We start from the raw sequence: 57,671 nt of genomic DNA on the forward strand, positions 1-57,671 counted from the left end.
CCGGAGACCCACATTTCCAATCCGCAGTGCAGCCATACTTTCTTGGGCAACCTGAAAACCTGCTTGAAAAGTGGTCCAATAAAAGTTCATCAATTATTGCCGGAGACCCACATTTCCAATCCGCAGTGCAGCCATACTTTCTTGGGCAACCTGAAAACCTGCTTGAAAAGTGGTCCAATAAAAGTTCATCAATTATTGGCTCTTTCCTATTGCCACCCACCTCTATATCATGGAAAAAAACAAAATAAGGTGGAGTGGACATGAGAAGATCCGAATTTTCAATTGAGGAGCAGCAGGAAATCGATGAATTTTTGCAGGAGATGTCGTTCGGTTATTTGGGGACCTATGGAGAGGACGGATGGCCGCATATTACGCCTTTAAATTACACTTACCAGAACGGATACATTTACTTCCACGGCTCCAAGAAAGGCGCCAAGATGGATGAGATATTGGCCTCGCACAAGGTCAGTTTTGCGGTTGCGAAAGAGTTTGCAATTATTCCTTCCTATTTCAGCGATCCGCGGCAGGCTTGCCCCGCGACAGCCTATTTCAAGTCCGTTCACATCAGGGGATTCGCCGAACGGGTCGAGGACTTGCACGAAAAAGCGCTGGCATTAAGCGGCCTGATGGAAAAGCTTCAGCCGGAAGGAGGCTATGCCCCTATTACTCCGGACGATCCGAAATACGTCGGCGAGCTGAAAGCCGTCTCGGTGGTCAAAATCTCCATCGATAGCCTTACGGCGAAGTTCAAATTCGGACAAAATCTGAAGGGAGGACGCCGCACCAAGGTTATGGAGGGGCTTATGGAGAGAGGCGGAGCCGAAGACGCGGCAATCGTGGAACTGATGAAAAAGTACTGCCCTATGCACCAGGAGTAGAGAACTTCGCGAAAAATGCCTCCAACCCCAGCGAGGGTTGAAGGCATCCAGCTCTCCCTGGGCGGTAACGGAAATTTGTTCCTTTAACGGTCGATTTCCCGAGTATTTCCCAAAAATAACGGAACGGCAGTACGCTATATCGTCGTTCTAAACGAATTTTTCCTTGTTACAAGCCGAATAACGGAACTGCGTTCCGTTAAGCTTTGCCGTCGTCCCTCCGGTTAAGCAATAACGGAACGGAGTTCCGCTATGATCGCCCGTTACTAGAAGCTAACAAAGGAAGGAGGATTATCCGTTGGCAGACTTATCGAATGAGCCAATCGCGCTCGACATAGCGCCGCTGAGAGCGGAGGACCGCGACCGCTGGAACGTCCTGGCCCGCGGCTATAAAACCTTCTATGAGACCGAACTCCCCGATTCCACGTACGATGAGGTTTGGCAGCGCCTGCTGAACGCCGACGGCGTTTACGGCTTCGGCGCGCATCTGCAAGGAAACCTGGTCGGCATTGCCCACTACCTGTTTCATCGTACGGTTTGGATGGAAGACTCCTGCTATTTGCAAGATCTCTTCGTCGACGAAGCCGCCCGCGGGCGCGGCGTCGCTCGCGCGCTTATTGAGCGGGTAGCTCAGGCGGCACGTGAACATAACGCTTCCAGGTTCTACTGGCAGACACGCCAGAACAATGTCACCGCTCGCGCTCTTTATGACAAGATCGCGCAGCACAGAGGATTCATTCGCTACGATTACCCGCTGAAGTAAACCTCAGGAACAAAAAGAAGCTTCGTTCCCGCCAGCATAGCGGGATCGAAGCTTCTTTTCTGTATATTCCGATCAATACATCGGTCCGAATGGCGAGCGGTTCTCCAGATCGGAGCGCGCCTTCAAGTAACGTGCGAACGCTGTGGCGGCCTGCGCCTTCGTGACGTTTTGCGCCGGCATGAAGTTGCCGTCCGTCGCCGACATGATGCCGAGACCGACAACGATCGCGGCGTCGCCCGGATGCTTCAGCTGCGCCTCGTCGGCGAAAGGCTTGGCGAAAATGCCGTCGCGCTCGGCCAGCTTGCCGTACCCGAGAGCCCGGACGATGAGCTGCGCCATCTCTTCGCGCGTAATGGTACCGTTAGGATTCAAGTCGCCGCCCGTGCGGTCCAGGATGCGCATATCGACGGCCCGCTCCACGTACGGGAAATACTGCGAGTCGTTCTTCACGTCCGCGAACGAGTTCGTTTTGCTCGCAGCGTAATAGATGCCGTAGTTGCCGCCATTGATCGAGATGACGAGCATTTTGATCAGCTCGCCCCTGGTGATGGAGCGTCGGGGTTCACCTTGCCGTCCTTCACGTCGAGCGCCTGATAATCGAGCATGAGCTGCAAATCTTGCTGCGCCCAATGGCCTTCGATATCCGTTACCTTCACCTTCTCGAGCGACACCGGATCGCCGCTTTCCGGCGATATCCACCCGCCGGTTTCGGCATTCAGCACGTATTGGGGACCGTTCGCATATTTCGGCACGAGGGCGTAAATGAGATGGGCGGTCGTGTCCGTTTTGTCGTTGTCCACCTCGCCGGACGCTGCCCGCAAGTTCAGCTTTCTGTAATAGTCGTCGCTGAAAGGACCCATCGGCATGAAAGGCGGCATGTATCCCTTGTTGACGTATTGCAGCTGCACATCGTACGTCGAGAAGAGCAAATCCTCGGCCTTGACGGAGTCGATCGCTTGCGGCTTCTGCGCCGGGTAATCCTGCTGCGAGAAATTCGCCGAATAGTTGCGTACGGCGCCCGTCTCCCCGTCGATCGTCACGTTCACGCTGTCATAGCCGGCCCGCACGCCGTCGATGTACCGCGCAAACGTGAAGTTGTAGCCGCGGTCGCGCTTCACGATTTCCAGCGGTATGACGTTGTCCGCAGCGATGGTTTGCAGCACGAGCTGGTTCGTGTAGCCCGGGAGCATTTTTTTCACGAGCTCGATCGCCTTCGTCTTCGCCTCGTCCTGCTTCACTTTCACGTCGTACGAATTGTTCTGAGTGGGCACGTATTGGCTGAAATTGGTGATCTCGCCGGTTTTGGCGTTGACGCCCGCGTAAATTTCCGTCGTCGGCAAGCCCATTTTGGCGTCCATATCGCTCTTCGCCGTCGACCAGCGCAAGTTCCAGGTGGAGAACGTTTTGCCGGTCGCATCGTCGACGTTCTCGTAGAAGCTGGCGTCTTGAAGCTTGGCTCCGTCCGGCAACGGGAACGCTTGCGTTGCCTTGGCGATAGCTTCATCTTTGCTAAGGCTCAGCGTAGCGGACGGAATAGAACCGAGCGGCTTGTCGGTAAGCGGCGTCAAATTCGGCTTGAGGTCAGGCTCGATGCCGCCGCCGGTGTAAACGGCGCCTGTTTTGGCGTCAATCGGGTAGACGCCCATGCCGTAGACGAGGATCGGCTTCTTGTTTTTGCCGGAATACGGCGTAATGTAAGCGAGCGTCGGCTCTGCCTGTTCATGCAGCTTCCCCAGCGCCGCATCCGCGTCCAGTACCCCTTTCGGGTCGTCGAACGTCAGGCCATCGGTCCAGTTGGCGTTATAGCCGACGACTTCGCCGTCGCCGTTCACTACGACGGAAACGAAGTTTTGCGGGAACGGGATACCGTTTACGACCCGGTCGTAGCGGAGCTCATATTGCACCGAGCCGCGCAGCGGCGGCTTCGCCGCACGTTCGCCCGCGTCATTGTACTTCGTCTGCTCCAGCGCTTCGGGGTTCACTTTGGCGAGCCATTTGGCGGCAACGTCCTTCGCCCCCTGGTAATCGACCTTCGGCGGGAAGCTCGGCTTGTAGCTCGGATCGCTGTTGTACGTGCTGTAGCCGACCATTTTGCCGGTGATGCCGTGAATTTGCACCGACAGGTTGCCGAGGTACTGGTCGCCCTGCTTCTTCACATAGTTCAGGTTCCAGACCGGCCCCTGCTGCATGTACGACCCGCCGTACAGGTTGACGTTCTGCAGCGTGAAGCCTTCCGGGATCGAGACGGCTTTGCCGGCGAGCTCGATCGCTTGCTCCTTCGTGATTTTCGCTTCGGCGAGCGTCTTCTCGTCGGCGGGTTTGACGGGGACCGCGATTGCGGGGGCGGCTGCCGACGTTGCGGCCGGCATCGCCGGCTCGGGAACGGCTTCGTCCGCCATCGCCAGCGGCGAGCCGAACAAAGCGGTGGCGAGCGTGAAAGTTCCAATCGTTTTGAGCAGTTTCACAGGTTCTTGCCTCCTTGATTTCGAGTTGCTCGGGAGTCCTCAGCCTCGCTTCTGCTGCAGCTCCAAGCTTTCTGCACATCCAGACGCTGCCAACCGGCAAAAGGTTGCTGCTTGACCGCCGCATTTTTTTGCGCGGCTTTTGTACGGTTCCAATCTTTGCAGTAAGGGCAACCTGTGCTAAATTAAGGAAAATGGCGATGCGAAGGTAAACGGCTTGCGCCGTCCTTCGGGCCGTGCGCGTTTGCCGCGCGGAAGCAGCCGAGTAAAGGCGCAGATTATACTTTCTGATGAAGGATCGAAAGGAAGCTTGCCATGACGACAGGTTGGTTCGAGCAGTTCGCCGCCGCCGAAGCGGCAGAGGTGCAAACTCGGGTGAGCGAGGGGGTAAAGGAGAAAGGGTATTCGGCGTTTTATCCGATTGTGGAAGGATTCTGGGCGCTGCTTCGTACGTTCGCAGACGACGAGACGGAGCGCGTGGAAGAGCTGTTGCGGCGGGGACGGCGGATGTTTCCCGAACCGGCTGCATTCAGTCCGTCCTGGGAAAAGCTGTGGGATGAGCTGGAGCAGGTAGCCGCCTACAAAAAGCATGCGCTGTTGTCCGTGCCGTCGCCGGAACGGGAAGGGGAATGGCAAATTGTGATGGACAATCCGTACTCGAATCAGGAAGTGGTGTGCTATCCGGCGCTAACCTTCATGGAAGCCGCTTATTTGTACGGCTACTTCCGCCAGAAGCTGGAGAAGAACGAATACATTCGGCTGCAAAAAATCCAAACGCTGATCATGAACTACGGCGAGTAGCGTGAGCACAAGCGTGCGGGGGCGATGCGGCGGGGCGCAAGCGCTCTGCCGTGGCGGCAGAGGCGATAGGATGCGGGATGCGAGGGCGGATGCAGTGTTGCACGACTGCCGGAACGGCCTCTATTATGCGTCGGTTTGGCGGAAGCGCCGCTCGGGCGGACCGTTTGGCATTAATAGCATCGGTAGGGACAGGATACAGTGTTGCTCGACTGGCGTGAGCGGCCGAAACAGCCTCCACTGCGCGTCAGTTCGGCGGAATCGCCGCTTGCTCTAACTGACTGCACGGCCTTTGCTGCACTGATAGTGGTAGGATGCAGTCTTGAGCGACCGGGAGAGCAGCCGAAACAGCCTCCACTGCGCGTCAGTTCGGCGGAATCGCTCGCTTGCTCTAGCTGACCGCTCTTCCTTTGCTGCGCCGACATGCCGCCCCACACCGCTGTCGCCAAGCCGCCTTACGGCGCGAGCAGTCCGAGCGGCTGCAGCAGCGCCTCCCGTTCCGCTGCGGTAAGCTCGCGCCAAGCGCCGGAAGGCAAGTCGCCGAGCTCCAGCCCGAGAATGCGCACCCGGCGCAAGCGCTCGACGCGATAGCCGAACGCCTTGCACATGCGCCGGATTTGGCGGTTGAGCCCCTGCGTCAAAACGATGCGAAACATGCGCTCGCCCACCGCCCGGGTGCGGCACGGCTTCGTCACGGTCCCGAGCATCGGAACCCCGGCGGCCATACCGGCTAGCAGCTCTGGGGTAACCGGTTTATCGACGGTGACCTCGTATTCCTTCTCATGTTCGCGATCCCCATGCAGCAACCGATGCGATAGCTCGCCGTGATTGGTCAGCAAAATAAGCCCTTCCGACTCCTTGTCCAGGCGGCCGACCGGGGACAGGCGCTCCGGGTGCTTCAAGAAACCGGCAATATTGCCCTCGACGTGAGCAGCTGTTGTGCATACGATGCCGACAGGCTTGTTCAGCATCACGTAAACGTATGGGCGGCGCGGGCCGAGCGGGATGCCGTCGACGCGGATGTCCGACGCTTCCGTAAAGGCCGTGCCGATATCCGCCGTCCGCCCGTCTACCGTCACCCGTCCCGCCTTGATCCAGCGCTGCGCCTCCCGGCGCGAGCATGCGCCCGTATCTCCGATATAGGCGTGGAGCTTCATCGCGGTCCCCCTCCTTTTCCACGAATGAATTGCGACTTCATCCTACCACGACCTCCGTACAGCCGTCATCCGCCTCATCCCTGCCTGGCCGCGCAATGCAGCGCAATCGCCGTTTGACAGGCGACAGTATTTCCGTTTTAATACAAAGAATACCTAGCTACCTTTCCCCGGGAAGGACATCACATTTGATGCAAATGCGCTATAGTTTAAGCATTTCGGGCTTTTACTTTATTTATTTTTTCGGATACGGCGCGCTGTTTCCGTTTCTGGCTCTCGTCCTGCAACAAAACGGGCGCTTCGACGGCGCCGGGATCGGGCTGCTGCTGTCGCTCAATCCGATTTTGTCCATCGCCTTCCAACCGCTGTGGGGGCTCTTGTGCGACGCTACGCAAAAACCGAAGGCCGTACTCGGCGCTACCGTCTGGCTCAGCGTCTTGGCCAGTGCGTCCCTGCTGAGGATAACGGACTTTTCGTTCGCCATGGCCGCCGGCGCCCTCGCCGTGCTGGCCATCGTCCAAAGCGCCGCCATGCCGCTCATTGACAGCCTTACGATGCTTACGCCACGCGCACGGGCAAACATTACGGGTCGTTCGGACTATGGGGGGCAGCCGGCTTCGCTGTCTCGGTGTTCGCCATCGGCAAGCTTTCCGACGCGTACGGCCTGCAGGTTTCCCTCTTCTCCTTCATGACAGCGACGGCTTTGTCCGGCATTCTTGCCTTGCTGTTGCCGAACGAGGCCGCCGGCTTCCGCGTCAGCCTGCGCGCCAACTTGAAGGTATTGCTGCGCCTGCCGCGCTACGGCGTATTCCTGCTGGCCTCGTTCCTTATTTTCGGCCCGATGCTGTCGAACAACTACTATTTCGGCATGCTGATGAAGGACGCCGGCGGCAGCTTGACCGGACTCGGCATTGCCTTCCTGATCGCCGCCGGCAGCGAAATTCCGTTCATGCGCTGGTCGGAGCATTTTGTCGTACGGTGGGGGCTGCTTTCGGTGCTGATCGCCTGCTCGGCGGTAGCCGGCGTGCGCTGGCTGCTGTACGGCTTCGAGGTGCCGCTCGCCGTCATTTATGCGACCTCCCTTTTGCAAGGCTTCGGCATCGGACTGTTCATCCCCGCAGCGCTTCGCTACGTGTATCTGATTTCGCCCGAAGGCGTCCGAGCTACCGCCGTCTCGCTTTACTCGATGGCCGGCAACGGCCTCGGCAACTGGATCTGCACGTTGGTCGGAGGCGCGCTGCTGAACCGTTATACGATTCATGCCGCTTACGTCAGCTTCGCGGTTTCCACCGCGCTCGGGATCGTTTTGCTGCTGCTGCTCGTAAGGATGGAGCGACGATAGACTGCAACTCTTGATCCTTCAGCTCCAATTACTCCCCAAGCAATTACAGCTCTCGTTTCACGAAAAATGCTTCTGCAGTTGCGCCTAGAGCACCTGCAGAGGCATTTTCACAGAATCGCGGCACCGGGTGCTGTTCCAATTGCCCTCCAGGCACTTACAGCACTCATTTTGCGAAAATACTTCTGCAGTTGCTACTGGAGCAATAGCGGAGAGCTTATCCGAGATGTACGCAAAGCGACTCGCCCCGCTGCTCGGTACACTCATTGCTTCTTATCGTCGGTGAGCGCGCCGCTTCCCGCAACCGGAATCGGATCGCCCAGATAGGTCGGCTTCGGGCGCCACACGTTAACCCATAAAAAATCTTTGTTCCGCGCCGCAATTTCGCGCAGCTCGAACCGGCCGGCGCCGGCGTACCGCTGCAAATCCGAGGCGACGCCGTACGCGTCCAAACCGAGCCTTCGCGCTTCGTATACGGCCCGCTGCAGATGGTAACGCTGAGTTACGATAATAACCTTCTTCACCTGAAAAATATCCCGGGCCCGGTCAGGCACCCGCCGGCCCGCAGCAAAAATCCCCCGGTCGCCAGGAGCGGCGTCCGGGGGATTTTGCCGATGACTAACGCCTTACCCGATACGGCGCCGGATCGCATTGATACTGAGCAGCGAGACGAACGCCCCGGCAATGCGCGTAACGAAGCCTAGCACCGGAACGAAGCTGAGCAGCGCCAGTACGACGTTGATGATCGTGTACAGCCCCGTGCCGTTGCCGAGCACGAACGCCAGCACGAGACTAATGACGGTGAGCGGCAGCACGAAGCCGCCGGACCACGCGTAGACGAACGGAATGAGGCCGAGCAGGAAGCCCGCGGCCACCACAACCTCGATAACGAGCTGAATGCGGCTTAGCCATTTCACAGTTTCATTGGTCATAACATGTTATCCTCCTAATTGGTAGTAAGCTCTGGCTTGCACCCTGCAGCCGCACCGTCCTCTAATCAAGACGCCTGACGGCACGCGCCAGGGCCGTGATAACCATCGCGACGGCGGCCCCGTACAAGGCGACTTCCATATCGTGCTGACTGTCCCACACGTCCCCTTGCGTGCCGAGAAACAGAACGCCGATCTCGGGCGCTACGATGTTCGCCACCCACATCTCGATCAGCTCGTAAAACGCCCCCGTCGCCAGAATCGTCGTCACCGTCAGCGCATAGGACCAAAACCCGCGCAGCCCCACGACCCGCCTCATGAACTGGAACAGCGGGTACGCCAGCAAAAGCCCGTACGAGGCGTGCACGACGCGGTCGTACATGTCCCGCTGCAGCTCGAAATAGCGATGCATGAGCATATCGATCGGAGTCGTGTTGTACGAAAAGCTCGCACCGTACGTGTGCAGAGCAAGAAAAACGGCAATGAGCGCATAAGCCAAATTGTTGAACCGGAAAAACGGGTACGTGACCGTCAAAACAGCCACGGCAACAAAGATGAGCAAGTTTTCCAGCAGCCAGTCAAACCGGTTGTAAGGAGCGACGGCCATCCACGCCCAGAAAGCGGCATACCCCAAAATCAGCATATGCAGCAGGCGGTTGCGCCCGAACCGGATGTCCGGACTCAGCCAGACGCTCCGGCTTGCACCGTAATGCGAGATATACATGTTGGCCCCCCTAAGAGTCTATATGGTTATATGTAGTTTACTGATTTTTCCCTCTTAGTGGAATATAACAGGAAAAAAATCCACCTCGCCTCCTGTTGGCGGCAAGGTGGATTTCAATCCGAATATACCTCGTTACGTCATGTTCGCCGCAATCCGGTCTGCACTCGGATCTTCGCCCGACTGCAGCAAATACATCTGATAATAGCGCCCGCGCAGCGCCATCAGCTCGTCGTGGTTGCCGCGTTCGACGATGCGGCCGTGATCGAGGACGAGAATGCGGTCCGCGCTGCGGATCGTCGACAGCCTGTGGGCGATGATGAACGTCGTCCGGCCTTTTTTCAGCACATCGAGCGCCGCCTGGATAATCGCTTCGGTCTCCGTGTCGATGCTGGCCGTCGCCTCGTCGAGAATGAGGATCGCCGGATTGAAGGCGAGCGCCCGCGCGAACGAGACCAGCTGCCGCTGGCCGGCGGACAGCGTCGCGCCCTTCTCGATGACCGGCTCGTCGATGCCTTTCGGCAGCGCCGCGAACATGTCGTACGCGCCGACGTCGCGCAGCGCCTTCTCGACCTGCTCGCGCGTAATGCGCGGATCGTTCAGCGACACGTTCGAGGCAATCGTGCCTGTGAACAGGAACGGGTCCTGCAGCACAATGCCCATATGATGCCGCAAGTGCTGCCTCGGAATTTGCTGCAAATCGCGCCCGTCAATCAGAATGCGTCCGTCGCCGACTTCGTAGAAGCGGAACAGCAAGTTCAGAATCGAGCTTTTGCCCGACCCTGTATGGCCGACGAGCGCCACTGTCTCGCCGTGCTTCGCCTCGAACGAAATGTCGCGCAGCACATACTCCTCGCCCTTGTACGCGAACGTCACGCGCTCGAAGCTGACATTGCCGCGGTAGCGCGGCATCGTCCCGTCGATAACGTCGATGCCCGGCTCGCCCATCAACTCGAACACGCGCTCCGCGGAGACGATGGCCGTCTCCATATTGGACAGCTGGTTGACGATGCCGACGATCGGCTGCATCATCCGGTTCATGTAATCGACGAACGCGTACAGCATGCCCACCGTTATCGCTGCGCCGAGCAGGCCTCCACCGAACATCCAGATCGCCGCGAGGAAAATAACGTTCCGCACGACGTTGACGAGATTGTGCGACGTAATGGAGTTCAGCATGAGCAGCTTGTTCTGGAAACGGAAATGCTGGTCGTTCATTTCGCCGAACTCGCGCAGCGTTTCCTTTTGCCGGCGGAACGCCTGAATGATCGGCATGCCCTGGATCGATTCGGCGATCATGCCGTTAATGTCGCTCAGGCGCGAGCGGATTTGTTGGTTGTAATGGACGGCGAAACGGCGGTAAACGATGATCCATACGTACAGCAGCGGCACGAGCGGAATCGCGAAGAGCGCCAGCCGGTAGTCGAGCAGGAACAGCGCGCCGATAATGGCCACCATATAGATGATCCCGGAGAAAAAGTTCGCCAGCACCGCGACGTAAAGCTCGCGCACCGCTTCCGTATCGTTCGTGATGCGGGAGACGACTTTACCCGCCGGCAAGTTGTCGAAGTACTGGATCGGCAGCTTCTGGATGTGCGCGAACACATCGTTGCGCATGTTCTGGATAATGCGGTTCGCCGTCGTCTGCAGCAAATAGCGCTGTCCGAACGTGAACAGGGCGACGAGCAGCAGCAAGCCGAAATAGGCGCCAGCGAGCGTCATCATCCCGCCGAACTCCGGCCGGTAGAAGGCGAACAGCTCGCCGGCGGAAAGCTGCCGGACCGTATAGCTGGCCTCTCTTCCGTCCTTGGAGTGAACGGTTAAGGTTGAACCGCTTAGCGTCCGCTCGCCGTCGAACGCCAGCTGGCCGCCCAAGAATACGTATTTGCGCCCGATCTGCAGCACCCGGACCTGCTTCCCCTGGCCGCTGTCGGCATAGGAAACGTGATCTTCCCGGATATACTGCTTGCCTTGATAGTTCACGCTGTACTTGCCCGCTCCGGTCGTCTCGTACCACGTTTTCTCGATGCCGAGAATGTTGTTGTCGATCATCCTTTTGGCGATGAGCGGTCCGGCCAGCTCGGCGCAAACCGCCGCCGCCAAAAGCAGCAGCGCGAGGAAAATCGGCTTGCGGAACGTCCATGCATATTGAAATAGCCGCCTGCCCGTCTGTCGGTTGGTTGTCACAGGCTTCACCTACTTTGCTTGAATTTCATGCTTTACGTTTCGATTTGCTGCTCCATTTGCTGGCGGTCGTACTGCTCCTTGTACCAGCCGCCGAGGGCGAGCAGCTCCTCGTGCGTACCTTGTTCCACGACGCGCCCTTCGTCGAGCACGAGAATGTGGTCGGCGTGCTGCACAGCGGAGAGCCGGTGCGTCGTGATGAACGTCGTTTTGCCGGCGCGTTCGCGGCGGATCGCTTCGATGATGTGCGCTTCGGTTTTGGCATCCACAGCGGACAACGCGTCATCGAGCAGCAAAATCTCAGGCTCGACGATGAGCGCCCGGGCGATCGATACGCGCTGCTTCTGGCCGCCGGAGAGGGCGACCCCCTTCTCTCCGACGAGCGTCTCGAGCCCGTCGGGCAAATATTGCACGTCGCTTGCGAACGCCGCCTGGTCCAGCGCCTGCTCGAGCTCGTCGTCGCTGCCGGCCGGGCGGCCGAACCAAACGTTCTCGCGGATCGTCCGCGAGAACAGAATCGGGTTTTGCGGCACGTAGCCCATCCAGCCTTGCACTTGCTCGAGGGCGATCGACTTCAGCGGCACTCCGGAGATGGCGATCGTCCCGCTGCCGAGCGGATATTCGCGCAGCAGCTGGCGCAGCAGTGTCGTTTTGCCGCTGCCCGTTCGGCCGACGATGCCGAGCGTCTGCCCGCGCCGCAGCTTGAACGAGACATCAACGAGATTGTCGATCGGCGACGACGGATAGCGGAACGTCACATGCTCGAACGAGATCGTCTCCGGCACCGCAACCGGCATCGGCTGCGGCGCATCCTGCACATCGGCCGGATAGCCAAGCGTTTCGTTCACCCGGTCGAGAGACGCGTTGCCCCGCTGCATAATGTTGATCAGTTCGCCGATGGCGAACATCGGCCAGATCAGCATGCCGAGGAAAACGTTGAACGAGACGAGCTCGCCGAGCGTAATTTCGCTGCGGAACACGAGGTAGCCGCCGTAGCACAGGCCGATCAAGTAGCTGAGCCCGACCAGAATTTTGATCGTCGGCTCAAACAGCGAGTCGATTGTAGCGACCGCTGCGTTTTTGCGGTAAACGTCGTCGGTCAGCTCGCGGAACTTGGCTTCGGCGGATCGCTCCTGCACGAAGGCTCGGATCACCCGGACGCCGGCGATCGTCTCGAGCACGTCGTCGTTCATTTTGCCGAATGCGTCTTGGGCGGCCATGAACCGCTCGTGAATGCGTCCGCCGTAAATTTTCATCGCCACCGCCATGATCGGCAGCGGCAGCAGTGCTGCCAGCGTAAGCTTCCACGAGATGAGCACGACCATCACGATCAGAATCGTCGCCATGAACAGGCTGGAATCGATCAGCGTGAGGATGCCGAAGCCGGCCGTCGTCGATACGGCGCGCAGGTCGTTCGTCGCTCGCGCCATCAGGTCGCCGGTCCGGTTTTTCTCGTAAAACGTTGGCGTCATCCGCACAAAATGCCGCATGAGCCGGTTGCGCAGCAGCCGCTCAAGCACGAACGCGCCGCCGAACAGCTTGTAGTGCCAGACGATCGTGATGGCGTAGCCGACGACGGTGATCGCGGCCCAGAAGCCGAGGACGGCGTAGAACTTCGCTCCTCCGAGCGTTCCTTGCTGCAAGCCGTCGATCGAGTAGCCGATCAGCTTCGGCGGGATAACGTCGATAACTCCGGCCAGCGCCAGCAGCAGCACCGCGATCGTGTACCTTTTCCACTCCAGGCGGAAGTACCAGGCCAATTTTCTAAGCACGATAAACATATTATGAGTTCTCTCCTTCCTGAACGGGCGGGCTCGGGGGACGCAGCGTGTACATACGGGATAAGAAAAGCTTCTTTCGAAGCCTTTTCGATGATGAGCGACCTACAAGTTTTGCGTAGCAAAACTCGCTTCTTAAGCGGGGAAGCTTTGCATGCCGTAAAGAATGTTCTTTTGTTCGCTTTATCGCTTCACAGAACTTAAACTTTCTTTACCGGTAAGAAGAACCGGCCTAGGCCGTCCGTTCCAGGCGGCTCCCCGATTCTCGCACGGAATCAGCCCAAATATCGGCCAGTTTATACTTTCTGATGGAGCAAAAAAGGCATACCGCATAAGGGTGCGATACGCCTATTAGTCCGATGGCCGGACCAATGCCGGCCTGCAGCCGGGCATAATAAAAGGCGCCTGATTACGAGCATCGTAACCGAGCGCCGGATAAGTCGGGTGTTGTGCCGCTGGGCGGGCGAGATCGTCAGCGAAATAGCGCGGATGGGTTACGAAGCCGTATATGCGGTTGTACAATCGGTACATGGAGCACATTCATTCGCATGACGGTACCATCCTTTCGGTTTGCAGCGATGTTAGGAAATGGAAATGACCTTACATGTGAACTTTACCATTACGCGAAGGAAGCTGTCAACGGAAAAAACAGCTATAATTATGGTACGGCATCGAGCGGAGAGGAGTTATCGGGGAATGCGAAAAAAGGGCGCTTGGGCAACCGTCTTGCTCGCATTGCTGTTGCTTGCGGCGGGCTGTAAATCTGGCCAAGCCGGAACGGATGCGGGATCTGCCGGGGCCGGGGCGGCGGAGGCGGGCTCCGGCTCGGGCGGCATGGCGACGGCAGCGAAGGCCGTATTTGCCGGAGCAGGAACGGCGGGCGGGAGCGGCGGAGCAGGCAATGAGGAATTAAACGGTACATCCGGGGGTTACGCCGCTGGGGACGGTAAAGCCAATGTTGAGGATGGCAGTTCTGCAGTGGGCGACGACGGAAACCCCGGTGCTGGCGCCGGAGGTGCTGCTGTTGGCGTCGGCAAACCTGGTGTTGGCGGTGGCGGTGCTGCCGCAAGCGATACGGCGGAGCCGCCGCCCATCGCCGATTGCGGTGTTCTGACGCTGGGCCGGGGCTCAAGCGCCCATACGTTGCCTTTGCGCTGCGTTCAGCCGAATCGCGGAGTGGACGATCCGGACCATCGCCCGTCTCTTGCGCCGCAAGCGCCCCTCAAGCTCGAGGCGTATACCGTCCCCAAGGAGCTGCGCAGCAAGCTGGAGGCGTACTGGATGAACATATTTGACGACGTGCACGGCGTGCTGCTGCTCGCCCCGAAAGGCTGGATCGTTCGGGCGGGCGGAGCTGTCGTCGGCGCGAACGGCTCGGCCGGCCTGCAGCTGGAACCGCCGCACCCGGACGGCTCGTACGTCCGCTACTTCGATAACGGCGGCTGCCAAGGCTGCGCCGTGCCGTCCATCGGCACGTACTTTCCGGAGCTGGCGAGGTGGGCCGAAGAGCAAGGCTTTACTCCGGACCAGGGGCCCGATTTCGCCAATCGTACGCCTTTGTCGTCGCAGCTGATGGCCTATACGCTCAAGCCTGATAAGGACCGGCAAGAAACGCAGCTGGTTACCGACGGAGTTGCCTATCAGCAGCATGACGGCGGAGCGGTGTTTCAGCTCGCCGAAGTCCGGCTGCCGGCGGCATACAAACCGCTCGCTGCCGCCATTTTGAACGCCTATGCCGCACCGCTGCGAGAATAGCGGACGGCGCCGTGCCCGAGAGCGGGTACGGCGCCGTTTTGCATGGAGGAAGGGTTGGAGCAATCGACGCATAATATTCGCAGGCGAGCAAATACTGGAAAAAACATTAAAGGTGGTGCTCGCCGATGTGCGAACGATTTTCTTTGACCACAGATATGCCCGAGCTGGTGCGGGAATTCCGCATCGACAAAACGCTCGTTTTCTACAAGCCGCGTTACAATGTGTCGCCGACGCAGTCGATCCCGGCGATTGTCGCCAGCGGGAAGGAGCGGTGGCTGGATGAGTTCCGCTGGGGGCTCGTGCCGTTCTGGGGCAAGGACGCGGTCAACTCGGACAGTTTGACGGCCGACGAAAAGCGGGCGCTGAAGCGGATTTACACGAAAAATCGCTGCATCATTCCTTGCGACGGCTTTTACGCATGGCGGACAAGCGAGGACGGCCGGAGGCGGCAGCCGATGCGCGTCGTGACGACGAACCGGCGCGTGTTCGGCATGGCCGGCATTTTCGAGGTGTGGCGGGCGCCGCAGGGCGATTACGAGCTGCGCACATGCACGCTGCTCACGACCGCGCCGAACCGGCTCGTCTCCCCGATGAGCGACCGGATGCCGGTCATTCTCGACCAGGACGGTATCGATCAATGGCTGGATCCGTCGCTTACCGACAAAAACCGGCTGCGTTTCCTGCTCCGCCCCGCCCCGGCCGAGACGATGCGCGCTTACCCGGTCACGCCGCTCGTCAACAGCATCGCGCACGAGGAGCCGGACTGCGTCGAAGAGCTCGACGTCATGCTGCCGCTCGTCAAGGCTTAGCGGAAAGCCACTTCCAAATAGATCAAGATAGCGGACCGTATCGGAAAGGACGATGGCGGTTCGCTATTTTTTATGTCCGTCTTTCCTGCATATATGCTCGTTCCAGCTATACAATTTACTATAGCCAAGGATGGGGGCGGTGCCATGCAAATGTCCAAAGTATGCACCCTGGAATCGTCATACGGGATGACAAGAAAAGTAGCCAGCTTCCTGGAGGATTTCAGCAAGCTGCGCTCGTTAACGCTGCTCGTGCCGGAAAAAGTCGAAGACCACTACATCATGCCCGCCAAAAGTATCACGTTAGACCAGGATGAGATGTTTTCGCTGTTCCTGTTTTTCGAGAGTATCGTTCGGGAAGTTCCGGATATGCAGAAAGATTTTGTCGCGTTTAAAGAGCTGCAGTCGAAGAAAAGATAGGCTGTTTACGGTCACTTTCATGCGGTCCCGGCTGGCGTTTACATCGATGCGTCTGCTCGCCGCCGCCACACTCCCTTACATCGATCGATGTGATGCCGGTGGGCAGCAGTCAGGCGGCAGCCATCCGGAGAGAGGCTTACTGCTTTGCGGCTATATCGTCGGTATGGGCGGCGCTGTAGCCGTTACCGAACAGAACGCTGCCTTGCCCATCCGTGTTCGTATACGTCCAGGTACCTTCCTGAGTGCCCACTACGGAGCCTACGCCAAGAGTTGCCCGCTGCTCCCCGTCCGGGGTCGTAATGACGATGTCCAGCGGACCGCGCACGAAGAAGGATCCGTCGGCAAGCCGGAAGCGGCTCAGCGTCGAGGTGGAATCGACGAGAAACGAGTATTTGACGCCGCGTACCGTAAGAGTACCGCTGCCGCTCGGGTTGACGGACGGGCTGTCGGGCCGGCCGCTCGGCTTTAGGCGGATGCTGACCTGGAGCGAAGCGTCCAGCGAATCCGGCGGGATGAAAAGACGCCGGGCAGCACCTGCGAGTCCTTCGGGCGCGCGCGGGGTTCCCTTCAGCGGCGTATACGCCGTCGCTTTCGCGCTCCATTGCAGCCTGTCGTCCGGCGCCTTCGGCTTCGTCTCGTGCGGCTTGGCCACAAGGTAGGCGGCGATGAGCAGGGACGGTATGAGTACGATAGCAATGTGGCGAATCCAGTTCGCCTTCGTCACCATGGGCTTGCACCTCCTGGCATCATTATAGCCTGTCCGAGCAACGCCGGCCAAAACCGGCGAGCACCGCACCGCAAGGCAACAGGTCAGGCTCCACGCCGATGACGCCTCTCCTCCCCTTTGCTTGGGAATCATTTGCGGAATGTTAGGCTAATAGCGCGACTATCAATAAACCATCGCTCCCGCAACAACGGGAAACAGTATCATTGAATGAGGACGTCCATGTTCGCAGCTGAGCTTTCCTTGGTAGCCTTAAAGGAACACAGTTCCGTTATAGCACGGGCAGAAACGCGCCGTATCAGTCTTAACGGAACGCAGTTCCGTTATCGGCTCAGAACCGGATCTTTTCGCATCTAAAATGTGGGGATAGCGTACTCCCGTTCCGCTAAGTCTGGGAAATATCCGGGAAATGAGCCATTAACGGAACACTTTTCCGCTAACTAACCGAAAGAAAAAGGGGAGCACGCCTTACTGATGAGTTTTCGGCCCATATGGTTAAGCGAAATATGTTCAGAACACTACGTTCGAAAACATAGGCTTTCCGCACAATCGGGCGTTTGCCGCTTAAACCCGGAAAGTGAGTCCCCTTGCGCTCGAAATGTTCTGCCAGAAGCCGTGTTCGTTACGGCTCGCCATACGCTAACGGGATTACTTCGACCAGCTCCCCCTGTGCGGCTCCCCTGCTTCCAGCCGGGATGACCGCGAGCGCATCCGCGTCCTGAATGGATACCATCATGCCGGATTTGGCAAAGCCGAGCGGTCGAACGCGGACGATCCCGTCGTCCAGCTCCAGCTTGGCGCGCAAATACCGGTCGTGCGGACTGCCCTTAACGAAATCGTCGGTTAGCGCGGCCCGGAACGTACGCGGCAGCGGCTCCGCCGCCCCCTGCATACGCAGCAGCAGCGGCCGGACGAGCAGCTCAAATCCGACGAAGCATGCGCCGGGGTTGCCAGACAAGCCGACGATCAGCTTTCTGCCTGCGATAGCGGCGCTCGTCGGCGAGCCCGGCCGCAGGGCCAGCTTGTTGAACAGTGTTGCGCAGAGCGGTTCTGCGTCGGATTTGTCCGCTGGCTCGCTGAGCATGCTGCCCATGCCGATGCCGCTTCCTTCTTGCGGCTGGCCCCCAAGCAAGCCCGCCCCCCGGCCAGCGCGCCCCTGAGCGAGTCCCTGCCTGAACAGCGACGCCATCGCATCGTAATCGCCGACCGAAACGCCGCCCGTCGTAACGACGAGGTCCGTGTGCGCGAGGGCAGCCGCAATGCGCGCCTGCGCTTCGGCGGCATCGTCCGGCAAAATGCCGAGCCACACCGGCACGCCGCCGGCGCGCTCGACCTGAGCGGCCAGCATCGGGCCGTTGCTGTTGCGGATGCGCCCCGGCGCAAGCTCCGCCTCGACGGGCAGCAGCTCGCTGCCCGTCGCGAAAATGCCGACGCGCGGGCGCGAGTAGACGCAGACCGCGGCGCAGCCGAACGTAGCCAGAAGCGCCGCCTGGCCCGGGCCGATGCGCGCGCCGGAGGCGATCAGCCGCTGCCCGGCGGCAATCTCGTCGCCCACCGGGGCGATGTGCTGCCCGGCGGCGGGCGGCTGCTTGATCAGCACGCGCGCGCCCCGCTCGAGCTCCTCCGTCTGCTCGAGCATGACGACGGCGGTCGCGCCCTCCGGCACGGCCGCTCCCGTCATGATCCGCACCGCCGTGCCCGGCGCGAGCGGGTGCGGCCAGACGCGCCCGGCGGGCACGTCGCCGACAACCCGCAGCGCCGCAGGCTGCTGCGGAGAGGCCGCTGCGGCATCCTCATGCCGCACGGCGTAGCCGTCCATGCCCGAGCGCGCAAAATGCGGCACGGGCCGATCGGCGGCGACGTCCGCCGCCAGACGCCGCCCATAGCTGGCCGCAAGCGGCACCGTCTCCGCCGCCAGCGGCCGCACCCGCGCAAGCAGCAGGCGCTGCGCTTCTGCGACGCGAATCGCCTTGCGGGCGAATCTGCTTCGCTCTGTCCCGTCCATTGAACTCATGCTGTCGTGATCCTTTCCCGATGCGTGTACACGTTCATCTGCGCGTCCCTCGCGAAGCCGGCAACCGTGAGGCCTAGCTCCGCGGCCAGCTTCAGCCCGAGATCGGTCGGCGCCGCGTTGGAGAGCAGCACGGCGGCGCCGATTTTGGCCGTTTTCAGCACGACCTCCGAAGACAGCCGGCCGCTGAAAGCGACGATGCCGTCGCGGGTCGGAATGCGATGCAGCAAGCAATAGCCGTATATTTTATCGAGCGCATTATGGCGTCCGATGTCCGAGCGGGTCACGACAATCCCCTCCGGGCTGCACAAAGCGGCGTTATGCACTCCGCCCGTATGGCGATACGCCGCCGATTCCGCCTGCAGCCGCCGCATCAGTTCGAGACAGCGTTCGGCGGAGACGCGCAGCCGGCTCGTCGACGTACGCGCTGTCCGCACGTCGTTCTGCAAGTAGAACTGCCGCCCTTTGCCGCAGCAAGAGCCGATAAACCTTTTGCCGTAAAATTCCGCGCTGGCCGTATGCTTGCGCTTCAGCTCAACGTCGGCCATGCCGCGCTCATCGTCGATGGACAGCCCGGTCACGTCGTCCGCCGTCAAAATGACGCCTTCAGAGGCAAGAAAGCCGATCACCATCTCGTCCAAATCAGCCGGCGTGCACACAATTGTAGCGAACTCCTCGCCATCCAGCCGCACGGTGAGCGGGTATTCGGACGCAACCTCCTCTTCGCGCTCCTTCCAGCCCCCATCCTCATAGCGGACGGCATTCCACGTTGTCGATAGCTTGCGGCCTGCCACCCCGGTCCCTCCTCCCTAACGTCATGACGTCCGCTGCATGCCCTTCGCGGAAACCGCTCGCACCGCAGCCCCCGGGACGCGCCCGTTAGCCTGCTTCCGTCTCGAGCTCTTCGATCCTTTTCTCCACGTAGCGGGTATCCTTGTGCGCGTAAAACGTCTCCGCCTTCTCGACGACAACGGCGGTGTTGTATTCCGGAATGCCGGCATGCGGCTCGTACACGCCTTTCGGCATGAGGCAGTTGCCTTCCGGCCAATATACCTGAATGTTGCCGCGAGCGACTTCGGCATGCCGTACCCGCCCGTGGAACGTACCGTGCCGGTTGTACACGACGACCGCCTCGCCTTCGCTCAGCCCGATACCCTGCGCGTCCGCCCTGTCCATCAGCACATCGTAGCGGTCTGCGGCGTTAAACGGGTCGCGCTCGCCGTAAATCATCGAGTTGAACTGTTTGCCGCGCCGCGTCGTGACGTAAAAATGCCCTTCCGGCTTGCGCAGCTCCGGCAGCTCGATCGGCAGCAGCCGGCCGCGGCCGTCCTCCGTCGGGCATACGCCGCCCTCGCACAGCCAGGCCCCGCCCCATTGGAAAACGTCGCCGCGCGACTTCAGCTTCTCGATTCCGGCATAGTTCGGCGCCGCGCGCGCGATCTCCTCGCGAATCGCCTCCGCGCTGTCGAACCAGACTTTGTGCGCGCTCTCCGGCTTGACGCGGGCCACCAAATCGCAGTAAATTTGCCACTCGGCGCGCGCCTCCCCGATGCGCGGCCCTTCGATTTCCGGCGAGAAATAAACCATCCGCTCCGTCGACGTCGACGTCCCGCCGCCCGGCTGCTCGTAACGCGTCATCGCCGGCAGCACGAGCACGGCCTCCTTGGCGTCGACAAGCGTAGACGTGTTCAAAATAATGTCCTGATGCACCCGCAGCTCCACTTCCTCCAGGCAGCGCCGCACAAACTCCGGCTCAGGCATCGTCTCCAGAAAATTGCCGCCCGACGTATAAAACACTTTGAGCTTGCGCTCGTGATCGTCCGGCAGCAGCGCGTTTTCGAGCGAGACGCCGACGATGTCCCCCTGCCAGCGGGGCAGCTCAAAGCCCCAAACGCGCTCTATGCGGCCGATATCGGCTTCTTTGAAGTCCCCGCCCGGCAGCGAGAACGGGTCCGCCCCCATCTCGCCCGCGCCCTGCACGCCGCTGTGGCCGCGTATCGGCATGAGCCCGCAGTGCTCGCGTCCGAGGAAACCGCGCAGCAGCGCAAGGTTGGCCACCTGCGAAATGTTGTCCGTGCCGAACCGGTGCTGCGTCAAACCCATGCTCCATACAAAAACGCCCGACTTCGCGCCGGCAAGCAGCCGCGCAAATTCAGCCATCCGCTCCCGCGAAAGGCCGCTCGACTTCTCCAGCTGCGCCCAGTCTTGCCGCTCCACGAGCGCCCGCAGTTCCTCGTAGCCGGTCGTATGCTCGCGCACAAAATCGTGATCCACCGCCGTACCCGGCCGCTCCGCCTCCATCTCGAACCATGTCTTCATGACGCCATGCATGAAGGCGATGTCGCCGCCAATATTGACCTGGTAAAAATCGTCCGCCAGCTTCGTACCGAACAGCGCCGATTCCGGTATCGACGGAATCCAGTAGCCGTCCATCGCCGGCTCGCGGTACGGATTGATGCAGATGATTTTCGTCCCGGCCCGCTTCGCCGCGTACATATATTTGGTCGACACGGGCTGGTTGTTCGCCGCCACGCTGCCCCAGAATACGAGCACATCCGTCCCGATCCAATCTTTATAATTGCAGCTCGACGCGCCGATGCCCACCGACCGCTTGAGCGCGGTTTTCGACGGAGAATGGCAAATGCGCGAGGCGTTGTCGATGTTGTTCGTGCCGAGAAAGCGCGCCACTTTTCCCGCCGCGTAGTACGCCTCGTTCGTAATGCCGCGCGCCGTCAAGTAAAAGGCGAGCTGCTTCGGATCGATCTCCCGGATTTTCGCCGCCGCCAAATCCAGCGCCTCTTCCCACGTCACGCGCGAGAACTTCCGCTCCCCGCGCCGGCGCAGCAGCGGATACGGCAGACGCCCGAGCTTGCGCAGCTGCGTGCTATCCAGGTTGCGCAAATCGTCGATGTCCGCGTGCAGCACTTCCGGCTTGATCGCCGGCATCGTGTTCAGGCGAAGCACGTTTAGACGCGTCGTGCACAGGTGCGGTCCTTCCAGCGTCCGGTCGTACAGACCGGATACGCCGAGCGCGCAGCCGTCGCATACGCCCTGCGTCAAAATCCGCGCCGCATACGGCAAGTTGTCGCGGTTGTCCCACATCACCTTGAGCGTATCGCGAATATGGTGCGGCTTCACCCGGCCGAGCCCGAACGGCGCCTTGCTTACCCACAGCGACGGGTCGGGCTTTTTCGGCAGTTTGATCGGTCCCGTATGCTTCGTAGAGCCCATAGCCCTCATCCTTTCTATACGTTATAGCTGCAGTCGCACGTTAAACGAATCTTATCCCGAACTGCGGTTGCTTTCGCCGCCTTGTTTGATTTCTTTCAGCAGCGCTTCGATATTTTGCAGGCTGCGTCGGCTTTTGTAGGCGTTCACGGCGAAGAAAGAGACGGCTGCGATGATAAACAACCAGAACAGCAAAGATAGCACTTGGATGACCAAAGTCCAAATTGAAACGTGCATAGCTTCCACAGCTTCCCTTCACCTTTTTCAGCGTTCTTTTGTTTGATCATAGCACATATGCGCATATTGTTGTTACCCTTATGCGCCACTTGGCATTTTTTGAGACATGCCTGATGCCGGCAGTTATTTTTCCGATGCGGCCGAATATATTGCTAGTAGAAAGATTGATTGGATACTAGTGTGATTTTTGCGATGCCGCCGCTCAGACAAGCCTGAGATTCATATCGCATGTTCGCAGGTGAACTCTCCGCGGTAGCCTTAAAGGAACAGTTCCGTTATGGCTCGGATAGCGGGGCATCGAAATTATGTTAACGGAACATGGTTCCGCTATCGGTTCAGAACAAGAGCGATTCTCGTCAAAAATGGAGATATAACGTACTCCCGTTCCGTTAATTTGGGGAAATATTCGGGAAATGGGCCAATAACGGAACAAATTTCCGCTAAGCGTAAGAAAGCCCGGCCAAGGTTGTAAAGCAAACCATGCTTAGAACGTCCTGTGCAAAGACAAAACAACGCAATCTCAACAATCCTAGGTTTCCTGCAAACTCGGAATGTGACGGAGGGCCGGTATGCGAATCAAACTTTCACCCGCCATAACGTTCTTTGCCGCATGGACACTGTGCCTGCTGCTTATGGCTTGTACGGATAATGAAGGTACGGTGCCGGGAGCTTCCGTCATTTCTCCCGTTTCGCCGCCAAGCGTTGCCGACGCGTCCGCGCCGCAGGCCGGGACAGCGCAGGCGGTGTCGGTGCCGCAGACCGAAACTGCGCAGCCGGCGTCCGTGGCGCCCGGCGGGACGGTACAAGCGGCGTCCGCACCGCTGAACGGTATCGCTCAACCAGGGTCCGTACCGCCTGAAGGGACGGCACAGACGAAGCCCGCCCCCACAGCCGCAGAGGAGCCAAAGCGAGAGAAGCCTGTATCCATCCCTGTGCTCAATTACCATAGCATCGATATCGACCCGGACAGCACGCTCACGCTCGCCCCCGACAAATTGGCCGCGCAAATGGAGCATTTGGCGAAGGAAGGCTACACACCTTTGTCGCTGGGCGATTTTACGGCCATTATCGAGAAGCGCAAGCCCGCGCCGCCGAAGCCGGTGCTGCTGACGTTCGACGACGGCTACGCGGACAACTACGAGCAAGCGATGCCGGTGCTGAAGCGGTACGGTTTTCCGGCTACGGTGTTCATCTCTCCCGGCGTCGTCGGACAAGACGATTACTATCTCAATTGGGAGCAAGTGAAGGAAATGCGCGAAGCCGGCTGGGACATTCAGCCGCACGGCATGACCCATCCTCATCTCCCCGAGCTTTCCAAAGAGCAGCAGAAGAAAGAAATCACTGAGGCGCGCCGCCAAATCGAGGAGCAGCTCGGCACGACGGCCGACATTTTTTGTTACCCGTACGGGGAATTCAACAAACAGACACTCGCGATCCTGAAGGAGGGAGGGTTCCGATACGCCTTTACGATCGAGCAGGGCGTAGCCTCGTCGTCGCAGCCCCCGCTCCAGCTCAAGCGCATCTACGTGAACGGGAAAGAGAGCCTCGCCGCATGGAGCAAAAAGCTGGCAGCGCCGTAATCCGCGCCGAACCGCCGCATCCGGGGGCGGAATTTGCTACAATGGGACTGTGCTTATCGACGAACGTCCCAGGAGGATTGCCCATGCGCCCGAATCATCCGCCCATCATTCAAATCGTCGGCTACAAAAACTCCGGCAAAACGACGCTGCTCGCCGCTCTGATCCGCGAGCTGCGGTCGTTCGGCTACCGGATCGGCACGGCAAAGCACGACGCCCACAGCTTCGAGATCGACTACGAAGGACGCGATACGTGGCAGCACTACGAGGCGGGGGCCGATGCGGTGGCTATTACGTCGGCGGACAAGTCGGCGCTCATTCGCCGCGCTCCCGCCGCCCTCGAAGAGCTCGCCGGGGCGATGCCGGAAGTGGACGTCGTGCTTGCCGAAGGCTTCAAGGACGCGCCGTTTCCGAAAATCGTCCTGCTCCGGGGCGCTCCGGATCTTGAGTTGGCGGACCGCTTGGCTGCCGTCATTGCCGTTGCTGTCCGGTTCCCGTACCGGCATCCGGCAATTCCTACGCATCATGCAGACGACGTCGCCGCGCTGGCCGGGATCGTACGAGCCTATTTGCCGGAGGCGCCGCGCCGATGACATCAGCTCAGTCCCGCATTCACGGCATCGTTCTTGCCGGCGGCCGCAGCTCGCGCATGGGCACCGATAAAGCGCTGCTGCCGGTAAACGGCAAGCCTTTGCTCAGGCACATTATCGATACCATTGCTCCCTACTGCGACGGGGTCACCGTCGTTGTTCCTTACGGCGAGCCGGGTCGCTACCGCGACCTGCTGCCCGACGGAATCGGCGTCACAACTGATCGCACGCCAGGTCAAGGCCCGCTCGCGGGCATTCACACCGGGCTGCTCGCACTGCCACCCGGCTGCGAGTACGGCTTTCTTATGGCGTGCGACATGCCGGCTTTTTCCGCGGAGCTGTTTGGCCGAATGACGCTTGCTCTCGCAAGCGGCGGCAATGTTCCCGGCGCCCCGGAAGCGGTGCTGTGTCCCGGGCAGCCTTTTCACGCGCTGTACCGCCGCAGCGCTGCCGCCGTCGCCGAGCGCCTTCTCGTGGAGCAGCGCCGCAAGCTTTCCGCCTTCACGGACGCGCTGCGCGCCGTCTACGTCGACCCGCCCCGGGACGATTGCTTCCTGAACTTGAACACCCCGGACGACTACGCCGTCTTCATGGTAAAAGCGCCGGGCAACCCAAAAGTCGAATTTTGATTTTTGAAGCCCCGTTCTCACTGATTTTGAAGCTGTATGGGACGCTCATGTCCGTTAAATCTCTAACAGAACCTATGCCAAAAAGAACCTCAACTGCACATTCAGTGCGATGGAGGTTCTTTTTTGACGAAATTCGGGACTGGCTCGTTCATGCGACGATTGAGCTAACAAATCAGTAATTGTATTTTAGAAATGACCTCGGCCAACGTCTCCTCCGGTACTTTGCAGATGAATGCCGCTTGTCGAGATTGCCAGTCGAGACTCTTTACTTGGTCGGAGAGAATAACCCCCTCGATAGGCAAGTCCTGCGGGATCATAACCTCAAACGGGTAGCCCTTGATCCTCGAGGTTACCGGACAAAATAAGGTTAAGCCCACCTTCCCATTGTACGTCACTGGCGATACGACTAAAGCTGGGCGTTTGCCCGCTTGCTCGTACCCCAATTGGGGGTTGAATTGCAACCATACCAGGTCGCCCCGATCCGGAATGTACCGATCTACCATGACTCCCGTCCTCGTGGCACACCGGTTTGAATCTCGGCATGGAGGTTGTCAGGGGTGATCTGCTCTAACAATTCGTCCAATGATTTCGGCTTGGGCTTGATGACCAGATGGCCATCTTCTATGTCGAGATCTACTTCGGAACCTTCTTTCAGACCGACCTTAACGGCTATCGCTTTAGGGATGCGAATGCCTAAGCTATTGCCCCATTTTTGTACCTGTAACATATTCCCGCCCCTCACACAAGTTTATACAAAGTATAAACAATTTGTTGATGGAAGTCAAACCGAACTAACCAATTCGTATCGTGGTTCAATTTCACAGATTCAGCTTAGAAAAATACTACTCCTTATCCGCCTCTAGCTTCGGCAAATGCGAATTCAAATATCGTTGGCAACATCTTCAATAAAAAAAGAGCAGGCGACTGCTCTTTTTACATCCGCTTCGGGGTCGGCAGGCCCAATACTTGAAGGGCGTCGCGCAGCGTCTCCCGGAAACGCTCCGTCAGCCAAACGCGCACATGTTTCTTCCGATTTTCCGCCCTCAGAATGGGGCATGTCGCGTAGAAGTGGTTAAACAGCGTCGCCAGCTCATGCATATAAGCGCATATGTGATTCGGCGCCAGCTCCTGTACGGCTGTATGCAAAATTTCCGGCCAATAGGCAAGCTGCCGCAAAAGGGTATGCTCTTGAAGCTCGAGGTCGTCAAATGCGGCTGGCGGCGCCGTTTGCCCGGATTCGCTTTTGACCTTGTCGAGAATGCTGCAAGCCCGGGCGTAGGAATACAGCAAATACACTCCCGTATTGCCCGATATTTCCGTCGCTTGCTCAAAATCGAACACGATTTCGGTCTGCAAATGGAACTTGAGCAAGTAGTAGCGGATTGCCGCCGCTGCGATGACACGGCTGGAAAGACCCGTCCTGCGGGAACGCTTGGCATCGATGATTTGCTCCATCCGGTCAAGCAAATCCGCTACCTTGATGCCGATGCCTTGTCTCCCCGACATCGGGTAAGAATGCTTCCTCTCTGTAATGTCCACCCCTAAATCCGCTGCCGTATCGGGACTCAGCGAAACAACCCCATAACTGACGTGCTGCAAATGTTGGGCTTGTTGTTCATAGCCAAGGGCCAGGAGGGCCTGTTTGACCATAGCTTGAGGATATTCCTGGCGGCGGTCGATGACGTTGATCACCCGATCCGCATGGCCTATTGTTTTCTTCACGCCGTCCTGTTGGGTCGACCAAACGCGATCCGTAAACTTCGCATAATGGAAATCTTTCCCCAAAAGCCCGAACTTCCACAAATGGTAAGCGATGTCCTTAGCCGTGTAGGTCAAAATTCCGTTCGACCGAACGAGCACTTTGTCTGCGTGAAAATCTTCGTTATCGGCCGAGCTGCCACCATCTTCCGCTTGTTTCAGCACCCAGCAGCCCGCGAGCTTCCCCTCGGTCTCTTGCCGGAAAATCGGCGTCGTGCGCAACAGCTCAAACGCCTGCGACCAAAATCCTTCCCGAACGATGCTGCTTTCCCATACGAGAACGTCATACTCGACGCCGAATTGCTTCAGCTCCTCCAAGTGCTCCCGAACAATCCGTTCCGCCACAAGCAGTCCCAGCCAGGCCACGTTGGAGCTGCCTTGTTCCAATTCATGAAGAACGACGGCGCGCTCTTTTTGCAGGTCCGGATTTGCTTTGTACGCTTTGTTGATTTTGGCGTACGTTTCCCAGCAAAAATCGCCAAACCGCGCAAACGGCTCCTCCGTCTTCGTGTGCATGAACCCCACCACCGTGTCCGCCAGCTGGTTGCCCAAATCGTCGATGTAGTTGTGCACCTCGACTTGCTGCCCTATTCTTTTGAGCATCCTTGCCAACGTATCGCCGATGCACGAATTGCGCAGATGGCCGATATGAGCCGACTTATTCGGATTAATGGACGTGTGCTCGATCAATACTTTGGCGCTTTTCCGATCCGGATCCGGTAAAATCGCCCCGCGCGAAGCCTCCGACGCCCACTTGCCCCAATCCAAATAAAGGTTAATGAAACCGGGAGCGGCGACCTCGATCTTGTAAAACAGCGCGTTGATCTTCACGTGGGCGAGCAATCGTTCCTTGATCTCGCCGGCGATGGACATCGGCGGTTTTTTCAAAGTTTTGGCCAATTGCATGGCGACATTCGTGCTGTAATCCCCGTGGGTTAAATTGGCGGGATGCTCCACGATAATCTTCAGTCTTTCAGGCTTCTGCCCGCCGGCGTTCGCCAGCATTTGCTCTACAACATCATCGACTGCCGAAATGATGGTTTCACTGATCATTGTTACGCCCTCCTCCTTAATATGAAAAAGGCTCCCGTCTCTACAATGTAGAGACGAGAGCCTTACAGGTTCCCCGCGGTACCACTCTAAGTGTCAGACCATAGCCGGTCTGACCTCTTTATTTCGTAACGGCGTTTTGCCGGATCGGCCTACTTCGGTTCGGCAGATCGTTTCCTGGGCCCGATTCATCCGCGGCAACCGTACCGGCTTGCACTAACCCGGCTCGCTGCGACTGTTTGCCATGGACTACTTTTCCATTCATTAACGTTCACCATATGGAGTTGTAAAGATGCTTAGATACATTTATACAGGGAACATATGGCAATGTCAAGATGGATACTCGTCGTGCAGGCGCCACCACGTATATGGCGGAGTTTGCGGCCATCCCTCAGGCGAATCTTCCCACTCTTCCTGGCGGCCGTAAGGGGTCAGGTCGAGGAAATTGAAGTCGGCCCTAATCCTGTCGACGCCGCGTGCAGACGTGTAATAAGTGCGAAACACGGAATCGCCGTCACGCAGGAACACGCTCAGGCCGAATCCCCTGCCTGCACCGCAGTCGTTGTTGAAGTCGTCGCCGTTCGACGAGAACCATGGCACCGTCCATCCCATGCGTTCCTTGTAAGGCTCGATTTGCGAAAGCGGTGCCGGAGAGACGAGAACGAAAGTCGTATCGCGGGCGTTCAGATGGGCAAGGTGACTAATGTTGTCTACAAAAGATGAGCAGCCCCGGCAGGGGGCGGAGCCCGGAGCCATCATGAAGTGGTACACAATGAGCTGGCGGCGCCCGTCGAAAAGGTCCTGCAGGCTCGCATCACCATCCGGGCCCTCAAACGCATACTTGGCCGCATCGATCCGAACCATCGGCAGCCTCCGGCGCTCCGCGGCCAGAGCGTCCAGCGCGCGAGTGAGCTCCTTTTCTTTGACGAGCAGCTTTTCGCGGGCAGTCCGCCACTCGTCTTCCGACACGACTTGGGGAAGTGCTTTCGTGTTAGCTTCCATTTCGCTCCTCCTAATGGGATCGACTTTTTTCAGATGCTCCTACCACTGTAACACACCGTTGTACGGCGCATTTCTCATCGATTGCTAAATCCAACTGAAGGCGGAACGGCTTGCTCTGCCGGAGCCGCTGCGCAGCATCTCCTCGGCAGCCTCGCGGATGAGCCGGATGCCGGTATCGATCTCATTTTCGTTGGTGCGGATAATGCTAAGGCGTACACCGTTTACAGCATCGAAGCCGGGAATGTAGCAGTGCGTCGTCGGCATGACCTCTACATTCCGCAGACGCAGGGCAGCAGCCAGCTCCTCCGCAGGCAGCTGCTCGGGCAGCTCCAGCTGGGCGAAAATCCCGCCCTCGGGCCTGCTCAGACGAAAATCATCGTTTAAATAGCGGTCGCATGCCGCCTGGAGTACCTTCATCCGAACACCGTACCGTTCACGCATCAGGGCGGCATGGCGCTGGAAAAGGCCGCTGCCGAAGTGGAGCTCCAACGCCGCTTGGGAAAGAGCGGCCGTGCTCGAGTCGCTTACTGCCTTATGCATGCGGAACATAGGCATTACGGCGGCGGGAACGACAGCGGCGCCGAGCCGGAGGCCGGGCAGCATGATTTTGGAAAAGCTGCGAATATAGATGACGCGGCCGGAACGGTCGTAGCTGCAAATCGGATCGGCCTTGCTGTCCGTTTCCAAATCCGCTAGATAATCGTCTTCCACGACGTAAACATCGTACTTGGCTGCGAGCTGCGCGATCGTTTCCTTCTGAGAGCGGGAAAGGCTCGTCCCGAGCGGATTGTGGAACCTGGGCACCGTGTAGAAAAATTTGATCGGGTTATTTCGAAAATGCCGTTCGAGCTCATCCAGGTCGATACCGGCCTCTGTGCGGGCAATCCCGATGGCAGTTACCCCCAGCAGCCCGATGGATCGATTCATTCCGGCATAGCCGGGCTGCTCGACCAGAACGGCGGATTTCCCGTTCGGGAACGGCATCAAGGCGAGCAAGTGCAGCGCCTGCAGGGAGCCGGAGACGACGCAAATCCGTTCCGGTCCCGCAAAAACCTGCGACTTAGCCAGGTGACGCGAGATCGCTTCACGGAGCGACAGAAACCCCTGCGGATCGCCGTATGTGAAAAGGTGATCGCCGTACAGCTCCACGGCCCGGCTCAGGCCGTGCTGCAACTCCTCGTAGGGGATGACGCCGGGGTCCGGGGCTGCCGCGGAAAAATCGATCAGCCCCTTCGCCCGATCCTCCGCCTTGGAGGAACGAAGAATCGCGTAGTAGCCGCTCTTGGGAACGCCGTAGATCAGGTGCTCTTTCTCCAAATCGCCGTAGGCGCGAATGATCGTGTTTTTGCTGCTCCCGAGCTGGATGGACAGCTGCCTGATGGACGGCATTTTGGCGCCCGGTTTGATGGCTCCGCTATGGAGCTGCTCGCGGAGAAACGTTTTGACGTATTCGTACTTTGTCATCGTTCCGCCCCTCAATCTGTATGGGTATAGTTCGAGGAAAGAATCATTTTCCAATCGGATTGTCCCCATTATACTAAACTCATTCACAAACGCATAGGATTTGGAGGGGTACAGATGGAATGGATTCATGAGAATTTGCCCTATAGGATCAGCGACAGTACGGAAGAGCTGCAACCCGACGTCATACATGCCTTGCTGCGGTCGAGCTACTGGGCGTCCGAACGGCCGAAAGACGTCATCGTCAGAAGCCTTGAAGGATCGCTCTGTTTCGGACTTTATAACGGAGAGACACAAGTGGGGTTCATGCGGGTAGTGACGGACGGAGCAACTTTTTCATGGCTGTGCGACGTTATCGTTGACCCGGGGCACCGGGGGCGAGGGCTCGGCAAATGGATGATGGAAGTCGTAGTCGGACATCCTCGCATCAGCCATACGAGTATCGCGCTCGGTACGCGCGACGCGCACGGCCTGTACGAGAAGTACGGTTTTGTGCGCCAGGAAATGATGCGCCGCCGGCCGGTTGATCGGCAAAATTAGGGAATCGTCCCGTAATTTTGTTCCGTCTCCTCGCGCCAGTTCGGGAAATAGGAGTACGCCCCCCGCCAAACCTTGGGAGTTGCGGCAACGTTAAGCGCACTTTATAATTGGCTGTAAAAGGGGGGGCGGTACAGATGGCAAATCATTTTGCCGGAAGAAGAAGCGGCTCGTGCAAAGCCTGATATTGGGGCGATACTTTGCATGGGCAGGGCAATTACCGTAAACATTGTCGCCCGAAAAAGCTTATATCGTTTCTAATAATGGGCTTTGCACCTTATTGGGCTTTCATTCAAAAATAAGGGGCTGACAAGCGATGCAACAACCATTTATTAGAAACCATCAATATAACCTGATTAAATAGCAAGCCGGCCGGCTGCAGCAAGCATACGGAACCGTTTTCGATCCGAAAGTGGTGGAAGCGGTAAAATACAGCACGCAGCTTGCCATTTTTGAAGCGTTCCCTGATGCGACGGAGCAGCAAAAGCTGCTGCTTGGGGCGATTGCGACGGCGGGTACGGCGCAGGAGATCGGCGCCTATTTGCTTTCGCTCGAGCCTTATTTGGCGGAATTTGCGCCGGTGACGGACAATCAGGTCAAGAAACTGTTCCCCAAGGTCAAAAAGCTGAAGGTTCCCGATCTGGCCGCTATCGATTACCGGTACGTCACGTACTTGGGCTGGACCGACATCGCGACGAACAAACTGTTTCTCGTGTACCGTCTGGACGGGCAGCTTGTCGGGATCGAAGGAAATTACAATCTGGTCAACAAGAAGAGCATCTGCTTTTTGTGCAACCGGCATGGAGAAGTTGCGTTATTTTCGGCGATTACGAAATTCAGGCCGGCTAACGCTTCGCCCGATTATTACAAGGCGATAGGCAACTATATGTGCGCGGACAGCGCCGCGTGCAACAAGAACATCACGGATGTCGCCGCGCTGGAAAAGTTTATACATGACGTTGTGGGGCACCGCCATTGAAGCATAACTCGATTCTCGCAGCCGTAACACCGAAGTCCGCCGCTCTAGGCGGGCTTCTTGTATATTCATTCGTCTTCAAGTTGAACCGCGCCAGCCGCACGAATCGCAGGTTCTCCATGCGAATCCCCGCCTTCGTGATACTATAACGGAACGGTGTTCCGCTATTTTGCGAAAATGAGGGGGAGCCGACACAATAACGGAACGCTGTTCCGCTATCGGGCGGCAATTACGGGTTATCTGCGTATTTTACACGTTATACCGGGTAAATAGCGGACTCCTGTTCCGTTAATTTTGGGAAATAAACGGGAAATGCCGTGATAACGGAACAGCGTTCCGCTATCGCTTTACCGGAACGCATGTCCCCAAACTTATCCCCCATTTACCCAACTGAGCAAACAATTTATTCGCGTTTAGAGAAATGCAAGCAGCATGGAGATACTTACCTGTGTATGTATGGAGTCATTTTCATAAATAATCAAGCTAGGATATCCGAGAATGAGGGATTGCTGCGTGCAAAAATTCAGTTTATCGATACTTTCCATGCTTTTTGTTACTCTTACATACGCGAACCGGTCTTTGGCCTGCGGCGGTTGTCCGGGCGAAAATCCACAGCCTACTTTGGCCGATTGGTCGTTTGTAATAAGTATGGCACTAACCTTACTCTTTCTGGTCGTTTTATCCATTGCAGTACCCATTGTCTTACTTGCGAAGATGTGGAAAACGTTACAGCTTCGCAAAAACACCAAAAAATCCGGACTCCACCGGTATGAATAACCTGTCCGTTGAATAAAAAAGTGGGCAGCTGCCGAGGCTTGCTGCTCCACCGATTGATATAAGCCCGAGGGATGATTGCGCGAACTATTACAAGTTTTCGGTACAGGATACGCTCACCAAAATTTCCACCAAGGGGGGTTTAATTTCTTGACTTCATGCATATCTAATTCAAGCCCGTCAAACTTTGAATTTGTTTCAGCTGCCGATACCATCAATATATCCGTTAGATCTAATAAAGCCTCAACACTCAATCTGCTTATTGGGGTTGTAATTTCAACGATATGCGTCGAGTTATCATATTGTTTGCAAATGCTCGCGTCAAAATCATCTTGGTATAATGCCCTTACCTCCTCAGCTTGCTCATACGAGTTTGCAATCATAATTCCTTTAATTCGGCCTTTATTCCCTGTTTTTACGCCCATTTCGCGCAGCTTCTGCCAAAGGGATTTCGTGAGTTCATGTTGCTTCGCTCTTTCGATCGGGTCTATGAAGTCAATTCCTTTATAGCCACTCAATGAAATCCCCCTTTTCATCTTCTCCATCCTCGAGTAACAAGATCAAGTGACGGTGAAATTGACTCCATAAAAGAGCAAACCTAACTTCCGCGCCACACTTTGGGATGCCAGATTGTCCCACGAAGTGCTGTACAGAGGCAACCTTCCCGCCTCCCGCACTGACGCTGCCCACCCGGCGACAACTGCGGCGGCATATCCTTTTCCGCGAAACCCGTCCAACGTCTCAAGCCCTGCTTCGTGCGCCCTGGATGTGATGCGCACGCTTCGGCAGACCGAGACGGCCCTGTTATCGCGCACCAGCGCTATACAGGGCTGCGTGTAGTCGATTTCTGAAGCGAGCCATTCGAAACCGCCGCGCAAATATTCCGTCATATTTTCCCGGGTGATGCCGACCACTTGCAGGGACGGCGCCACATCGCCAGGAACAAGATAACAAGGTCCCATCGTGAACCGTTCCCCTTGGAGGAGATTCATATAGGCCTCGAAATGTTTCGGTTTCGTCCGGAAATCCGTAACGGCCGGCTCGTCAGCACACAATTCCTTCAATTGCTCGATAAGCTTCTCCGGGACATCATGCCGAAACCGGCAGATGGCCGTCCCCTCTACCGTCCGTCCCAGGAAAAATCGAGGGGCAGGGGCCTCACCGGGCCAAGGTTCGTTTATCGTATGAAGCCTCATATTCCTGTCGTGCGTAAATAGTGCCTCAACATGGAACTCCATCAGATCATAGGCGGTTGGTTTGATTTCATCCATCTCCTTCACTTCCATCCCTCCGGAACAAAACGGTCTAGGAGTATTATATCTCGAAATGGGCGTGAGCGGGCCCGAAATAAACTCTCTCTCCAAAACAAAAAGAGAAGCGCAGCCTGCGCTTCTCATGCTCCTTGCAGCTCTTATCCCGTTGCTTCCTGCTGCTCATATTCCCATACTTGAAGTCCCGCTCCGATCATGCCGCTCAGATTTCCACGGTACGCGAGCTCCAACCGAACGCCTTCGCGCAGCGAGGGCATCGCTCTTTTCTCAACTTCCTGCTTCAGACGGAGCATCAGCGGCTCTCCCGCCTCCGCCACTCCGCCGCCCAGAACGATCATTTCTGGATTGAACATATGGATCAGGCTCGCGATCGCCGCTCCAAGCGCTCCGACCGTCTCGTCGATCACTTCCGAAGCCAGCGGATCGCCCGAAAGCCAACGGGCAATGACTTCTTTTGCATCTATGGATTGATGAACGGACCCAGGCTCTGCGGCCAAGCGGGCGTTCATCTGTTTGGCGATGCCGGTCCCGGAAGCATATTGTTCCAAACAGCCGATGTTCCCGCATATGCAAGGAAGCCCTTTGTAGTTCACGGACATGTGGCCGATTTCACCGGCACCGCCCCAAGCGCCGTGCACGATTTTGCCGTCCGCGACGATCACGCCGCCGACACCGGTTCCAAGCGCGAGGCAAATAAAATGTTTCGCTTCCCGCCCTGCCCCCAGTACCTTCTCGGTTAGCGCCAGCGCGTTCACATCGTTGTCCACGTAAGCAGGAAGCCGAAACCGGTTCTGCAAAATCGCCCGAAGCGGAGTTCCTGTATAGCCCGGCAGCAGATCGGAAGCGAAGCGGATCGTTCCCGTCTGCCAATCCACCTGTCCCGCTGTTCCTACGCCGATGCCTTTCAAAGTCTCTAGCGACGTCACCACTTTCAGCTTAGCCAAAAGCTCCTCTATCGCCTCCGTCACCCTGTCGATGACGTTCGCTTGTCCGGCCAACGTAGGCAGACTGAAGGAACACAGCACTTCCCCCTGCCGGTTGATGACCCCCGTATTGATTTTCGTACCTCCGATATCCACTCCGATGGCATAAGAAGATTGCGGATCGTACAAATCCCTCTTCATACCGATCGCCCCTCCTTACGGAATCAGCTTCCGCAGCGCTTCCACATAACGCCTCGTGATCAGCTGCGGACGGGTGATCGCGCTTCCTACGACGACGTAGGTCGCTCCCGCTTCAAGCGCCTTTACGGCCTCCTCGGGAGTCCAGATCCGCCCCTCAGCTACTACAGGAACGCTCACCGTTTCGCTGAGTCGCCGCACCAGCTCGAAGTCCGGCCCCTCCAGCTGCGGGCTGTACGGCGTATAGCCCGACAGCGTCGTTCCGATATAGTCGGCATCGAGACGTTCAGCGGCTGCCCCTTCCTCGAAGGTCGACACGTCCGCCATCACGGCGGCACCGGCTTGGTGCGCATAAGCGATCAGCTCGCGAACCTGATCCAGTCTCCCTTCCCTGTCCGTTACATCCAGGGCAACGATGTCGGCCCCCGCTTCCACGATGGCTTTCACTTCGTCCAGCGTCGGCGTAATGAATATGTCCGATCCCGGAATATCCCTCTTGATTAAGCCGATAACCGGCACATCGACGGCTTCCTTGATGCTTCGAATATCATGCGCGCCGTTGGTCCGAATGCCTATCGCACCGGACATTTGCGCCGCAACGGCCATTTTCCGTATCGTATCTCCGCCATGCAGCGGTTCATCCTCCAGCGCTTGGCAGGACACGATCAATCCTCTTTGCGAGAACAATGTTTTGTTTAATGTCACCGAACCCATATCCTTTCTGACGGTTGTCATTTTACAGCGCCCATAGTCATCCCTTTGACCAAATGCTTCTGGACGGAAAGCCCGAAGATCAGCATCGGCAGCATAATGAACGTCCCCGTAGCCGTAAGCGGTCCCCATTCCGTTCCTTGAAACGTCATAAACGAGGTAATCAAGACCGGCAGCGTCTGGGTCGTTTTCCCGGCCAGCACGAGCGAGATGAGAAACTCGTTCCAAACGAACACCATCGACAAAATAAAGGTCGCGGCGATTCCGCCCCTGGCGATCGGAAGGATGACGCTAAGGAACGTTTTGAACTCCGAGCAGCCGTCCACAAAAGCCGCTTCCCGAATTTCCCCGGGGATGTCTTCAAAAAAGGTGAGCAGCATCAAAATGGCAAAAGGCAAATTCATTAACATATATACAATGATCAATAAAAGATAAGAGTCCGTCAATCCGACTTTGACCGCGATAAAATAGACGGGCAGCAGCATGAGGATCGGCGGCGCCACTCTCGAGCTGAGAATGAACGTGATCATGTTCATTTTTTTGCGTATAGGAAAATTTGCGAGCGCATAAGCCGTAATCGACGCCAGACATAAACAAAGCAGCGTGGAGACGACGGAAATCATCAAGCTGTTCGCGAAAGCGGCGAAAAAGTCCGACCTTGCAAACACATTTTGATAGTTTTCAAAAGTTGGCGTAAAAATAAGCACAGGAGGCACGGCAAAGGCATCCTTGTAGTTTTTGAAAGAAGTCGAAACGAGCCAGAACAGGGGGCTTAAGAAGAACAACAATATGATCACGGCACCGGCATAAAAAAAGGTTGTTTTTGTTCGCACCATAGTCCCCCTCCTATCCGTTCGCTCTGGTGCTTGTCATTTTTTTATAGATGAATGTAAATATAAACGTAATCGCAATGGTAATCGAAATATTAATTACCGTTGCATAGCTAATGTTAAAGTTGTTGAAACCTTGAATATACGCGTACATATTCGTCGTTTCCGTGGAGAGCGACGGCCCGCCTCGCGTCATGACATAGATGATATCGAACGTTTTGATGCTATCCATCATCCGCAGCAGGAAAGCGATCAATAAGGAGGGCTTCATGAGCGGCAAAACGACATGCCAGAACGTCTGCAACCGGGTAGCTCCGTCCACTTTCGCCGCCTCTAGCGGCTCGCCGGGCAAAGCATCCAAGCTGGAGGCCAGAATCAGAAACACGAACGGAGTCCATTGCCAGACGTCCGACAAGATGACGGCAAACATGGCGAGATCCACGTTGCCAAGCCAATCGTATTTATTTCCTAGTCCGATGACGCTCAGGAAGTAGTTGATGATTCCGGCATTCGGGTCGTAGAAAATGCGCCAGATCAAGCCGGATACGACCGGTGTCATAATCATAGGAATCAGCATTAACGTTCTTACGATCCGCCTGCCGCGGAACTCGCGGTTGAAATAGAGCGCAATCGCAAGCCCAAGAATGAGCTCGACGAAAGTTGCAATGACGGAAAATTTCAGCGTTTTCCCAACGGAGGACCAGGCGCGCCCATCGTGCAGCAAATCGGCGAAATTGGACAATCCGACAAAAGCGTGCGCCTGCTTGACCAAATTGATGTTTTGCAAACTCAAATAGATCGAATAGCCCAGTACTATGACGGAAAATGCACTAAGTATGACGATGGCGGGCGAAAGCCACAATTTTACTCGATTCTGTTGAAGCAACGGTCTCACATCCTTGAAAGGGGCCAAGAATCGCCTACGTGCAGCTTTGCTTGACCCCTTGTATTGATTATCTTTTTACTTCGCTTCCAACACTTTATTGTTCAGATCGTTGGCTTCCTTCAGCGCTTGCTCGGCAGAGGTATGGCCCGTCAATGCTTTTGAAATGGCTACCCCGGTATTGTTGATGATCTCATTCGCTTGCGGAATTTGCGGCAAGTAATTCGGATTTCCTTTTTCAATCGCCGCCAGCATCGTGTCTTTGAACGCCCCGAACTTGGACAAGAACACTTCGTTCTTCATGGCGCTGAGAGACGAAACGCCGGAGTTCGGATCGATCGACATCGATTTGATTTGCTGGTCCTTTGACGTCGCCCAGCTCATAAACAGCCATGCCGCCTCTTTGTTTTTGCTGTCTTTGGCCAAGTACATGCCGTGTACCGCCAGTGAGGAAGCTCCTCCCTTTGGATTGCCGGTTTGCGTTGGCACCGGAGCATATCCGACTTTACCGACAACGGACGATTCTTTCGGATCTTCGTTAAAGGCTCCGTTGACCGTGGCATCGATCGTCATGGCGGCTTTTCCTTGCTGGAACAGCAGGCGGTTTTCCTGCCATCCGAAGTTGGCTACGCCGGTCGGGCCGTATTTCGTGAGAATGTCTTTGTAGAAATTGAGCGCCTTCGCCGCTTCCGGCGTGGCAAGGTCGGACTTCCCGTTGGCGTTGATCCACTGCCCGCCGAAGCCCCACAGGAACGTAGCCCATACGTAAACGTTCTGGATGCCCTGTTCGCCCCTAAGCGTAATGCCGGCAATCTCGCCTTTCGTTTCGTCGTGAATCACTTTCGCGTCATTCATCATTTCATCGAACGTCGTCGGCACTTTCAAATTGTATTTTTCAAACAAATCTTTGCGGTACATGAGGAACGTGCTTTCACCGTAAACCGGCAAGCCGTAAAGCTTGTCCCCAACCTTCATCGCCTTCAAATATTGCGGAACGAAGTCCGCGCCGTCGTAGTTTTTGTTGAGCGAGCTATTCCCCGCATAAGAATCGAGCGGGTCCACATAGCCGGCATTAACATAGCTGATGCCGTGAACCATGTCGTCCATCACGATATCGTAACGGCCGGAGCGGCTGGAGAAATTCATCAGCGCTTTGGACGTCAAATCGCTGTAAGGCACAATTTCCAGATTGACTTTGATGCCCGTGCTTTTCTCGAAATCCGGCAGCATTTTTTGGATCGAATTGCTTGTCGAATGTCCTTCGAGCAGTACGCTGATTTGTTGTCCTTTATACGGCTGGTCCGAACCCGTTTGCGCGCCGGCTTGGCTGGCATTGCCCGATGGCTTGGAGCCGCAGCCCGTTGCCGCCATGGCCATGGACAGCAAGAGTGCGGCGGAAATCGTATACGTTTTTTTCATGACTGACCCTCCCGATTCTATTATCGTTATTCCGCTTTTACGGCTACCGGACGTCCGGAACGAAGCGATTCTTCCATGCAGCTTGCGATATAGACCGACCGGTAGGCGTCTTCCACGGAGATCGGCAGCGGCTCGCCATTCAGAACAGACAAGACGAACGAAGTAATCTCTTCCTTCATAATGCCCGTTAACCGGCCGTACATTTCAACGCCATACATCGTATCCGGATACGTAAAGCGCGAGCCCGTATGCACGGAAATGTTCTGGTTGACGATATTAATGTTGATCGCGCCTTCCGTGCCGATGATATCCAGCTTCGCATCCAGCTCCAAGTGATTGTCCGGCATAACCCAGCTTGTCTCATAGCTGCCAACCGCACCCGAAGCAAAACGGATCGTGGAAACGGCGGCATCCCCGACGCCCAAAGAACTTAAGCGGTTCCGGACTTCAACCGTGTACACTTCGGTAATTTTGTCACCGGTGATCCACTCGATCGCGTCGATGTCATGAACCCCAAGGAACATTAACACCGACGTTCTTCCCTTCAAGCGCATACCGTTTTGGAACGAGTTGTTCCGTCTGGCGTACAGGTGAAGCGGCTGGCCGACTTTCCCTTGCCGGACGGCTTCGCGTGCATGATAATACCGCGGGTCCCAGCGCAGCGTATGGCCGACCATCATTTTAATTCCCGATGCATTCACTTTGTCTACAAGTTCTTTGGCCTCGGCCAAATCCGTTGCAAGCGGTTTCTCAATCAACACATGTTTGCCATGTTTGCAGGCGAGGCAAGCCAGCTCATAATGCTGGTCGTCGGAAGTGCATATACTGACCGCGTCCAGGCCAGGCATCGAGAAGAGCGCATCGAGCTCTCCGCCGCTACAACGCCATATTGGTTCGCAATGTTCCTCGCATGCTCCTGGTAAATATCATATACTGCCACTAACTCTACATTGGGCATTTCGGCATAGATCCTCGTATGGGTTTGCCCCATAACCCCCAAGCCGATGACCGCCACTTTCATTGATTTCAACTCCGTCATCCCTTTCTGTCGACTTGTGAAACGCTTACAACCCGATTATAGCTTTGCCGCCCTTGGCGCAGAATGAACGGAGATGATGAAATCGTTCACAATAAAAAAGGAGACGTTATCGATATTCACTTTTTTCAGAACGTTGTTCATTTTTTTCAACTGATCTGCCCAAAAAAAAATTCTTCCTATTCCAAAGGAACGGAAGAATCGGATGCTTTCGGAAATTGCGCACGATATTGTTTCGGGCTCATGCCCTTTAGTTTTTTGAACACTCTCCCAAAATAGTTGATGTTCTCGTAGCCAACTTGCTCCGCAATCTTATAATGAGGCCAATTTGTTTCATGCAGCAGTTCTGCTGCCTTATCCACCCGAATTTGATTCACGTACTCCGTAAAGCTCTTGTGCAGCTCCTTTTTGAACAAGTGGCTTAAATACCCTTCGCTGACGTTCACCATCTCGGCCGCTTGCTTTAAAGACAAGTCGATCGCATAGTTCGATTTGATATAGAGAATGAGCTTCTGGATCTCTTCCCGATGCGTCTTGCCCCAAATATCCCTGGCCCGGCTGCTGTAAGCGGCAATAAATTGTTCAAACCAAAGCCTCGCTTCCGCCAGCTCCTCGAAGCGGATGACCCGCTTGTACATGGGCATTTCCTTCTCCAATTGCTGAAAAGCGTCTTCGCCAAACATTTTAAATCCCGCCTGGAAACAGTGAAGGAGTTCCAGACAGACCCGAATGTTGGTTTCAATGGGCTGCCTGGCCTCTTCCATCCGGTCCAAAACCCGGCTGACGATGTGCCGCATGCCATCCTCGTCCATGCGTTCGATTTCAAACTTTAACCGGCGCTCGTCCTCTTTGGGAAACAGGATCGCGGCATAGTCCGCCCTTTCTGGCTCCGCAAACGCAAATATACGTTCTTTGCCGGCGAAAAAATATTGCTCCACAGCTGCTTTAGCCTGTTCATAAGCGGTCTTGATTCCATTCAGACCGGCAAACTCAGGACTGATGCCGATGCTGACCGATGCTTCCAAAAACGCTTTGCCGCACTGATTAAATCCCGGCCAAGCGCTTGCAAAGCATCCGGCGCGGTTGTAAGTTCGCCGTCAGAAGGAATTAAAAGAACGATGTCTTGATCTTTGTAATGGAGAGCATGCCCTTCCGTCCACTTTTTCAGCTGTAATTCGATCAAGTTTAACAAGGTTGGCATGGCGGAAGGATCGTCCGCGTGAAAATGCGGGCCGCCATGCACCCGTACGAGCAGCAACCGTTGAGCGGCCGTCAACCCTCCCTTCGGCACGCCCCCTTGCTCAAGCTCAAGCGGCGGACCGCCTTCAAGGCGATTCCGAACGATTTGCGCCAGCGAATGGCCTTGGGTTTTAACCGGTTCCGCTGCCGGGCGGTCCGAAACGATTTTATTCGACGTTTCCTGCAGCAGGTCGAGAAGCTGCTCCGGTTCGATCGACGCTTTCAAAATGTAATCGTCTACTCCCATTTTCATCGCTTTGCGAACATAATCGTATTGATCATGGCTGCTGAGCACGATGATCCGGATCCAAGGATATTTGTTTTTCACGATTTGGATCAGCTCGAGGCCGTCCATGTTGGGCATAATAATATCGGTGAGCAAAATATCGGGCGGCGACTGTTCAATTAATTCCAAGGCTTGTTTCCCGTCAGCCGCATCTCCCGCATAATGGAACCCGTGCGCTTCCCAATCGATTACGGATTTAATCCCCAAACGAACAATGATTTCGTCATCCACGAGCAATATTTTTAATGCCGTAGCCCTCTCCTCCTTCCAGCTGTTTGATGGGCAAGCTGATCTCGACTGTCGTTCCCCGGTTCGGCCCGCTGCGAAGGGTTAATCCGTAATAATCGCCGTACTGCAATCGGATCCGGTCATGGACATTTTTAATGCCTATTCGTTGCGATTGTCCGCTCCCCGAATCGTCGGCGAGCCATGCTTCGACTTCCTGCAGCCTTTCTTTCTCCATCCCGACCCCGTTATCCCGAACAGCGATTTTCAGCACTTCCATGCTCTCCTCTCGGCCCGAACGAAAATTTCGCCCTGGCCCTTTAACGGCTCGATGCCGTGGTAAATGCAGTTCTCAATGACCGGCTGCAGCATGAATTTGATGACTTCCGCATTCAACAGCTGCTCGGGAATATCGTAATGAATCGATAATTTTTCATTATACTTGATCTTCATGAGCGTAATATAGTCCTCGATATACGCTATTTCCTCCTGCAGCGTGACCAAGCTGCCTCCCCTGCCGATACTCGCTTCCATCAGATTGGACATCCGCGACAGCATCTGGCCGACCGACCGGTCGTTCCGAATATAAGCCATCCATTTGATATTGTTAAGCGTATTCAAAATAAAGTGAGGGTTAATGACTGCCTGCATCGCCTTGAATCTCATTTCTTCCTTCAATCGGTACTGTTCTTTCAGCCTCTGCAGCAAGTCCTTGATTTGTCCGAGCATGTTATTATACTTGACCATCAAAACGGAAATTTCTTTCGGGCCGGTCACCGACAACACGCTGTTGAAATGGTTGTTTTCGGCTTCCTGCATTTTTTTGCCGAGCAGTTTAAGCGGCCTTGAAATGCTGTACGAGATCGGAAAGGTGATGATTATGAACAAGATGAAAATAAGGCCGGCAATCACAATATTCGTTCGGCGGATATCGAAAATCTCTTTAAAGACCGTGTCATAGGGAGTTACCTGAATGAGCCTCCAGCCCGTTTGATTGATGGTGTAGTGATTTACGATCCATTTGCCCTTGCCCTTATTAACGATAAAATCCCCGCTTAGGGCGGCATCGGCTTTAGGGATGAACGATTCCTTGGATAAATCGGTGCCTAATTTCGTCTTGTCCGGACTGGAAATAACGGTGCCCTGCTGATCGATCAAATAGACGTCCCCGCCCATTCCGGATAAATATTTGCTGAAATCTTCTTCGGCCGCGCTAAACAGAAGCACGCCGATTTTTTGATGAGTTTGCGGATCGAACACATTTTTTGCGAGCGATATGACGGGACGCTGATCGGCAAACGTATAGTTGCTGCTGTTAAACAACCAGATCGACTTGTTCGGATCTTCCATCAGCTCTTTGTACCAGGCCGTGCGCGTCAATTCCCCGTATTTCTCCTGCTCCGTATAACGCGTGCTGAACAAATGATGATTTAAATCCATCACCGTTACAAGAGCCGTATAATTGGAACTGGACAGTCTGGTGACGATACTCTGTTTTAATTGCAGCTGATCGTACTCGCTGAATTGCTCCGGGTTTTTCAACATTTGCAATAGCGCAGGATCGACCGAAATTTGCGCCGCGGATTTATACATATCCTCCACGATATTTTCAATGTTCATGTTTTCCAAATATAACGCCTGTTGCGCCGATTTCGCTATTTTCGCTTCAATCGCTTTCTCCAGCGGCTTGTCGATATAATAAAACATGAGAATAAAAGGCACGATCAAAAAGATAAGAATGGAACAAATGATCTGATTCCGGATCGACATGTTGTGCAGAAATTTATCCGAGAGGCTGTACATCGAATTCCCCCTTGCCGGTAAAGCGTTTTCTTTTTTCCAATGCCGCTGGCGCTTTGTTGCATAACTTTATTATAGCTGAAAGAAGTGCATGTAACAGCACTGCCGGATTGGGGGTTGGTGGAAGAGGGGGTTGCAATGAAAAAGGCCGCCGACCACATCGTGGCGGCAGCCTTCCATTAACCGTTCATTACCCTTGCAATGCTTGGCGAATCGTCTCGACTTCTTCAGCATTTAGCGGTTTGCCTGCGGCTTGGGCATTGGATTCCACCTGCCGGGCATTTTTAAACCCGGGAATCACGCAAGCATTCGCCGATTGCGCCAACGCATATTGAATGGCGACGCGAACCAAATCTTGTACATCGCTGCCGAAACGTTCTTTGATCGGCTGCAGCTTGCGCCGGATATCCAGCAAACGCTCTCTCGTATAAGCTTGATTGGACGACCGTATATCTCCTTCGCCGAACTGGGGAGGATGATCCGGATCAAACTTATCCAGCAATAACCCTTGCGCCAGCGGGCCGAAAAGTACCATGCCCACATTTTGCTCTTCCGCCCACCGGAACAGGTTCGTTGCCGGCCGATCGAACTCATTGCCGAACGCGTTATAGTGGAACTGCAGCACATCCGGACGAGTGACCGGGCATACCCGCATGAAATCCGCATAGCTGTATGCCGATTGGCCGATGACGCGAACTTTGCCTTCTTTTTGCAGCTCGCGCATCGTTTCGGCCGCACCCTTCAGATACTGGTCGTTCGGGCCGAAATTCGCATTATGAAAATAATAAATGTCCACGTAGTCCGTGCCCAAATTCGTCAGCGTCTGCTCGAGCTGGTGGCGAATATGGACAGGCTGCATCGCATTGGGAGCGGTACCTCTGAACCAGCCCACTTTGGAAGCGATAATGACGGAGTCGCGGGGAATTTCCCGCAAAAATGTCCCGATCACCCGTTCCGAGTGCCCGTCGCCATAAACATCGGCCGTATCCAAATGGTTGATGCCAAGCTCATGCGCTTTGCGTAAGCCGGCAAGAGATTCGTTATCGTCATTGCCCGACCATCCGACGGGATTCCCGTCCCGCCACGACGGCCCGCCGATCGCCCAGCAGCCCAGGCTGACCTCGCTTACCTTGAGTCCCGAACGTCCCAGTACGCGATATTCCACACAATCACCTTTTCCGGAATAGTATTTTCACGGTTATCAATTCGGGCCTTCTCCTGCTTCTTGCAGGCGCCGCTTCGCCTCTTCATAAACTTCTTGGGGGAGTTTTCCTTTTTGCGCGACCCGCAAATTTTCCTCCAGGTGTTCGGGGTTCTTCGTTCCTACGATCGTCGTCGTCATGCCGGGATGGGACAGTGTGAAACGAAGCAGGAAAGCGGTGCGGCTCTCGCCTTCCTCCAGCAGCTCATCGAGATTGGCTTTCGTCCAGGCTGCCCACCGATCGGCGTTTCCGAGGCCTACGCCCGGCTCTCCGCGCCCTACTCCGCCTCGAATGATCGTTCCAGCACCCGCTTCGGCGGCCTTCGTGATGATGTTTTCATGAGCCCGTTCCAAGGCGGAATAAGGAATCTGGAAGGAGTCGAATACTCCGCTATCGATATAAGCGGCGATATGAGGAAGCGTAGAGGAAATGCCGATCCAGCGCACTTTGCCCGATGCTTGAATTTCCTTCAGCACGTCGACCAGATGGCCTTCCTCCGTTTGTTCGACCGTCGGATTATGAAGCTGCAACAAATCAATATAGTCCGTCTTCATTCTCCGCAAGCTCGTTTCAATATTGTGAAGCAGATTGTCTCTCGTCCATACGTGAGGCGTTTCGTCATGGTCCCCTGCGTTCACAACCGTACATCCGCATTTGGTGGCCAGGATGTACTCGCTGCGGCGGTGGCTGATGAATTTGCCGATATACTCCTCGCTTAAACCGTAATCATAGGCGGTATCGATAAAGTTGATGCCCGCATCCAGAACGGCGTTCAAAATTCGTTCGGCCTCTCCATCGGTGACTGGCCGTCCGTTCCAAATCCGGGGACCTCTGATTTCCATTGCGCCGAAGCCCAGTCGTGTCACTTCCAGTCCGGTTCTGCCCAAAACAGCTTTTTGCATAGATATCGCCTCTTTTCGTTGATTAGTTTGGTGATGCCGGTTCGCCGCTCTTTCGATAAATCCGTTACGCGGATCTGTGACGGCAAATGGAACTTGCAGGTTTCAATGTTCTCCATGGCGCCCGGGCAGGATCCTCCCTATGCGGCAACAGACTTTGCGAATGCGCTTCCAAATCCGCTTCCGACAAAGGACCCCGGCAACCATAATCTTCCTCATTTCCCTCCCTCGACCGTATTCCCTTCAGATCAATATTATAACTAGGCCGCAGTATCTTTGTAAGAACTGAAAAAATGTATAGTCAGTTACCTTCGTGTAACTGGGGCGTACCGGATCAGGTGACAGCGATTATCGAACCCCCGTGCAACCTTCAGCCGCGGCAAGCCGTCAGGTAGGGCATACAAAGCCGAAGGGGGCAGCGAAATGAAGAAAGGGATAAAGGCGAAGGCGCTACTCTCCGCCATGCTTGGCGCATGCGGGATGCTGGCAGCCTGCTCGCAGGCGCAGCCGCCGGCGCCGGAGCTGACGACGCGGGACCGGGCAGCGCTCGCGCAGCAAGTCGACGCGCGGGTCGCGCAGGCCACGAATGCGTTCGGACTGGAGCTGGCGCGCCGGCTTACAGAGGAGCGTCCCGGCGCTAACGTCATCGTGTCCCCGACAAGCCTTATGCAGGCTCTGGCTATGACATGGAACGGAGCCGCCGGGGAGACGCGCGCTGCGATGAGCAAAACGCTGCGGCTGGAAGGCGGGCTGACCGCGGATGACGTCAACCGGTCCGAACGGGCGCTGACGGAGCTGCTGCAAAAATCGAGCCCCGGCGTGCAGCTGATGACGGCGAACTCGCTCTGGCTGCAGAAAGGCTGGCCGTTCCGCAAAGACTATTTGGACACGATGCAGCAGTCGTACGGGGCGATGCTGAAGGAAGCCGATTTGACGGCACCAAGCACAAGGAAAGAGTTGAACGGATGGGTGAGCAAAAAGACAAACGGCCGCATCCCGACGATCCTCGACGAGCCGGTTCCTTCATTAACGAAGCTAATGCTGCTGAACGCGCTTTATATGAATGCCGCATGGCAAACGCCGTTCAACACGAATGCGACGAGCGACGCGGATTTCACGCTTGGCGACGGAAAAGTGAAGCGCGTGCCGATGATGCACCAGACAGGGCGGTTCGCTTACGACGAGGAAGACGAGTATCAGGCGGTGCGCTTGCCATACGGAGAGTTTCAGCTGTCGATGCTCATCGTGCTGCCTAAGCCGGACGCCGACAGAAAGAAGCTGGCGGAGCGGCTGTTCGCCGACCCTTCCTTTTGGACGAAACCGTTCCAGAGCTTCTCCGGCGAGCTGGCGCTGCCCCGCTTCCGCGCGGATACGGCGCTGACGCTCGGCGATACGCTCGCAGCGATGGGCATGGGGATCGCCTTCGATCCGAAAAAGGCCGACTTCAGCGCGATGGCGGACACGAGCCGGGACCCGCTCCACATCAGCAAGGTGCTGCACAAAACGTACCTGGACGTGACGGAGAAGGGAACGGAAGCGGCAGCCGCGACGCTGGTCATGGGCGCGGCCGGCTCGGCGCCGCCTAGCGGCAAATTCCGGATGACGGTGGACCGCCCGTTCTGGGTGGCGATAACGGACGACCAAGTCCATTCGCTGCTGTTTGTCGGGGCGGTGGAACGGCCTTAGCTCTACAACTTATTTCCGATTGACGATCGACGTCGCCTTCGCTTGCGTGAAGAGAAGCAAATAGTCGCGGCCGCTCGGAATAAACAATCGCTCGATCCGTTGCAGGGACTTTCTTCCACATGGTGAAGCAGCGGACGGCCGCCTGCATCGCCTCTTCCGCATGCGCTTGTGTCGCTTTGCTGACGAGGCCGATCACATGCCGGTGTCCGTTTCGGCAGAATATATCTATGAATTTGTTATACTCAGTATTATATGTTATTGACAACTTATAGGACAAGCATTAAAATGCAGACATAATAAATTGCTGCAAGCGGTTACTTCGTTTTGGGAGGGGACGTACGTGCAGGCAGCTGCGCAACCATTTATCGAGATGCGGAGACGACTCCATCGGATTCCCGAGGCTGGATTTAAGGAATTCAAAACGCAGCGGTTGCTGCTCGATTATTTGGCGATGCTCCCGCAGACCGGCATGCAAATCAGAACGTGGCACACCGGAATTCTGGTACACATCGACGGTACCAATCCCAAGAAGCGCATCGGTTACCGGGCCGACATGGACGGCCTGCCGATCGAGGAAGAAACGTCCTTGCCCTTTCGCTCGCTGCACCCCGGCTACATGCACGCCTGCGGCCACGATATGCATATGGCGATCGCCCTCGGCGTATTGGCCCGCCTTCTGGAATGGCCGGTGGACGACGACGTCGTCTTCTTGTTCCAGCCGTCGGAAGAAGGGCCGAGCGGGGCCAGGCTGATGGCGAAAAGCAGCGAGTTCGCCGAGTGGAAACCAGATTTGCTCGTTGCGCTTCATATTGCGCCGGAGCATCCTGTCGGCACGATTGCGGTCAAGCCCGGCGCGCTGTTTGCCGGCGTAGCCGAGCTGGCCATTCAATTGGCCGGCACGGGAGGGCACGCCGCTTTCCCGCATGCGGCCAACGACATGGTGATTGCCGCCTCGCACCTTGCGGCCCAATTGCATACGATCGTGTCCCGCAATGTCGATCCGCTTGACGCTGCCGTGCTGACGATCGGCCGAATCGAGAGCGGAACCCGGCAGAACATCATCGCCGATCAAGCCCGGCTGGAGGGCACTATTCGCGCGTTCGACAGCGAGACGATGAGATGCGTGCAGGAGCGTGTGAATACCCTCGTCCGCGGCATCGAAACCGGCTTCGCGTGCAAAGCCGAGGTCGATTATGTCGGTGCGGTCTGTCCAGCCCTGATCAACGACGAGGTGCTGACGCGCCAGTTCATGGACTGGGCGCGGCACGTAGACGGCGTGCGGCTGGCCGAATGCCGGCCTGCGATGACCGGGGAAGATTACGCCTATTTCCTGCAGGAGGTGCCGGGCTTTATGTTCTGGCTTGGTGTCGATTCCCCGCACGGCTTGCATCATGCCCGGCTCGATCCGCAGGAAGAAGCGATCGGCGTCGCGATCCGCCTGGTATCGGAGTATATCGCTTGGCAATCGGCTAACGCTGCACACCATGAATGAGGAGACGATCACCCTATGGAACATTTAATCAATAAGCAAGTCTTGGATATCCAGGTTTCCAACATCCGCAAATTTTCCGAAATGGCCGCCAAGTACGATGACGTCATTACGTTTGCGATCGGCCAGCCGGACTTTGCGACGCCGGAGCACGTGAAAGCAAGCGGCAAGCTGGCAATCGACCGGAACCGCACCGAATACACGACGAACGCCGGCCTGCCTGAGCTTCGGCAGGCAGCCGCCCGATTCGTTTCCCACAAATACGGGTTGAACTATATCCCCGACCATGAGATCATCGTCACGACCGGCGCCAGTCAAGGCATCGACATCGCCTTTCGAACGATCTTGTCGGAAGGCGACGAGGTCATCCTGCCCTCGCCGGTGTATCCTGGCTACGAGCCCCTCATCAAGCTGTGCGGCGCAATCCCCGTCTACTTCGATACTACGGAGGATCAGTTTCGGATCAACCCCGACCGGCTGAAAAACGCCATCACCACCAAGACCCGGTGCATTGTCATCCCGTCGCCGAACCCAACTGGGATTACGTTCGATGCGGAGAGCTTGGAGAGATTAGCCGAGTCGCTGCAGGACAAAGAGATCTTCCTCTTGTCCGACGAAATTTACAGCGAGCTGACGTACGAAGGCCGGCACCACTCCATCGCGGCCGTTCCCTCCATGCGGGAGAAGACGATCGTGATCAACGGGCTTTCCAAATCCCACTCGATGACAGGCTGGCGAATCGGGTTGACGTTCGCGCCGGCTTACCTCACGAAACAAATGATTAAGGTACACCAGTACAGCGCCACCTGCGCCTCGTCGATCTCGCAACACGCAGCGATCGAAGCGCTGACGACCGGCATGGACGACGCGCTCTCCATGAAGGATGTTTACAGAAAAAAACGGGACTACGCCTACGGCAGACTTACGGCTATGGGTTTCGATGCACACATGCCGAACGGTGCTTTCTACATCTTCCCGTCCGTGAAGAAATTCAACGCCAGCTCGTTCGATTTCTCCGTAGATCTGCTTCAGCAGGAACATGTCGCGGTCGTGCCGGGTGTCGCTTTTTCTCCTTACGGAGAAGGGTTCGTCCGAATCTCCTATGCCTGCTCCATGGACGACTTGAAGACTGGCCTCGACCGGATCGAACGCTACGTCCGCTCCTTGGACTGACTTTAAATTCAAACAAGACTACGAAAAAGTTGCGGCGCAAAGGATCCTTTGCGCCGCAACTTTTTGCACGACTTCGGCTGAAAAAAAAGATTGAGCGGCTGCTTTCAACTGCTCAATCTTTTATCGCTTCCTCGCCGTTCTGGCACCCTAGCGCACGCTGAGCGCCGCCATTGCGGCGTCCAGCTCTGCGATCGTAGCGGCCGATGGATCGACGAGCGGTGTCGACACCGAGCCCGTTGCCAAGCCGATCCGGTTCATCGCCGCCTTCAACGGCCCGGGGTTGCCTTCCTTGAAGATCGCTTTAAATAGCGGGTAGTAGGCGATGCTCATATCGACCGCCTGCCGGTACTGGCCCTGCTGCGTCAGCTCCCACATGCGCACCCATACGTCAGGCACGAGGTTGGCGCTTGCCATGACGGCGCCCTGCGCGCCCAATATAAATTCCGATACCGCAAGGAACTCCTCGCCGCTCAGCACGGCGATCTTATCGCCCACGCGCCGCAGAAGATCGATAAACTGCCCGAGATCCGGCGAGCATTCCTTAATGCCGATGATGTTCGGAATTGCCGCCAAAAGTGCCTCGACCGTCTCCGGCTTCATGTTCACGCCGGTTTTATACGGAATGTTGTACAGGAAGATCGGCATGTCGACCGCCTCGTCCAATCGGCGGAAGTAATCCAGAAACCCTTGTTGCGTCGGATTTACGTAATAAGGCGCTACCGGCATGATCGACGCGACGCCAGCTTCTTTGGCGAACAGCGCCATCTCGATCGTGTCGCCGATGCCCGGCGCAATGATGCCTGCCACGATCGGCACGCGCCCGCCTGCTTCACTGACCGCGATCGTTATCGCCTGCTTGCGCGCCTCCGGCGTCAGGGCCGGGTACTCGCCGGTGCCGCCGAGCATCAGAATGCTGCTTACGGCGTTGTCAATCTGAAACCGGATCAAGCGGCGCAACTGCTCTTCGTTCACCGAACCGTCTTCGCGAATCGGCGTCACCAGCGCCGTCATAATGCCTCTATATGCTTTCGCTTTCATTGTACACTCTCCCCATCGGCAATACTGACGACCGGGAGCGCGAATTGGAATGCGTCCCTACGTCTGGGATACCGCGTTTTTGTAGTTGACGAAATACTTGGTCGTCTCCGTCTTTACATAGTAAACGTTCACATGAATCGGCTCCATGCCTTCCGCATACGACATCCGCGTAATTTTCAGCAGCGGCGCGCCGATCGGAATGTGAAGCACGCCCGCGATATACGGCTCCGCCGCGACCGCTTCAATCTCTTCTTCTACGTCCGTAAACGTCGTGCCGTTCACTTCGTTGAGCAGTTGCTCGATCGAGAGAAACGTCGTGTTTTCCTCGAATACTTCAAACGGCACGATCGGGCGCACGTAATATTCCAAATAAACGACGGGCTCGCCGTCCATATAGCGAATCCGCGTCAGACAAATGAGCTCCGTGTCCTGCTCTTCTTTGAGCAAGGCGGCATAATGCGGCTCCGCCCGCTTTTGCTTGGAGATCGTCTTGGACCAAATTTTTTGCCAATCCTTGGAGTAGTGGTTCCGAAAGCCGGTCATCAGCGTCCATAGCCGCTTCTCTTCCGGCTGACGGTTAGCCACGAATGAGCCTTTTCCTTGAACGCGATAAATATAGCCGTCGCTCTCCAACTGCTTGAGCGCTTCGCGTACAGGCGTGCGGCTGACCTGGAACATTTTTTCCATTTCCGCTTCGGAAGGAAGCATGTCGCCTGCCTTGTAGGCGTCGTTTACAATCTTATCCCGAATCGAATCGTAAATATTTTTATATGCAGGCTGTCTCTTCGTCATGACGGTGCCTCGCTCGCTTTCGTACGATCAATGTTCATTCACTTCTGAATGTTCAATCACTTCGATTTTGAAGGACGGAACTCCTGCTCGCCCTCCAAAAATATCCAATCGCACGAAGAAAGCCGGGGCCGTCCGAGCGTCAGTGTTCCTTACGCCGGGAACCCTATGGCGCAGACAACCGCGGACGGGAACAAAAGCATGAGATGGAGACGAGCTACAGCACTTTGGATAAAAAGAGCTTCGTTCTCTCGTTCTGCGGGCTGACGAACATCTCGCCCGGTTTCCCTTCTTCGACGACCATTCCATTATCCATGAAAATAACCCGGTCCGCCACCTCTCTCGCGAACCCCATTTCATGGGTAACGATGATCATCGTCATGCCTTCCTTCGCCAGCTGCCGCATGACCTGCAGCACTTCTCCGACCATCTCCGGATCGAGTGCGGAGGTCGGCTCGTCGAACAGCATGACGTGCGGCTCCATCGCCAGCGCGCGGGCGATGGCTACCCGCTGCTGCTGACCTCCTGACAAGCTGCGCGGATACGCATCGGCTTTGTCAGTCAGCCCGACCTTCTTCAGCAATTCGCGAGCCAGAATCCCCGACTCCGTCTTCGATTTGCGGTTCAGCTTCGTCGGCGCGAGCGTGATGTTCTCCAGTGCCGTCATATGCGGGAACAAGTTGAACTGCTGGAACACCATGCCCATTTTGCGACGGAACTTATTGATGTCCGTTCGGGGATCGAGCAGGTTCTCGCCTTCGACCCAAACGTCCCCCGAGGTAGGTGTCTCCATAAGATTAAGACAACGGAGCAGCGTGCTTTTTCCCGAACCGGACGGCCCGATGATGCAGACGACCTCCTGCCGTTCGACCTGAATAGAAATGTTCTTCAGCACTTCATGATCGCCGAATGATTTGCTTAGCCTTTTGACCGTAATCATGAAACCGCCACCTTCTTCTCCACCCAGCGGGACGCAACAGTCAAGGCGTAATTGATGATGAAATACATCAGGCCTACCAAGGTCAGGATTTCAAATGACTTAAAATTCATCGCATAGATGGACTGCCCCTCCATCGTCAGTTCCGCGACCCCAATGACCGACAGCATCGAAGTATCCTTGATGCCGATAATGAACTGGTTAATGAAGGCCGGAGTCATGCGTCGTACGGCCTGCGGCAGTATGATGAGCCGCATGGCGACGGCGTACGAAAAACCGAGCGAACGGCCCGCCTCCATCTGGCCGCGGTCGATCGACTCGATCCCCGCCCGGAACACTTCGGCCAGATAGGCGCCGATATTGATGCTTACCGCAAAAATACCCGCCGCAAGTGGGGAGAAGTTAACATGGAACACGGTCGGCAATCCGAAGTAAATAAACAGAATCTGGATCAGCAGCGGCGTTCCACGAATCAGGTTGATATAGGCGGCGGCAACGCTGCGCAGGATGACATTGCCCGAGATCCGCATCAAACCCGCGAACAAGCCGATAATCGTAGCCAACACGAGTGACGCGAGCGCAATTAGCACTGTGTAAGACAAGCCTTTCAGGAGCGTCGGCAACGCATCCGACATTACTCCCCAAAACTCCATACCGATGTCTCCCCTTTGCTGGAAAGAAAAACTAGCCAATTGTGCCCGTTTTTTAAGCCTGTTTATTTTGTGCCGAAATAGCTGTCATATAATTTTTGATAGGCGCCGTTCTCCCGAACTTTTTTCAAGCCGTCGTTAAGTTTGTTCAGCAGGTCTGTCTTCCCTTTCACGACTGCGATCGCGGCATCTTCATTCGTCAGTTTGTCACCAACGATGCGGAGCTTCGCTTTGTCGCCCTCCTGCTTCAGCTTGTACGCCACAGCCGGGAAGTCGATGACGAGCGCGTCGGCGTTGCCGCTTTCGACGTCCAGGTACAACGTATCGCTCGACTGCAGCAGGCGCTGTTTGGCGCCGTATTGCTGAGCCAGCTTCTCCGTCACGCCGACTCCTTCCGTTCCTTGCGTGGCGCTGACCGTCTTGCCCTTAAGGTCCTCCATCTTCTGAATGGGACCGTCCTTCTTCACGACAAGGGCATAGCCTGCAGAAAAATACGTTTCCGTGAAATCGACGACTTTCTTGCGGTCCTCACGGGCGCCGATGAACGAGATGGCGGCATCGACCTGCTTGGCCTGCAGTGCCGGGATGATGCCGTCAAACTTCATTTCTTTCCATTCCACTTTCAGGTTCTCTTCCTTCGCGATCAGTTCCATGAGCTCGATGTCGAAGCCGGTTAACTTACCATCCTTTTTAAAGTCGAACGGGGGGAAGTTGTTGATCGCGGCGACGCTAATAGTCGTAGATGCCGATTGCGCCGATTGCCCCGCTTGGCTCGGAGCCGCAGTTCCTGCCGGTGTGGCGTCTTTGCCGCTGCAAGCTCCCAGTGCGAGAACGATCAAACCCGAAATCAACGTCATTGCGGTAAAGCGTTTGGCCTTTCCATGCTTTGTCATCATCAGGCACACCTCTGCAATTGGAATTTGGGATAACGTTTGATAGCGGTTTCGTATACGATTAAGACAATAGTACAGTCTGAATGAGAGCGTTGTCAATAACATATGATACTAAGTATTAATAATTTGTATTCAATTGTTACTACCTGTCGATAATGATGCCGAGCCCACTTAAAAAATGGGCGGCCTGACTATGGAGGTCAGGTCGCCCAACAGACTCATGCTACTATAATTCTTATGGTTGTTCCGTCGCGGAAAACTCATCACCCCGCCGGCGGCAGTTGTCGCTCGCGCCGCAGTCGGGGTGTCGTCTTATACACGCTATAGCTGCATTCGTCGCCTTCCTGCGTTTTTCCAGACGCTTAGTCCGAGCTCGGCATCTTTATGCCGTTGTTCAGCGTCAGGCCGACTTTAAGCGGTTGATGTGTCATCTTCGCTTCATCCATAGCCAGCATTATGCGGATACCATTTTATCATAAGCGCCCGCCAATCCAAAAATGCAAAACCCGCCTCCGGGCGTTCGCGCGCGCCCTTGGTGCGGGTTTTCGATTGCGATTGCTGCGTGCTTTGCGTGCTTATTGCAAGCTTTGCAAATCTTCCTTCTCCTCCGCCAGCGTTTGCTGCGCCAGCTCCAGACCGTTGTTGTGCGTATGCCCTTTTGCTTGCTCCACGGATCGCTCCGCTTTCCCCAGAGCGTTCTCGGCCTGCTCGATCATCTGCTCCGTAGGATGCGTCTGCGCCTGATTGACGGCGTGGCGCAGCTTCTCCACGGACTGCTGCGCCTGCGACACCGGATTTTGCGACTGCAGGCTGGACTCCTTCAATTCGGCCATAGGCTTCGTTCCTCCTCCCGGTATGCGGTTCGGGTTTCCGTTACATTGTGAGGAATAATCGGCCGTTTTATGCACAGCGGGCCATATATGCCAGGGCAGGTGCATTCCCGAACTGAAACGCTTTAAATGCGAACCGTCAGGGCAGCATTCAAAAAATGCGCATATCCTGCGTCCATACCCGCTCGTCGTCGTTCGCGTCGCGAACCGTAAGCTCCACCCGCCATTTGCCGGGGAACGGCAAGTACGGCCCTTCCGTCAGGAAAGCGGTCAGGCTCGCCCCGGGCCGCACTTTCCGCGCATCGGTCTCCACCCGCTCCAGCGGCACTTCGATCGGCGCGACTTCGGGGTGGCTGAGCGGCTTCAGCTTCATCTGCACGAGCTTCACAGCCGGCTTCGCGTTATCTTGCGTAATATAGACGGCGAACTGATTCGGCGCGGCGCCCGGTACGTTCGGCGTTATCGATACGGTGCGCGCCACCCCGGGCTCCTGCGTCTTCCAGTTCAGCGGCGCATTTTGCGGTGTCGGCGACAAATAGGTGAAGATGCCGACAACGCCGACGATAGCGAGCATGAGCGCAATATCCGCTTGCAGCCAAGCGTGCAGGCGCCGGTCGTCTTCACGGCGCCGCATCATTCGCCGCAGCTTCGCTCCTGTAGCGACGACGAGCGCCACGAGTCCCAGCTTCGCAAGCAGCCAGAGGCCCCAACCCGTAAACACGAGGTCTGTCAGCTTCGGAACGTAACGGAACACAAGCAGCGAACCGGTGACCGCCAACACGGCGACGCTGTAGAGCGCCGCCCGCGAGAAGCGCGGGAGGAACGCCCGCACTGCTTCCGGGTGGCGCCGGTACAGCACGGCCACGATGCCGAGGCCTCCAGCCCAAAGCGTGCCTGCGGCCAGATGCAGCACATCCGGCACAACCGCGCTCCATACCGGCGATGCGGCGAGCGGGTGGCCGGCCAGCGCCTTGGCGACCAGCGCGGCCGCAATCCAGGCCGCCTCCATTGCCCTGTTGCGGCCGGTGATGATGTAAGCGGCCAACGACACCGCCGCGAGAGCAAGCCACGACCAGCCGGCGGAAGTGCGGAACCAAAGGTCGCTAATATTGCTCCACGTTATGTCCCCGACGGCATCAATCGTCTGCAGCGCGATCGTCTCCAGCACAAACAGCGCGTTCAGGTGGCGCCAGTAACGGAGCCATCTGCCATAGCGCATCGCGGCGTCCTCGTCGCTTTGCAGCGGCACGTACGGCTTCCACCACAGCCATCCGAGCAGCATGAGGAAGAAGAAATAGTGCAGCATTCTGAAGCTGTAGACGGTTTCGAGGTGTTTATGGCCGAGCTCTACGGCTTCCGTCGTTCCGGTTGGCTTGCCGATCGTCAGCACATACGATTCGGCAACGGGATGTCCATCGGCGGAAATGATATGGTAGCTGACCGTGTACAAGCCGTCCGCCAGCTTCGGCAGCTCGACGCTGATCTGCCGCTGGTCCTGGCTCATGACGGCGGGTGGTGTGATCACCTTGGCCCCTTTTTCATCAATGACCGTAATCGAATACAGCTCTTTCTCGAGCCGCTCGTTGAACGTGAGCCGAATGCGTTCCGGGGCGGCGGCTACCGTGCTGTTCGGGGCCGGCACTGCCTCGGTCAGCACCGAGTGGGCCGCCGCCTCGCGGCCTGGCCAGCACAACAGAGCCGCCGCCAGCACGACAGTCAGCAGCAAAACCGTTAATGCGCGCACGCGTATGCCGCGGCCCGGCAGCGCATACGCAGCTTTCCTTTCTCGCCCGCTTGTCCGCATAACCGATCACCTCCTGTCTAGCCTAACCTAAACCGCGTCGCTTCAGAGGCGGAACTGGTCTCGCTCCCGGCCGCCGGCTACAGCTCGAACAGTTCAAGCTGTCCCGGCGCCTCGCCCGCATAAGAGAGGCCGAGCAGCGCCATCATCTGTCTGGCGTTCGGCACCGCGTCGCCGCCGGAATTGTTGTTGAACAGCAAGCAGACGTGCCGCGACTGCCGCTGCAGCTCTGCGAGCCGCTCCGCCCATTCGCTCAGCTCGGCCTCCGAATAGCGGTACAGACAGCGCACCTGGCGCCGGTTCGGACCTTTGTCGACCCAGCCTGCCGCGTTGCGGCCGTGGAAGCGAACGATCGTCAGCTCCGGATGCGTCGCCTGCGGCACGATCGGGATCGAGCCTTCCCCGGCCTGCGGCTCGTCGCATACGGCGTGAATCCAGCCTTCGCGTTCCATAAAAGCCAGCGTCTTGTCCGCCATGTCCGGCGTAAACCAGCTGCGGTGGCGGAACTCCAGCGCCGCGGGCATATCGCCGAGCAGCTCCTTGGTCGCCCGCAGCACGTTTACGTTCTCGCGCGTGCAATCGAACCAAGGCGGATATTGGAACAGCAGCGCCACCAGCTTGCCAGCCCGGCGCAGAGGCTCAACCGAAGCCAGGTACGACCGAAACAGCTCTGCCCGCTCGGCGACCGTTTCGCTGCTCCGGTCGTGGCCCGTCAGCCGCGAGTACGCCTTCACAATAAAGCCGAAATCGGCCGGCACCTCAGCCGCCCACCGGGCATACGTCTCCGGACGCAAGATGGCGTAATACGCGCTGTCGACTTCGACAATCGGAAAATGGCGCCCATAGACGCGCAATCTGTCCTTCTGCGCCACTCCGCCCGCATAGAGCGCTTCATGCTCGGCCCAGCCCGTCACTCCGACGCGGA

57 protein-coding genes, 1 pseudogene and 1 other annotated feature (1 of these 59 running past the window's edge) are annotated in these 57,671 nt (G+C 56.7%); of the genes and pseudogenes, 17 read left to right on the forward strand and 41 right to left on the reverse strand.

The window, feature by feature from the left end:
* The 3 genes from SD70_RS38385 to SD70_RS21910 all read left to right on the forward strand — a co-directional run.
* A partial coding sequence (locus SD70_RS38385) for a hypothetical protein (protein WP_231571395.1) occupies positions 1-248 on the forward strand: 248 nt, incomplete at its 5' end.
* Positions 249-260: 12 nt separating this feature from the next.
* Positions 261-878 carry a pyridoxamine 5'-phosphate oxidase family protein gene (locus SD70_RS21905; RefSeq protein WP_041049724.1) on the forward strand — a complete coding sequence of 206 codons (618 nt, stop codon included), beginning with the start codon at positions 261-263 and terminating at the stop codon, positions 876-878.
* Between the two features lie 295 nt (positions 879-1,173).
* Positions 1,174-1,638: a GNAT family N-acetyltransferase gene (locus tag SD70_RS21910; protein ID WP_082053560.1), complete on the forward strand. Its 465-nt coding sequence runs from the start codon at positions 1,174-1,176 to the stop codon at positions 1,636-1,638.
* 72 nt (positions 1,639-1,710) lie between these two features.
* Here SD70_RS21910 and SD70_RS33800 read toward each other — a convergent pair whose 3' ends face one another.
* Together SD70_RS33800 and SD70_RS21915 are read right to left on the reverse strand one after the other, a co-directional pair.
* The gene (locus tag SD70_RS33800) at positions 1,711-2,163 is read right to left on the reverse strand and encodes an S-layer homology domain-containing protein (RefSeq protein WP_052487742.1); all 453 of its coding nucleotides are present in this window, start codon (positions 2,161-2,163) and stop codon (positions 1,711-1,713) included.
* A 5-nt stretch (positions 2,164-2,168) separates the two neighbouring features.
* On the reverse strand, positions 2,169-4,103 hold the full coding sequence (locus SD70_RS21915; protein WP_052487743.1) for a YcdB/YcdC domain-containing protein: 1,935 nt from the start codon (positions 4,101-4,103) through the stop codon (positions 2,169-2,171).
* A 312-nt stretch (positions 4,104-4,415) separates the two neighbouring features.
* On the opposite strand from SD70_RS21915, the gene SD70_RS21920 reads away from it, so the two are divergent.
* Positions 4,416-4,901 carry a hypothetical protein gene (locus SD70_RS21920; RefSeq protein WP_052487744.1) on the forward strand — a complete coding sequence of 162 codons (486 nt, stop codon included), beginning with the start codon at positions 4,416-4,418 and terminating at the stop codon, positions 4,899-4,901.
* 452 nt (positions 4,902-5,353) lie between these two features.
* Here the strand turns inward: SD70_RS21920 and SD70_RS21925 are convergent, their stop codons facing one another.
* The gene (locus SD70_RS21925) at positions 5,354-6,055 is read right to left on the reverse strand and encodes a pseudouridine synthase (protein WP_041049726.1); all 702 of its coding nucleotides are present in this window, start codon (positions 6,053-6,055) and stop codon (positions 5,354-5,356) included.
* Positions 6,056-6,243: 188 nt separating this feature from the next.
* Here SD70_RS21925 and SD70_RS39365 point away from each other — a divergent pair, with 188 nt between their 5' ends.
* Positions 6,244-6,744, forward strand: a complete 501-nt coding sequence (locus SD70_RS39365) for an MFS transporter (protein WP_269432503.1) — start codon at positions 6,244-6,246, stop codon at positions 6,742-6,744.
* Positions 6,681-7,394 (forward strand): MFS transporter, encoded by a 714-nt coding sequence (locus tag SD70_RS39370; protein ID WP_082053561.1) that lies wholly within the window; start codon positions 6,681-6,683, stop codon positions 7,392-7,394. The genes SD70_RS39365 and SD70_RS39370 overlap by 64 nt, the downstream gene beginning before the upstream one ends.
* A gap of 260 nt (positions 7,395-7,654) precedes the next feature.
* Here SD70_RS39370 and SD70_RS21935 read toward each other — a convergent pair whose 3' ends face one another.
* From SD70_RS21935 to SD70_RS21955, 5 genes are all read right to left on the reverse strand, one after another.
* Positions 7,655-7,915 carry a hypothetical protein gene (locus tag SD70_RS21935; protein ID WP_156158134.1) on the reverse strand — a complete coding sequence of 87 codons (261 nt, stop codon included), beginning with the start codon at positions 7,913-7,915 and terminating at the stop codon, positions 7,655-7,657.
* Positions 7,916-8,017: 102 nt separating this feature from the next.
* A complete protein-coding gene (locus tag SD70_RS21940; RefSeq protein WP_041049728.1) occupies positions 8,018-8,323 on the reverse strand; it encodes a hypothetical protein in 306 nt (101 codons plus the stop codon).
* 61 nt (positions 8,324-8,384) lie between these two features.
* On the reverse strand, positions 8,385-9,044 hold the full coding sequence (locus tag SD70_RS21945) for a DUF2238 domain-containing protein (protein ID WP_231571397.1): 660 nt from the start codon (positions 9,042-9,044) through the stop codon (positions 8,385-8,387).
* Between the two features lie 132 nt (positions 9,045-9,176).
* On the reverse strand, positions 9,177-11,228 hold the full coding sequence (locus tag SD70_RS21950; RefSeq protein ID WP_041049730.1) for an ABC transporter ATP-binding protein: 2,052 nt from the start codon (positions 11,226-11,228) through the stop codon (positions 9,177-9,179).
* A 32-nt stretch (positions 11,229-11,260) separates the two neighbouring features.
* Entirely contained in the window at positions 11,261-13,006 is a 1,746-nt protein-coding gene (locus tag SD70_RS21955; RefSeq protein WP_041049732.1) for an ABC transporter ATP-binding protein, read from the reverse strand.
* A 693-nt stretch (positions 13,007-13,699) separates the two neighbouring features.
* On the opposite strand from SD70_RS21955, the gene SD70_RS21960 reads away from it, so the two are divergent.
* The 3 genes from SD70_RS21960 (at position 13,700) to SD70_RS21970 (ending at position 15,984) form a co-directional block, all read left to right on the forward strand.
* On the forward strand, positions 13,700-14,758 hold the full coding sequence (locus tag SD70_RS21960) for a DUF4850 domain-containing protein (protein WP_041049733.1): 1,059 nt from the start codon (positions 13,700-13,702) through the stop codon (positions 14,756-14,758).
* Positions 14,759-14,883: 125 nt separating this feature from the next.
* On the forward strand, positions 14,884-15,567 hold the full coding sequence (locus SD70_RS21965) for an SOS response-associated peptidase (protein WP_041049735.1): 684 nt from the start codon (positions 14,884-14,886) through the stop codon (positions 15,565-15,567).
* Positions 15,568-15,717: 150 nt separating this feature from the next.
* A complete protein-coding gene (locus tag SD70_RS21970; RefSeq protein WP_156158135.1) occupies positions 15,718-15,984 on the forward strand; it encodes a hypothetical protein in 267 nt (88 codons plus the stop codon).
* Between the two features lie 136 nt (positions 15,985-16,120).
* Here the strand turns inward: SD70_RS21970 and SD70_RS21975 are convergent, their stop codons facing one another.
* The 5 genes from SD70_RS21975 to SD70_RS21995 form a co-directional block, all read right to left on the reverse strand.
* On the reverse strand, positions 16,121-16,711 hold the full coding sequence (locus SD70_RS21975) for a hypothetical protein (RefSeq protein ID WP_041049738.1): 591 nt from the start codon (positions 16,709-16,711) through the stop codon (positions 16,121-16,123).
* A 619-nt stretch (positions 16,712-17,330) separates the two neighbouring features.
* Positions 17,331-18,722 (reverse strand): molybdopterin molybdotransferase MoeA, encoded by a 1,392-nt coding sequence (locus SD70_RS21980; protein ID WP_052487746.1) that lies wholly within the window; start codon positions 18,720-18,722, stop codon positions 17,331-17,333.
* Positions 18,719-19,513, reverse strand: coding sequence for a formate dehydrogenase accessory sulfurtransferase FdhD (gene fdhD / locus SD70_RS21985; protein ID WP_041049739.1), 795 nt, complete (start codon positions 19,511-19,513; stop codon positions 18,719-18,721). Before fdhD ends, SD70_RS21980 begins: the two co-directional genes overlap by 4 nt.
* Before the next feature lie 85 nt (positions 19,514-19,598).
* A complete protein-coding gene (locus SD70_RS21990) occupies positions 19,599-21,950 on the reverse strand; it encodes an FdhF/YdeP family oxidoreductase (RefSeq protein WP_041049741.1) in 2,352 nt (783 codons plus the stop codon).
* 51 nt (positions 21,951-22,001) lie between these two features.
* A complete protein-coding gene (locus SD70_RS21995) occupies positions 22,002-22,184 on the reverse strand; it encodes a hypothetical protein (protein ID WP_041049743.1) in 183 nt (60 codons plus the stop codon).
* A gap of 569 nt (positions 22,185-22,753) precedes the next feature.
* Here SD70_RS21995 and SD70_RS22000 point away from each other — a divergent pair.
* The 3 genes from SD70_RS22000 (at position 22,754) to mobA (ending at position 24,980) form a co-directional block, all read left to right on the forward strand.
* Positions 22,754-23,764, forward strand: a complete 1,011-nt coding sequence (locus SD70_RS22000; RefSeq protein ID WP_231571399.1) for a polysaccharide deacetylase family protein — start codon at positions 22,754-22,756, stop codon at positions 23,762-23,764.
* Positions 23,765-23,847: 83 nt separating this feature from the next.
* The gene (mobB, locus tag SD70_RS22005) at positions 23,848-24,354 is read left to right on the forward strand and encodes a molybdopterin-guanine dinucleotide biosynthesis protein B (RefSeq protein ID WP_041049744.1); all 507 of its coding nucleotides are present in this window, start codon (positions 23,848-23,850) and stop codon (positions 24,352-24,354) included.
* Entirely contained in the window at positions 24,351-24,980 is a 630-nt protein-coding gene (gene mobA, locus SD70_RS22010; protein ID WP_052487747.1) for a molybdenum cofactor guanylyltransferase, read from the forward strand. The genes mobB and mobA overlap by 4 nt, the downstream gene beginning before the upstream one ends.
* Positions 24,981-25,144: 164 nt before the next feature.
* Here mobA and mazF read toward each other — a convergent pair whose 3' ends face one another.
* The 5 genes from mazF to SD70_RS22035 all read right to left on the reverse strand — a co-directional run bounded on the left by mazF (position 25,145) and on the right by SD70_RS22035 (position 30,254).
* Positions 25,145-25,483, reverse strand: a complete 339-nt coding sequence (mazF, locus tag SD70_RS22015) for an endoribonuclease MazF (RefSeq protein WP_041049745.1) — start codon at positions 25,481-25,483, stop codon at positions 25,145-25,147.
* Positions 25,477-25,707 carry an AbrB/MazE/SpoVT family DNA-binding domain-containing protein gene (locus SD70_RS22020; protein WP_041049746.1) on the reverse strand — a complete coding sequence of 77 codons (231 nt, stop codon included), beginning with the start codon at positions 25,705-25,707 and terminating at the stop codon, positions 25,477-25,479. The genes mazF and SD70_RS22020 overlap by 7 nt, the downstream gene beginning before the upstream one ends.
* Positions 25,708-25,913: 206 nt before the next feature.
* Complete coding sequence (locus tag SD70_RS22025) at positions 25,914-27,791, reverse strand: arginine--tRNA ligase (RefSeq protein WP_041049748.1); 1,878 nt, start codon at positions 27,789-27,791, stop codon at positions 25,914-25,916.
* Positions 27,792-27,837: 46 nt separating this feature from the next.
* Positions 27,838-28,062 (reverse strand) — a binding site (T-box leader).
* 56 nt (positions 28,063-28,118) lie between these two features.
* Entirely contained in the window at positions 28,119-28,790 is a 672-nt protein-coding gene (locus SD70_RS22030; protein ID WP_041049750.1) for a DUF899 domain-containing protein, read from the reverse strand.
* Between the two features lie 84 nt (positions 28,791-28,874).
* Entirely contained in the window at positions 28,875-30,254 is a 1,380-nt protein-coding gene (locus SD70_RS22035; RefSeq protein ID WP_041049752.1) for an aminotransferase-like domain-containing protein, read from the reverse strand.
* A 114-nt stretch (positions 30,255-30,368) separates the two neighbouring features.
* Here SD70_RS22035 and SD70_RS22040 point away from each other — a divergent pair, with 114 nt between their 5' ends.
* Complete coding sequence (locus SD70_RS22040; protein ID WP_041049753.1) at positions 30,369-30,791, forward strand: GNAT family N-acetyltransferase; 423 nt, start codon at positions 30,369-30,371, stop codon at positions 30,789-30,791.
* Positions 30,792-31,164: 373 nt separating this feature from the next.
* Positions 31,165-31,767 (forward strand): FusB/FusC family EF-G-binding protein, encoded by a 603-nt coding sequence (locus SD70_RS22045; RefSeq protein WP_231571402.1) that lies wholly within the window; start codon positions 31,165-31,167, stop codon positions 31,765-31,767.
* Positions 31,768-32,654: 887 nt separating this feature from the next.
* Here the strand turns inward: SD70_RS22045 and SD70_RS22055 are convergent.
* The 15 genes and pseudogenes from SD70_RS22055 to SD70_RS22125 all read right to left on the reverse strand — a co-directional run bounded on the left by SD70_RS22055 (position 32,655) and on the right by SD70_RS22125 (position 45,463).
* A complete protein-coding gene (locus SD70_RS22055; RefSeq protein ID WP_041049755.1) occupies positions 32,655-33,074 on the reverse strand; it encodes a hypothetical protein in 420 nt (139 codons plus the stop codon).
* A 24-nt stretch (positions 33,075-33,098) separates the two neighbouring features.
* Positions 33,099-33,824, reverse strand: coding sequence for a kasugamycin N-acetyltransferase AAC(2')-IIb (aac(2')-IIb, locus tag SD70_RS22060; protein WP_052487748.1), 726 nt, complete (start codon positions 33,822-33,824; stop codon positions 33,099-33,101).
* Between the two features lie 125 nt (positions 33,825-33,949).
* Positions 33,950-34,933, reverse strand: a complete 984-nt coding sequence (locus SD70_RS22065) for an ROK family protein (RefSeq protein ID WP_041049756.1) — start codon at positions 34,931-34,933, stop codon at positions 33,950-33,952.
* A gap of 15 nt (positions 34,934-34,948) precedes the next feature.
* Positions 34,949-35,635 carry an N-acetylmannosamine-6-phosphate 2-epimerase gene (locus SD70_RS22070; protein WP_394298002.1) on the reverse strand — a complete coding sequence of 229 codons (687 nt, stop codon included), beginning with the start codon at positions 35,633-35,635 and terminating at the stop codon, positions 34,949-34,951.
* Positions 35,636-35,661: 26 nt separating this feature from the next.
* Positions 35,662-36,477 carry a carbohydrate ABC transporter permease gene (locus SD70_RS22075; RefSeq protein ID WP_041049758.1) on the reverse strand — a complete coding sequence of 272 codons (816 nt, stop codon included), beginning with the start codon at positions 36,475-36,477 and terminating at the stop codon, positions 35,662-35,664.
* A 10-nt stretch (positions 36,478-36,487) separates the two neighbouring features.
* A complete protein-coding gene (locus SD70_RS22080) occupies positions 36,488-37,357 on the reverse strand; it encodes a carbohydrate ABC transporter permease (RefSeq protein WP_052487749.1) in 870 nt (289 codons plus the stop codon).
* Between the two features lie 75 nt (positions 37,358-37,432).
* On the reverse strand, positions 37,433-38,773 hold the full coding sequence (locus SD70_RS22085; RefSeq protein WP_041049760.1) for an ABC transporter substrate-binding protein: 1,341 nt from the start codon (positions 38,771-38,773) through the stop codon (positions 37,433-37,435).
* Positions 38,774-38,799: 26 nt separating this feature from the next.
* Positions 38,800-39,453, reverse strand: a complete 654-nt coding sequence (locus SD70_RS22090) for a Gfo/Idh/MocA family protein (protein ID WP_394298003.1) — start codon at positions 39,451-39,453, stop codon at positions 38,800-38,802.
* 45 nt (positions 39,454-39,498) lie between these two features.
* Positions 39,499-39,812 (reverse strand): annotated as a pseudogene (locus SD70_RS40475) (Gfo/Idh/MocA family protein); the annotation flags it as partial.
* 176 nt (positions 39,813-39,988) lie between these two features.
* On the reverse strand, positions 39,989-40,834 hold the full coding sequence (locus SD70_RS22100) for a helix-turn-helix domain-containing protein (RefSeq protein ID WP_156158136.1): 846 nt from the start codon (positions 40,832-40,834) through the stop codon (positions 39,989-39,991).
* Positions 40,786-41,541, reverse strand: coding sequence for a response regulator (locus SD70_RS22105; RefSeq protein WP_197081113.1), 756 nt, complete (start codon positions 41,539-41,541; stop codon positions 40,786-40,788). The genes SD70_RS22100 and SD70_RS22105 overlap by 49 nt, the downstream gene beginning before the upstream one ends.
* A 16-nt stretch (positions 41,542-41,557) precedes the next feature.
* Complete coding sequence (locus SD70_RS22110; protein ID WP_197081114.1) at positions 41,558-41,833, reverse strand: sensor histidine kinase; 276 nt, start codon at positions 41,831-41,833, stop codon at positions 41,558-41,560.
* Positions 41,827-43,362: a sensor histidine kinase gene (locus SD70_RS22115; protein ID WP_041049771.1), complete on the reverse strand. Its 1,536-nt coding sequence runs from the start codon at positions 43,360-43,362 to the stop codon at positions 41,827-41,829. Before SD70_RS22115 ends, SD70_RS22110 begins: the two co-directional genes overlap by 7 nt.
* Positions 43,363-43,549: 187 nt before the next feature.
* Positions 43,550-44,524, reverse strand: a complete 975-nt coding sequence (locus tag SD70_RS22120) for an aldo/keto reductase (protein ID WP_052487750.1) — start codon at positions 44,522-44,524, stop codon at positions 43,550-43,552.
* 36 nt (positions 44,525-44,560) lie between these two features.
* Positions 44,561-45,463, reverse strand: coding sequence for an aldo/keto reductase (locus SD70_RS22125; RefSeq protein ID WP_041049773.1), 903 nt, complete (start codon positions 45,461-45,463; stop codon positions 44,561-44,563).
* A 420-nt stretch (positions 45,464-45,883) separates the two neighbouring features.
* Between SD70_RS22125 and SD70_RS22130 the strand changes: the two genes are divergently transcribed.
* From SD70_RS22130 to SD70_RS22140, 3 genes are all read left to right on the forward strand, one after another.
* Positions 45,884-47,146, forward strand: a complete 1,263-nt coding sequence (locus SD70_RS22130; RefSeq protein WP_041049775.1) for a serpin family protein — start codon at positions 45,884-45,886, stop codon at positions 47,144-47,146.
* A gap of 370 nt (positions 47,147-47,516) precedes the next feature.
* Positions 47,517-48,638 (forward strand): N-acetyldiaminopimelate deacetylase, encoded by a 1,122-nt coding sequence (locus tag SD70_RS22135; protein ID WP_041049809.1) that lies wholly within the window; start codon positions 47,517-47,519, stop codon positions 48,636-48,638.
* A gap of 15 nt (positions 48,639-48,653) precedes the next feature.
* Entirely contained in the window at positions 48,654-49,808 is a 1,155-nt protein-coding gene (locus SD70_RS22140) for an aminotransferase A (RefSeq protein ID WP_041049776.1), read from the forward strand.
* A 147-nt stretch (positions 49,809-49,955) separates the two neighbouring features.
* On the opposite strand, the gene dapA is transcribed toward SD70_RS22140, so the two are convergent.
* The 8 genes from dapA to SD70_RS22180 all read right to left on the reverse strand — a co-directional run.
* Positions 49,956-50,846 (reverse strand): 4-hydroxy-tetrahydrodipicolinate synthase, encoded by an 891-nt coding sequence (gene dapA, locus SD70_RS22145; RefSeq protein ID WP_041049777.1) that lies wholly within the window; start codon positions 50,844-50,846, stop codon positions 49,956-49,958.
* A gap of 57 nt (positions 50,847-50,903) precedes the next feature.
* On the reverse strand, positions 50,904-51,638 hold the full coding sequence (locus tag SD70_RS22150) for a GntR family transcriptional regulator (protein WP_041049778.1): 735 nt from the start codon (positions 51,636-51,638) through the stop codon (positions 50,904-50,906).
* Positions 51,639-51,852: 214 nt separating this feature from the next.
* Complete coding sequence (locus SD70_RS22155) at positions 51,853-52,575, reverse strand: amino acid ABC transporter ATP-binding protein (RefSeq protein WP_041049779.1); 723 nt, start codon at positions 52,573-52,575, stop codon at positions 51,853-51,855.
* Positions 52,572-53,225: an amino acid ABC transporter permease gene (locus SD70_RS22160; RefSeq protein ID WP_041049781.1), complete on the reverse strand. Its 654-nt coding sequence runs from the start codon at positions 53,223-53,225 to the stop codon at positions 52,572-52,574. The genes SD70_RS22155 and SD70_RS22160 overlap by 4 nt, the downstream gene beginning before the upstream one ends.
* Before the next feature lie 62 nt (positions 53,226-53,287).
* Positions 53,288-54,118, reverse strand: coding sequence for a basic amino acid ABC transporter substrate-binding protein (locus SD70_RS22165; RefSeq protein ID WP_052487751.1), 831 nt, complete (start codon positions 54,116-54,118; stop codon positions 53,288-53,290).
* A gap of 572 nt (positions 54,119-54,690) precedes the next feature.
* Complete coding sequence (locus SD70_RS22170; protein WP_041049782.1) at positions 54,691-54,948, reverse strand: hypothetical protein; 258 nt, start codon at positions 54,946-54,948, stop codon at positions 54,691-54,693.
* Between the two features lie 148 nt (positions 54,949-55,096).
* Complete coding sequence (locus SD70_RS22175; protein ID WP_041049784.1) at positions 55,097-56,749, reverse strand: copper resistance CopC/CopD family protein; 1,653 nt, start codon at positions 56,747-56,749, stop codon at positions 55,097-55,099.
* Between the two features lie 77 nt (positions 56,750-56,826).
* Positions 56,827-57,671, reverse strand: the 3' portion of a protein-coding gene (locus tag SD70_RS22180; protein ID WP_041049786.1) for a DUF72 domain-containing protein. The gene runs 4 nt beyond the window's last position; only the last 845 of its 849 coding nucleotides appear in the window; its start codon lies beyond the right edge, outside the window; it ends in the stop codon at positions 56,827-56,829.

Source organism: Gordoniibacillus kamchatkensis (assembly GCF_000829455.1).
GTDB lineage: Bacteria > Bacillota > Bacilli > Paenibacillales > NBRC-103111 > Gordoniibacillus > Gordoniibacillus kamchatkensis.

Bases quoted from the DNA above. Each gene is read 5' to 3' on its own strand.
- SD70_RS21925 (WP_041049726.1), bottom strand. From the start codon at position 6,055: ATGAAGCTCCACGCCTATATCGGAGATACGGGCGCATGCTCGCGCCGG.
- SD70_RS22035 (WP_041049752.1), bottom strand. From the start codon at position 30,254: ATGACAAAGTACGAATACGTCAAAACGTTTCTCCGCGAGCAGCTCCAT.
- SD70_RS39365 (WP_269432503.1), top strand. From the start codon at position 6,244: ATGCAAATGCGCTATAGTTTAAGCATTTCGGGCTTTTACTTTATTTAT.
- SD70_RS21965 (WP_041049735.1), top strand. From the start codon at position 14,884: ATGTGCGAACGATTTTCTTTGACCACAGATATGCCCGAGCTGGTGCGG.
- SD70_RS21905 (WP_041049724.1), top strand. From the start codon at position 261: ATGAGAAGATCCGAATTTTCAATTGAGGAGCAGCAGGAAATCGATGAA.
- SD70_RS22030 (WP_041049750.1), bottom strand. From the start codon at position 28,790: ATGGAAGCTAACACGAAAGCACTTCCCCAAGTCGTGTCGGAAGACGAG.
- SD70_RS21980 (WP_052487746.1), bottom strand. From the start codon at position 18,722: ATGAGTTCAATGGACGGGACAGAGCGAAGCAGATTCGCCCGCAAGGCG.
- SD70_RS22170 (WP_041049782.1), bottom strand. From the start codon at position 54,948: ATGGCCGAATTGAAGGAGTCCAGCCTGCAGTCGCAAAATCCGGTGTCG.
- SD70_RS22085 (WP_041049760.1), bottom strand. From the start codon at position 38,773: ATGAAAAAAACGTATACGATTTCCGCCGCACTCTTGCTGTCCATGGCC.
- SD70_RS21975 (WP_041049738.1), bottom strand. From the start codon at position 16,711: ATGGTGACGAAGGCGAACTGGATTCGCCACATTGCTATCGTACTCATA.
- SD70_RS22140 (WP_041049776.1), top strand. From the start codon at position 48,654: ATGGAACATTTAATCAATAAGCAAGTCTTGGATATCCAGGTTTCCAAC.
- dapA (WP_041049777.1), bottom strand. From the start codon at position 50,846: ATGAAAGCGAAAGCATATAGAGGCATTATGACGGCGCTGGTGACGCCG.
- SD70_RS33800 (WP_052487742.1), bottom strand. From the start codon at position 2,163: ATGCTCGTCATCTCGATCAATGGCGGCAACTACGGCATCTATTACGCT.
- mobB (WP_041049744.1), top strand. From the start codon at position 23,848: ATGCGCCCGAATCATCCGCCCATCATTCAAATCGTCGGCTACAAAAAC.
- SD70_RS22000 (WP_231571399.1), top strand. From the start codon at position 22,754: ATGCGAATCAAACTTTCACCCGCCATAACGTTCTTTGCCGCATGGACA.
- SD70_RS21945 (WP_231571397.1), bottom strand. From the start codon at position 9,044: ATGTATATCTCGCATTACGGTGCAAGCCGGAGCGTCTGGCTGAGTCCG.
- SD70_RS21995 (WP_041049743.1), bottom strand. From the start codon at position 22,184: ATGCACGTTTCAATTTGGACTTTGGTCATCCAAGTGCTATCTTTGCTG.
- SD70_RS22025 (WP_041049748.1), bottom strand. From the start codon at position 27,791: ATGATCAGTGAAACCATCATTTCGGCAGTCGATGATGTTGTAGAGCAA.
- SD70_RS22075 (WP_041049758.1), bottom strand. From the start codon at position 36,477: ATGGTGCGAACAAAAACAACCTTTTTTTATGCCGGTGCCGTGATCATA.
- SD70_RS22150 (WP_041049778.1), bottom strand. From the start codon at position 51,638: ATGACGAAGAGACAGCCTGCATATAAAAATATTTACGATTCGATTCGG.
- SD70_RS21970 (WP_156158135.1), top strand. From the start codon at position 15,718: ATGTCCAAAGTATGCACCCTGGAATCGTCATACGGGATGACAAGAAAA.
- SD70_RS21960 (WP_041049733.1), top strand. From the start codon at position 13,700: ATGCGAAAAAAGGGCGCTTGGGCAACCGTCTTGCTCGCATTGCTGTTG.
- SD70_RS22135 (WP_041049809.1), top strand. From the start codon at position 47,517: ATGCGGAGACGACTCCATCGGATTCCCGAGGCTGGATTTAAGGAATTC.
- SD70_RS22065 (WP_041049756.1), bottom strand. From the start codon at position 34,933: ATGAAGAGGGATTTGTACGATCCGCAATCTTCTTATGCCATCGGAGTG.
- SD70_RS22115 (WP_041049771.1), bottom strand. From the start codon at position 43,362: ATGTACAGCCTCTCGGATAAATTTCTGCACAACATGTCGATCCGGAAT.
- SD70_RS22125 (WP_041049773.1), bottom strand. From the start codon at position 45,463: ATGCAAAAAGCTGTTTTGGGCAGAACCGGACTGGAAGTGACACGACTG.
- SD70_RS21990 (WP_041049741.1), bottom strand. From the start codon at position 21,950: ATGGGCTCTACGAAGCATACGGGACCGATCAAACTGCCGAAAAAGCCC.
- SD70_RS22130 (WP_041049775.1), top strand. From the start codon at position 45,884: ATGAAGAAAGGGATAAAGGCGAAGGCGCTACTCTCCGCCATGCTTGGC.
- mazF (WP_041049745.1), bottom strand. From the start codon at position 25,483: ATGGTAGATCGGTACATTCCGGATCGGGGCGACCTGGTATGGTTGCAA.
- SD70_RS22055 (WP_041049755.1), bottom strand. From the start codon at position 33,074: ATGAAAAGGGGGATTTCATTGAGTGGCTATAAAGGAATTGACTTCATA.
- SD70_RS22020 (WP_041049746.1), bottom strand. From the start codon at position 25,707: ATGTTACAGGTACAAAAATGGGGCAATAGCTTAGGCATTCGCATCCCT.
- SD70_RS22165 (WP_052487751.1), bottom strand. From the start codon at position 54,118: ATGATGACAAAGCATGGAAAGGCCAAACGCTTTACCGCAATGACGTTG.
- SD70_RS22040 (WP_041049753.1), top strand. From the start codon at position 30,369: ATGGAATGGATTCATGAGAATTTGCCCTATAGGATCAGCGACAGTACG.
- SD70_RS22090 (WP_394298003.1), bottom strand. From the start codon at position 39,453: ATGATGGTCGGCCATACGCTGCGCTGGGACCCGCGGTATTATCATGCA.
- mobA (WP_052487747.1), top strand. From the start codon at position 24,351: ATGACATCAGCTCAGTCCCGCATTCACGGCATCGTTCTTGCCGGCGGC.
- SD70_RS21955 (WP_041049732.1), bottom strand. From the start codon at position 13,006: ATGTTTATCGTGCTTAGAAAATTGGCCTGGTACTTCCGCCTGGAGTGG.
- SD70_RS21940 (WP_041049728.1), bottom strand. From the start codon at position 8,323: ATGACCAATGAAACTGTGAAATGGCTAAGCCGCATTCAGCTCGTTATC.
- SD70_RS22160 (WP_041049781.1), bottom strand. From the start codon at position 53,225: ATGGAGTTTTGGGGAGTAATGTCGGATGCGTTGCCGACGCTCCTGAAA.
- SD70_RS21920 (WP_052487744.1), top strand. From the start codon at position 4,416: ATGACGACAGGTTGGTTCGAGCAGTTCGCCGCCGCCGAAGCGGCAGAG.
- SD70_RS22175 (WP_041049784.1), bottom strand. From the start codon at position 56,749: ATGCGGACAAGCGGGCGAGAAAGGAAAGCTGCGTATGCGCTGCCGGGC.
- SD70_RS22155 (WP_041049779.1), bottom strand. From the start codon at position 52,575: ATGATTACGGTCAAAAGGCTAAGCAAATCATTCGGCGATCATGAAGTG.